The sequence below is a fragment of the Mameliella sp. CS4 genome, assembly GCF_019392335.1.
Classification (GTDB): Bacteria; Pseudomonadota; Alphaproteobacteria; order Rhodobacterales; family Rhodobacteraceae; genus Antarctobacter.
In genome coordinates this window covers 55,304-108,109 of sequence record NZ_JAHXRQ010000018.1, presented here as the reverse complement: position 1 = coordinate 108,109, position 52,806 = coordinate 55,304, and the positions used below count along the sequence as shown (strand labels likewise).

The following is a 52,806-nucleotide window of genomic DNA, read 5'->3' as shown; positions in this document are numbered from 1 at the left end:
CGTGCCATCTGTGCGTCGCTCAACCAGAAAAGATCAGACATGGTCACCACTCGTTTTCGAACGGTGAATCATGCACGCCAAACCAAATCAATGGGTCCTGACCCTAGATGATCACAAAGTAAGAAAACTGAACAAACAACTCACAAAGAATAGTAGCTCCATTGCTGGCCGCTACCCAAAGCTATTGAAGTCGTTGGCAGCAGAAGCTTGGTAGCAAGCAATAGGAGCGGACTGGGCTTACAACCCATCACCGCCAATCCCCAGACCCCAGCCCGGAACAAGGGCCGCAGGCCCGCCGGGCGAGCGCCTGACCGGCCCCACCGGGCAGGCGCTTTGGCAACGCCCGCGCAAACCTCGAAGGTCGTCCGGACGTGACATCCATAAACCGCACCCGCTCCACCGGCGCTGCGCCTCCCCGCCGGTCCGGCGCTCGCCCGGCTTCGCGCCCTGCTCTCACCGAAAACCCGTCCCGGGCCTGCCCCGGGACCTCGCTTCACCTCGCGCCGCCACAAACAAAAAAACGCGGCCCCAAGGGGACCGCGCCGCATCATACCAAAGCCGGTTGGCCTCAGACGAGTTCCAGGTTCACTGCGCTCTCGCGACCGTCACGGCCGGATTCGAGGTCGTAGGTGACTTTCTGGTTGTCGGCGAGGCCGGTCAGGCCCGAACGCTCAACGGCAGAGATGTGCACGAACACGTCTTTGCCGCCCGATTCGGGCTGAATGAAGCCGAAGCCTTTGGTGGAGTTGAACCATTTCACGGTGCCATTGGCCATCCGTCTATTCCTTGTATATATGCCGCTCGCAACATGCAGCGGCCCGGCGAAAGCGCGTCTTGATCGAGTGACTGCGTGCCGGTGAAGGTAGACAGATATCGAAGAGAAGGACTTAGCACCGTCTAAATCGCAGATCTTGGGCGCGCTGGCAAGGGTTTCCTGACATACCAGCGGCACGTCGCCCTTTTCAAAGGCCCGGTGCGCGTGACAAGCTGGCCCAACAGACCGGAAAACCGCCGGAGTTCCCCATGCCCCTGACCGCTTTTGACCACGTCAACCTGCGCACCGCGAATCTCGACGGCATGATCCGCTGGTACGGCGAGATCCTGGGCCTGCATCCCGGTCCGCGCCCGCCGTTCAACGTGGGCGGGGCCTGGCTCTACCTGGGCGACAGGCCCTATGTGCACCTTGTGGACATCCCGGGCCAGCCTGCGGCGATCCCGAACGCGGCGCTGGAACATTTCGCCTTTCGTGCCAACGGCATGGCGGGCTTTCTGGGCCGTCTGGACGACCGGAAGATCCCCTACAGCATCGACGAGGTGCCGGAGTTTCCCATCGTCCAGGTCAATTTCCGCGACCCGGACGGCAATCACATCCACGTCGATTTCGACAAGGCGGAACTGCCGTCCCAGGCCTGACGCGCGATCTAACTTTCGCCGCCGGCAACGGTCAGGCCCAGCATCCGCCAGCCCTGCATCCCCCAACGGTAATAGCTGATCTTTTCGGCGGGATAGCCTGCCTCGATCATGCGACGGATGGCCGTGGGCGACTGCCCACACCAGGGGCCGTTGCAGAACAGGACCACCTCGCGCACCGCGTCTGGCTCACAGACGAATCCCTCGAAGTCGATCTCGCACCCAAGTTCACCCAGACGGTCCGCCATCTCGGTGTAGGGGATCGAGACCGACCCGGGGATGGTACCCGTCTCCCAGTCGGGACGCACGCGGCTGTCGATCACCAAGACCTCCGGATCCTGCAGGGCGGCCAGAAGTTCCAGCTCACCCACTGTGGTGACCCCTTCGGCGGGGGCTATGGGTTGGATGCAGAAACTGGGGCAAGGTCGCGCGATGCGGGCGAAATCGCCCTCGATCACCGCATCCGTGTCCTGCACGCGGGAAATTGTGACCTCCCCGCCCGACGGCGTCGGCACGGTGACAGAGGCCATCCCGCGCGAGATGTTGACCTCTTCGGCGACGGCCGGCAGGGCCAGCGCCAAGGCGAATGTAGACGATACCAGGTGTTTCATGAACTCCTCCCAAGGCAACCATTGGAACCAGTCAAGAGCCTAACGCCCGCCCAGTGGCCCGTCAGTCGAAATCGAACAGGTCGTCCAGAAAGCCGCGGCGCTTCTTCTTGCGATAGCCTCCGGCATCTTCGTGGCGTGACGGCTCGGCCCGGCGCGCCGGCTGCGGGGCAATCTGTTCGGCGCTCCGGTCAATGATCTTGTCCAGCTCTCCACGGTCCAGCCAGACACCCCGGCACTTGGGGCAATAGTCGATCTCGACCCCGGCGCGGTCCGTGATGATCAGCTCGTTTCCGTCGATCGGGCATTTCATGGGCGCTCTCCTCTGCTGGCTGTTCCTATCCAGATAGGAGACGCGCAGCGGGATTTCACCGGGGCGACCTTGCGGATTTCCCGACCTGACGACGCCAAGACGAGACGATATTCAATCAAGATCACCGCCGCTGCGCGGGCGAGGGCCGCCCCAAGATACAATCGGCAGCACAGCAACAACAGGCCGGGAACATTCCGGTCACGGGAAAACCGCGCTATGATGCGGTATATCGTATAAGACAGGGATTTTTCATGACACGCTTCGGAATGATTTTCGCCTTTCTCCTGCCCGTCCTGCCCGCCGCCGTCGCGGCGCAGGATTACGACACGCGCACCCTGATGCAGCATCGGCAATGGCAGGTCGACGTGACGTACAGCCAGAGCAGCGGCAGCTACTGGTGCACCGCCGGGGTCGAGAACGGCAGCACGCAGAAATTCAACCTGGTCGCCTACCAGAACGAGGCTTTCGCCCTGTTCATCTTCGACCCGCGCTGGAACCTCGAGGCGCGCCCCGTCAGCTTTATCGTCGATGTCGACCGGAACCGCTGGAACATGGACGGCAGCGGAGAGGGCACGGGCATCGCGCTCAGCATGACCGACGCCGACAAAGCGGCCAAGTTCCTGGTCCAGCTCAAGCGCGGCAACTCTGTTGTTGTCTACAATGATCAACAAAAGCGCCAGGCGACCTTCTCGCTCAGCGGGTCGTCGCGCGCCATCGACGCGCTGTTTGAATGTTGGGACACGATCGTCGGATCAAAGGATCCATTCTGATCCCTTGGCAAGATGCCCGCATGGAAGGCGCCTCCCCTCTGGAAGGCGCCTGTTTTCATGTCCCTAACCGCGCACCCAGCCGACGATCTGACCGGCTGGCATGGCGCCTGACTGGCGTTTGCGTTCACGCCCCCCGGCAAAGCTCACCATCGTCGGGATGCCGCGGATGCCATGCTGGGACCCGGCCTGCGGGAACTCCTCGGTGTTCAGCTTGACCAATCGCGCCTCTCCGTTCAGCGCCGTGGCCGCCTTGCCAAATTCCGGGGCCATCATCCGGCACGGGCCGCACCAGGGCGCCCAGAAATCCACCACCAACGGCACCTCGTCGGTGCGGGCGGCCTTGGCCAGGGTCGCGGCGTCCACCTCGACCGCCTTGCTCGGCATCAGGGCGGCCCCACAGGTGCCGCATTTCGGCCCGGCGCCCAATTTCTCGGCCGGAACGCGGTTTACCTGGCCACAGTCGAGACAGGTCAGTTTCTTGCCCGCCATCGGGGTTCCTCCATTTCAAATTCGTATTTTTATATGTGTTCAGGCATTGTCCGCATCAAGCGTCCTCGTGCAAGAATCCGCACCCGAAAAAAGAGACAGTAAAGAGGGGCCGCCATGACCGAGACCAACCCGTTCCGCCCGCTGGATGCCGAGGCGCGCGCGCTGGCGCGGCGCCTGATTGACGAGGCCAGCTTTGCCGCGCTGGCCGTCACCCGGCCCGACACCGGCACGCCCTCTGTCACCCGGATTGCGCTGACCACCGATCCCGATGGCGTCCCGCTGTCGCTGGTCTCGACTCTTTCGGCCCATACCGCCGCACTGGCGAAAAACCCCGCCTGCGCCCTACTGGTCGGAGAGCCCGAGGACAGGGGCGATCCCCTGACCCACCCACGCCTGACCCTGCATGTGACCGCCGAACTGGTGGACCGGGACGCGCCCGAACAAGCCGCCCTGCGCGATCATTACCTCTCGCAACGGCCCAAGGCGAAGCTCTACATTGACTTCGGAGATTTCCACATGCTGCGCTTTCACGTGACGGACGCGCTGTTAAACGGTGGGTTCGGCAAGGCCTATCAGCTCTCTGCCAAGGATCTTGCCGCACCCGCGAAGTAGTCAGGTTAATACTCGCGCCTGCTATTCCAGCCCCTGCGCACCATGTTTTAGAAGAATCGGCACGATCAGGTCTTCCTCGTCGTCCAGGTGACGCAGCAAGAGCGCCTCGAACCCCGCGACATGGGACTGAAAGGTCCCGGCCTCGACCTTGCCCTGAAGGACGCCGTTCGCGGCATCGCTGAATTCCTGCAACAAACCGTCCATCGCGTGGTGATCCCGGTCGAGGATCTCGAACCCGCGCGCAAGCGAGGCCTCGCGGTCGATCAGCTTGGGGAAATAGTGCATGTCCTCGATCTGGTGGTGCCCGTGCAGCTGTTGCAGCAGCATGCTGCCATAACGGACCAGCCGCTGCTGCATCTGGCGCGGGTCCATGCTTCCGTCAGTGGCGGCCTCGGCATCCTGCCGCAGCGCCTCGCAGAGGCGCCGGAACATCACGTGCCGATCCAGCCAGAAAGCCACCAGCCCGCCAAAGTTGTCATGAGCTTCCCATGCCTCGCGCGGGTACTCTTCGCGCAAGGCATAGAGGGCGTCCGGCAGATGGGCGCGGAGGGTAAGGTCAATCTCGCTTGTCATGACCCGCAGATGGAAGCGGGCCGAGGCAAAGTCAACGCAGCACGTGCACAGCACATTGCGCGTGGCGCACAACCTTGGCCGCAGTGGATCCCAGCAGCAGGTCCTGCATACCCGGCCGATGCGAGGCGATGACGATCAGATCAGTGTCGTTGTCCGACGCCCAGTCCAGGATCGTGCGCCCGGAATGCCCCGACACCACCAGCCCGACGCCTCCCGGCACGGTTGCGGCCATGTCGTTCAATTCGTCTTCGACCGCCGTGCGCGCCTGCGCGGCATAGTCGGCGGGCAGATAGCTGGCGACATAGCCCGGCACCTGTTCCAGCACATGCAGGAAGGTGATCCGCGCCCCCTCTGCCGCAAGTCGCCGGGCCACCGAGGTTGCCGCGCCGATCCGCGTGTCGCTGTCCTCGTCAAAGGCGATCGGGACTAGGATGTTCTTGTACATGGTGACTGTCCTCCTGTTGGGGACCAGAGTGACGCCCCGGAGCGCCAATTTCCTTGATACAGGTCATGTGCCAAGCGGCGGACACCTCTCGGTCATAATCCCACCACAATCCCCTCATACAACCATAAGCCGGTGTCAGAACGCGCCGCAGACAGGGTCCTTTGCCGCTCCCAGAACGGGCAGGCAGGACCGAAGTGCCAAAGTTGGCGGAGCCCAGTGCGGCCCGCGAATCCAGTATGGCAAGGAGTTTGCGACGTGCGTTACCTGATCGCCGAAACCAGTTGGTCCCTCATTGCGCTTGCCAAGGAATTGACCAACACCGGGGTGTTGCTGACCCGGACGGACCGGCCCGAAGACATTCCACACTACCTGCGGATGACAGAGGCAGACCTGCTGATCCTCGACGCCGAGGAATTGGCCCTCACCGGGCTGTCCCTGCCTCACCTTCGGCGGAGCCACCCGGACCTGCCCATCGCGCTGATGGCGCGAGGCGCCTCTCACGCGCAGATCGTGCGCTGGCTGGAGGCCGGGGCCGATACCGTCCTGGACGCATCCGCCCCGCCCGAGGAGACCGTCATGATCCTCTCTGCCATCGCGCGCCGGGCACATGGACTGGCGCAACCGAGGCTGAGCTATGGCCCGCTGGCCGTCGACCTGTTGCGCCGCAAGGCCTATCTGCAGGAGTGCCCCGTCAAGCTGAGCCCGAAACTCTATGAATTGCTGGAATATATCGCGCTTAGACCGCGCCGGCTGGTCAGCCGCGCGGCACTGCTGGGCCATATCTATGGCCTCGAGGATGAACCGGACCCGCGGGTTTTCGACGTCTACGTCTGCAACCTGCGCGCCTGCCTCGAGGCCTCGGACGGCGCGGTGGACATCGAAACGGTCCGCGGGTCCGGCTATCGCTTTACCGCGGCCTGTCTCGACGAGGCCATCGCCGCCTGATCGCCGATCAATAAGTGGCGGCCACCTCGTAAAGCACCGGCTCGAAACTCCGGCAAAGCGCGTTCAGTTCCTTGTTGCGCGCGCGCATCTCGGATGACCGCAGCATGGCCAGAAAGTCGTCCCGGCTTTCCCACTGCGAGTAGTTGGCAATCCGGGTCTGGGCGTCGTTGACGTGCAGGCCCGCCGCGATGAACCCCTTCTGTTTCGAGATGAACTCGGCATAGGCGGCCTGCAGCGCGTCCAGCAGGTCCTGGCACTGGCCCGGGCTGGTCTCGAAGGTGGTGATGACGGTCTGGGCGTCAGAGGTCACGGAAATCTTGGGCATGGGCGCTCCTCCTTGTCGTCCGAGTGTGGCACGGATCGCAAGCGTGTCCAAACCCGCGCAATCACGCAAAGACAGGTTTTGCGCGGGGCGGATTGCCTTGACAGCAAAGGGCGCGGCGGGCGAAACAGTGGCAATCGCGCAAAAAAACAAGCGCCCAAGCGCAGCACGAGCAGGACAATAGGCCCATGAGCAGCACCCAGCGTATCGAGGAATCCATCCGCGATTCGATCATCTCGCGTCCCGACATCATCCTCGACGACAAGGACCTGATGCAGGCCCTGATCGCCGCGAACGAACGTGCGATGGGCGGCAATATCATCGACCTGCGCGGCATCGCGATGGAACGGCTCGAGGCGCGGCTTGACCGGCTCGAAGATACCCATCGCAGCGTGATCGCCGCGGCCTATGAAAACCTCGCCGGCACCAACCAGATTCACCGCGCCGTCCTGCGGATGCTGGACCCGGTGGAGTTTGAACCCTTCCTGCACGATCTCGGCGGCGAAGTGGCCCAGATCCTGCGTGTTGATCACATCCGCCTTGTCCTGGAAACCGCGCAGGAGGAGGACGACCCGGTGGTCCGCCGCCTGGGCGACGTGCTTTCAGTGGCGGAACCGGGATTCGTGGAGACCTATGTCGGCGAAGGCCGCGAGGCGCCGTTGCGCCAGGTGGTCCTGCGCCAGATCCAGCGCGGCAACGAGGCGATTTTTGGCGAGCGCGCCGAATGGATCCGCTCCGAGGCTTGCCTGCGGCTCGACTTTGGCCCGGGGCGTCTGCCCGGCCTGCTGGTCATGGGCTCCGAGGACCCGCACCAGTTCACGCCGCAACAGGGCACCGACCTGCTCGCCTTCTTCGGCGGCGTATTCGAGCGCGCGATGCGGAGATGGCTGGCCTGAGGCCGGCCATGAGCCTCGAAATCTCACCCGCCGCGCGTGACGCCCTGGCCAACTGGCTGGAGGCGCGCAAGGCACTGGACGGCGCGGCGGAAAACACCCTGAACGCCTACCGCGCGGATGTGCTGGATTTCATCGCCTTCCTGACCGCCCATCACGCGGAACCGCAGGGCTTGGCGCCCTTGTCCGCTGTCACCACCACCGACATGCGGTCCTGGATGGCGCATCTGCGGCGGCGCGAGGTTGGCGCACGGTCGGTCGCGCGCAAATTGTCGGCGGTCAAAAGCTTTTACCGCTGGCTGGCCCGCCGCGAAGGGTTCGAAGCCACCGCCGTGCTGTCGGCACGTGCCCCCAAGTTCCAGAAGAAACTGCCCCGTCCCCTGACCGAGGACGCCGCGCGTGCCATGATCGACACGGTCGAGATGCAAAGCACCGACAGCTGGCAGGGCGCGCGCGATGCCGCCGTGGTGACGCTGCTCTACGGTTGCGGCCTGCGGATTTCCGAGGCGCTGGGGCTGAAGGGGCGCGACCTGCCCCTGGGCAGCACACTGCGAATCCTCGGCAAAGGCGGCAAGGAGCGGCTGGTTCCGGTGCTGCCCGTGGCGGTCAAGGCGGTCGAAACCTACCTGGCGCTGTGCCCCTACCCCGTCGAACCCGATCAAGCGTTATTCCGTGGCGCCCGGGGCGGCCCGCTGAACCCGCGCATCGTCACCAAGGTCACTGAAAAGGCACGGATGCAACTGGGGTTGCCCGCCAGCGCGACACCCCACGCGATGCGCCACAGCTTTGCCACGCACCTGCTCGCCGCTGGCGGCGACCTGCGCGCGATCCAGGAACTGCTCGGCCATGCCTCTTTGTCGACGACCCAGGCCTATACCGCCGTCGACGAGGTGCACCTGATGAAGGTCTACGAGGCAACACACCCCAAGGCGTGACACGTGCACCGGCAAATGCTTTGGTGTGCGCGACACGATCAATCACATCCGGAGTCCCGCATGCAGCTTCTTCAATCTCCGGCCTCGCCCTTTGTCCGCAAGGTGCTGGTCACGCTTCACGAAACCGGGCAGCTGGACGATGTCGACATGGTGGACATCGCCACCACGCCCATTGCGCCCGACCCGGCGCTGATCTCGGCCAACCCGCTGGGAAAGATCCCGGCGCTGATGCGCTCCGACGGTCCCACGCTTTATGACAGCCGGGTGATCTGCCGGTTTCTGGATGCCCGGGCACAGACGGGTCTCTACCCGGACAGCCGGGTCTGGGACACGCTAACCCTGGAGGCGACGGGGGACGCGATCATGGAAGCGGCTGTCCTGATCGTCTACGAAGAACGCTTCCGCCCGGCGGAAAAGGTGTCGATGGACTGGATCGAGGGCCAATGGGCCAAGATCGCCCGAGCGTTGGACGCGCTTGGCACCCGCTGGATGAGCCATCTGCACGGTCGCGTGGACATGGGCCATATCGCGATCGGCTGCGCACTTGGCTACCTCGATTTCCGGCACGAGGCCCGGTCCTGGCGGACGGGCCGCGATACGCTGGCCGCCTGGTATGCGGAGTTTTCCCAGCGGCCGGCGATGATCGCCACCACGCCCAGCGGCTGATCATGAAAAAAGGGCGGACCCCGGTCCGCCCTTGCGTATACCCAAAGGCCGGGCCCGTGTCCCGGCACCTGACTTAGAAGTGCATCGAAAGCCCGACGTTCAGGGCATTGGTCTTGATGTCGGTCTTGAAGGTGCCACCCTTGTCGAAGGTGCCCTCGTTCACAGAGTAGGTGAACTGGTACTCGCCAAAGACAGAGAATCGGTCGTTGATCTGGTAGCTGGTGCCAGCCGTCAGGCGCATCGCCGGGCCCGTCACCTGAAAACCGTAGGTCCGCGATCCGCTGGCGTGATCCGCGTCAACATGCGGAAAGGCGATACCCAGACCGCCCCCGACATAGGGCGTGAACTGGCCCCACTGGTTCTTCCAGCGCCGCATCACGTTTGCGGTCAGCACGTTGTGCCCGTCCGTGAACTCCAGCTGGGAAAAGCCGAGCGCCTTGAGAGTACCGTCGTCGGCATAGGCCTTCGTATGGGTATATTCCAGGCCAAAGCCCAGCGACTCGCTCCGCCACCAGGTTGCCCGGGCGCCATAATAAGGAGGCATCACAAAGGGTTTGCCTTCCCAGCCGACAAGCTGGTCATAGCTGCCGCCCCCGTTGGGCAGGTCCCCTGAGATGCGGCTGTGAGGCAGGGTCTGCCAGCCGGTGTAGATCGACAGTTCCATCTCTGCCGCCGCCGGGGCCGCCAGACCGATCAGAATGCCGAGGGAAAGAATCAGTCGCCGCATCGTGCTGCCCCTAACTTTGCTCGCGGGCGAGATAATCACTGCACAAGGGTGGTTTCAACCGCGACAGATTCGCGCGAGCATGGAGTGTGAGCCTTTTGCATCCTTTACCCCTCACGGCCTCCCGGCTAGATACCGACCCTGAGCGGGGTCCGGAGTCTTTCGAGGCTCCGGAAACCATGGGTTTTACCGCGGGCCGACGGCCCCTACAGCAATGGAGCGAACCTCGTGTCCCACGCAGAAGACCACGAAGGCACCCGAAGGGATTTCCTCTACTACGCCGCCGCCGGCGCCGGGGTCGTTACGACCGGCGCTGCCGTCTGGCCGATGGTCAACCAGATGAACCCCTCGGCGGACGTGCGTGCCCTGTCCACGATCCGGGTTGACGTCTCGGGCGTCGCGCCCGGCACGCAGCTTACGGTCAAGTGGCTGGGCAAGCCGGTCTTCATCCGTCACCGGACCGAGGAGGAGATCGCCGAGGCCAAGGCCCAGGACGCCGCGATCGCCGACGGCTCGGCCCCGGCGCTTGTCGATCCGCTGGCCAACAACGAGAACATCGATGCGGGCGCCCCGGCCACCGACGCCAACCGGACCATGCCTTCGCCCGAAGGCGAAGCGGCAGAATCCTGGGTCGTCCAGATGGGCGTCTGCACCCACCTCGGCTGTGTGCCTCTGGGCAACGCCGGTGAATTCGGCGGTTGGTTCTGCCCCTGCCACGGATCGCACTACGACATGGCGGGCCGAATCCGCAAAGGACCGGCACCGCGTAACCTTCCGATCCCCCCGGCCTCTTGGGTCGAAGACGGCACAATCCTGCTGGGTTAAGGAGCACAAGACATGGCTGGAATCCCGCACGACCATTACGAGCCCAAGACCGGCGGAGAAAAGTGGCTGCATAGCCGCCTTCCGATCCTCGGTCTGCTCTACGACACGATCATGATCCCCACCCCCAAGAACCTGAACTGGATGTGGGTCTGGGGCATCATCCTGACGTTCTGCCTCGTTCTGCAGATCGCCACCGGGGTTGTCCTGGTGATGCACTACACGCCGCATGTCGACCTGGCGTTTGCCTCGATCGAACACATCATGCGCAACGTGAACGGCGGTCACTTCATCCGCTACCTGCACATGAACGGCGCTTCGCTGTTCTTTGTTGCCGTCTACGCGCACATCTTCCGCGGCCTCTACTATGGTTCGTACAAGGCCCCGCGAGAGGTGACATGGATCATCGGCATGCTGATCTACCTCTGCATGATGGGCACCGCCTTCATGGGCTACGTTCTGCCCTGGGGTCAGATGTCCTTCTGGGGTGCGACGGTTATCACCGGCCTCTTCGGCGCCATCCCCTTCATCGGTGAGCCGATCCAGACCTGGCTGCTGGGCGGACCGGCGGTGGACAACGCCACGCTGAACCGCTTCTTCTCGCTGCACTACCTGCTGCCGATGGTCATCGCGGCGCTGGTCGCGCTGCACATCTGGGCCTTCCACACCACCGGCAACAACAACCCGACGGGTGTCGAGGTGCGTCGCGGATCCAAGGCCGAGGCCGAGAAGGACACCGTTCCGTTCTGGCCCTACTACGTGATCAAGGACCTGCTGGCGCTGGCCGTGATCCTGGCCATCTTCTTTGCCATCGTCGGCTTCATGCCGAACTATCTGGGCCACCCGGACAACTACATCGAGGCGAACCCGCTGGCGACGCCCGCGCACATCGTCCCGGAATGGTACTTCCTGCCCTTCTACGCGATCCTGCGGGCCTTCACCTCGGACGTCTGGCTGGTGCAGCTGGCTTCCTTTGTGACCGGCGGCATCATCGACGCAAAGTTCTTTGGCGTGCTGGCGATGTTCGGCGCGATCATCGTGATGGCTCTGGCGCCCTGGCTCGACACTTCCTCGGTGAGGTCCGGTCGGTATCGCCCGATGTTCAAGTGGTGGTTCTGGCTGCTGGTCATCGACTTCTTCGCGCTGATGTGGCTGGGTGCCATGCCCGCGGAAGAGCCCTATGCCAGCTTCTCGCTGATCGCCTCGGCCTACTGGTTCGCCTACTTCCTGGTGATCCTGCCGCTCTTGGGTGTCATCGAAAAGCCGCTGGCCCAGCCCGACACCATCGAGGCCGACTTCGACGCGCACTACCCGCCGAAGGATGAGGCCAAGGGCGCAGGCGCTGCGACCCCGGCGGAATAAGACAAGAAGGACCGTAAGAGATGTTCAAGAAACTCACCCTCGCGGCCCTCGTGGCCTTCGGTCTGGCCGGTGGCGCTCATGCCGCCGGCGGCGAGGCCCACGTCGAGGACTTCAAGTTCTCGTTCGAAGGACCCTTCGGCACCTGGGACCAGAACCAGCTGCAGCGCGGTCTCAAGGTCTACACCGAGATCTGCTCGGCCTGCCACGGCCTGCAGTATGTCCCGCTGCGTGACCTCGAACAGCTGGGCTACAGCGAAGAGCAGGTCATCGCCTATGCCGCCAACTTCGAGGTCTTCGACCCCGAGCTTGACGACTATCGTCCGGCCAAGCCGACCGACCACTTCCCGGCCAACACCTCGGCCGGGGCACCGGACCTGTCGCTGATGGCCAAGGCGCGCGCCGGGTTCCACGGCCCCTACGGTCTGGGCATCAACCAGATGTTCAAGGGCATGGGTGGCGCCGAATACATCGCCTCGCTGCTCACCGGCTACACCGGCGAGGAGAAGAGCGAAGCAGGCGCGATCCTCTATGAAAACCACGCCTTCCCGGGTGGCTGGATCTCGATGGCGCCGCCGCTTTACGGCGAAGACACCGAGTTCGACGATGGTCACGCCAACTCGCTGCACCACATCGCACAGGACGTGTCCGCGTTCCTGATGTGGACCGCGGAACCCAAGATGATGCAGCGCCAGCAGGCGGGCTTTGTCGGCGTGTTCTTCCTGGTGGTGCTCTCGGTGCTGCTCTACCTGGTGAACAAGCGCCTCTGGGCCCCGATCAAGCGCAAGCCGACTGTCTGATCCGGACCAGCCGAACATGACAAAGCCCCGCCGATCCGGCGGGGCTTTTTTCTTGTGGCGAGGGATCGCGTAGGGCGGGGTTTACCCCGCCACCCCGATGTAATCGCGAAAGGCCTGCGGGGGATCGGCAAAGAAGGCATCCGACGCCACGGGCGCCTGTGCCCGCCCCTCCGCCACCAGCACGACCTCATGGGCAAAGCCCTCTGCGTCGCGCGGATCATGCGTGACCATCACCACCAGCGCCGCCAGGCTATCGGCGACCTCACACACAAGGTCCAGCATCTCGCGTTTCAGCGCGGGTCCCAGGGCGGCAAAGGGTTCGTCCAGCAAGATCACCGGACGCGCCATCAGCAGCACCCGGGCCAGCGCCGCGCGGCCCTGCTGACCGCCCGACAGGGTGCCCGGCTTGCGTCCGGCCATCCCGTCCAGCCCCACGCGCCGCAGTGCGCCCTCGATCCGCGCACGCGCCTCGGCATCCGGGCGGCGCCCGTCGGGATGCAGGGCAAGGCCCAGGTTCCTTTCCAGCGTCAGGTGCGGGAACAGGTTGCTGTCCTGGAACAGGATCGACACGGGTCGCGCCTGTGGCGGCACATGGGTCAGGTCGCGCCCCTGCCAGGTCACGCGCCCGCCTGCTGCCTCCCGGAAACCGGCGATGGCGTCCAGCAGCGTGGACTTGCCCGCGCCAGAGGGCCCGACCAGCGCCACGCGGCGTCCCGGAACCAGCGCCATGTTCGCCCGCAGCATGCCGCTGTCCATCGTCACTTTCAGGTCTTCAAGTTTCAGCACCCAGGCGCCCTCCCCGGTCGAACAGCCAGAACAAGCCCAGGCTGGTAAACAACAACAGCAGCGCCGCGCCGGCCGCTGCCTCCATCTGGTAGGATCCCATCAAGCGATAGACCTGCAGCGGTAGGGTCGCCCGGTCCGGATCGGCAAAAAGCGCGATCACGCCCAGGTCTCCCATCGCCAACGCCGCCGTCAGCCCGGCGGCAAAGCCCATCGGACGCCGCAACCGGGGCAGCCAGACCAGCCGCAGCCAGGCCAGGGACGTCATCCGCAGGCTCGCCCGCAGGCGGCCATAGTCGCGCGTGACCGCCTCTGCCTCGGGCCGCAGGATACGCAGGGCAAAGGGCAACGCCATCAGCGCATTGACCAGACCCGTAACAGGCAATGCCATGTCGAACGGATTGACGAAATTGCGCAGGATCAGGAACAACCCCGTCCCCAGAACCAGCGGTGAAATCGCGATGGCGGGCAGGGCCAGCAACTCGCCCCGCCGGGTGGACAATGGCAGGGCCCAGGCCATGCAAAGCGCCGTCGAGCCCAGCGCAACCATCAGCGAATGCCCCGCCGCCCGCAGCGTGTCCGGCGTGATCAGAAAAAGCCCCGGCAGACCGCGCAGGACAACCGCCGCCAAGGGCACCAACAGGAACAGCGCCGCCGCGACGATCCATGCGGCATCCCAGCCGCGCGCCAGGGCGCCCTGCCCGTCCCAGCGCGACAGGATACGGTCACGCCCGGCGCCGAACCCGGCCTGCCCCGCGACACGCAGCGCCACCAGTCCCGCCGCCAGCGCCAGAACCAGCTGCATCACCGCCAGCGCCGCCGCGCGGCCAAGATCGAAATCGAACCGCATCGCCTGGTAGATCGCCAGTTCCACCGTTGTCGCCCGTGGCCCGCCCCCAAGCGTCAGCGCAACCGCAAAGCTGGTCAGGCAGATCACGAAGATCACCGTAAAAGCCCCCGGCAACACGCGCAGGATCAGCGGCGCGTCGATGACCCGCCATTGCGCGCGAGGCGACAAGCCGAGCGACGCCGCCAGCCGGAAATGCTCGGCCGGGACCGCCGCCCAGGCCGAAAACAGCATCCTCACCGCCAGCGGCAGGTTGAAGAAGACATGCGCCAGAACAACCCCGTGCAGCCCGTAGATATCAAGGTTCGGGCCCCCCAGCGCGCCCAGCAGCCTGTTCACCAGCCCAGCCTGACCGAAAACAGCGATCAACCCCATGACAGCCACGATGACCGGCAGGATGAACGGCGCCCCCAGCAGCGTCACCAGCAGCCCGCGCCCAGCAAAGCGCCGCCGTGCCAGGGCCTTGGCCACAGGCACCGCCAGGACAACGCTGACGCTGGCCGACAGAAAGGCTTGCCACAGGGTGAACCGCAGTGCCTGCCAGTCGCCAGGGCCAAGGGCGCCAAAGCCCCCGGCACGGGCCAGGACCACGCCCACCGGCCCCAGCGTCAATGCCGCCAGGGCCAGGGCTGCAGTTATTGCGAGAGCGCGCGGCGCCATGCCTCGATCGCCTCGCCGCGCAGGTCTGCCGCCTCATCCTCGGAGTAGAAAAGCACCTTTTCCGGCAGGTCGAGCTTTTGGAAACCCTCCGGCCACTTGGCGCTGTCCAGCGCGGCGGGGATCGACCAGTTGCCCGTGGCGATCATGCTCTGGAAATCTTCGCTCAGGATGAATTCCATGAACTCGCCGGCCAGTTCAGGTTGGTCGCTGGTGGCCAATCGGGCCGCCAGTTCGACCATGAAATAATGCCCCTCGGGGAAGATCGCGGCCTTCTTGGTCTCATCCTCTTCGGCGATGATGTGATAGGCGGGCGAGGTCGTGTAGCTCAGCACCATATCGGCCTCGCCATCGGTAAAGAGGCCGTAGGATTCGGACCAACCCTTGGTCACGGTGACGATCTTGGGCGCCAGCTTCTCCCAGGCGTCCTGCGCCTTGTCGCCGTAAACGGACTGTACCCAGAGCACCAGCGCCAGCCCCGAGATCGAGGTGCGCGGATCCTGGATCACCAGCCGCAGATCGTCGGGCGCCTCCAGCAGCGCATCGAAACTGGCCGGCGGCGCATCCACGCGGGTGCTGTCGTAGACAAAGGCAGTGTGCCCGTAGTTGAAGGGCAGGAACACCTCGTCCGTCCAGTCGATCGGCAGGGTCAGCGGCGACAGGTCGACACCATGTTCGGCAAAAAGCCCCGAGTCGCGGGCCTTTTTCGTCACATCGGTGTTCAGGCCGATCACGACGTCGGCCTCGGTCCGGTCCCCTTCCAGCAGGATACGGGGCAGAAGGTCGCCGGGTTTGAATTGCAGGTCGCAGTCGCAGCGCGCCTCGAACAGTTCCTCGATCCGCGGACCGGGCCCCCATTCAGAGACGAAATAATCGGGCGCATAGACCGTCAGGACAGGCGTTTCGGCCATTGCGAGGCCGGCGCTGAGACATCCCGCGGCAACAGTGAAGGCAAGTGACTTCATTGAGTCCTCCAATATTGCGGCGCGAGGGCAAGATTGGAGTCCCGTGTCCGGGCCCATACCTTCCCTCCGCCGGTGTTAACCGGTTCAGGTTCAACGGGTTGATCCGACATACGGAAATCTCAGACGGTTCATGCACCGCCACCCCGAGGTAGGGCGGACCCTAGTCGCGACGCAACGGAACATCAAGAAAAACCGTGATATTTTCAACGTATTATGGTAAGTATTAATCATCCCGAAAATTCAGGAGAAAGGAGGCGCCTTTGGGAAAACGCGTTTGATCATTCTATGTCTCGAGCTGGGGCTTATCTGGCTCATCTATCTTTGTTTCGGCTGGATCGCGGCCTTTGAAATACCGCTCTGGCTTTCCACCTTCATCGTTATTGCCGTAGATCGCGCGACGGATGCCGTGGGTGAATTCGCCCAGAGACGGCGCGACGGGCTCGAATAGTCTTGGCTTTGCGCCCCGGCTTGCGTATCCCGCGCGGAAACGAAGGGGACGCAGCCATGAGCCTGAACACATTCGGACATCTCTTCCGTGTGACCACCTGGGGCGAAAGCCACGGGCCGGCTCTGGGAGCCACGGTCGATGGCTGCCCGCCGGGGATCGAGATCGACGAGGCCCAGCTGCAGCACTGGCTGGACAGGCGCAAGCCGGGGCAAAACAAGTTCACGACCCAGCGGCGCGAGCCTGATGCGGTTCGGATCCTCTCCGGCGTGTTCGAAGGGCGGACCACTGGCACCTCGGTGCAGCTGATGATCGAGAACACCGACCAGCGGTCCAAGGACTATTCCGAGATCGCGCAGAAGTTCCGCCCCGGACACGCCGACATCACCTATTTCCAGAAATACGGGTTGCGCGACTATCGTGGCGGCGGGCGATCCTCGGCGCGGGAAACCGCGGCACGGGTGGCCGCCGGCGGGCTGGCCCGTGCTGCGCTGACGACGCTGCTGCCGGGGATCGAGATCCGCGGCTACATGGTGCAGATGGGCAACCATGGCGTGGACCGGGCACGGTTCGAGGATGCCCAGATCGATGCCAACCCCTTCTGGTGCCCGGACCCGCAGGCGGCAGAAGACTGGGCAGATTATCTGAGTGGACTGCGCAAATCGGGCGAAAGCGTGGGCGCGATCATCGAGGTCGTCGCCCGCAACGCGCCAGCCGGCCTGGGCGCCCCTGTCTACGGCAAGCTGGATACCGACCTGGCCGCGGCGATGATGTCGATCAACGCCGTCAAGGGGGTCGAGATCGGCGAAGGCATGGCCTCGGCCGCGCTGACCGGCAGCCAGAATGCCGACGAGATCTTCATGGGCGAGACCGGCCCGGTCTACAGTTCCAACCACGCGGGTGGCATCCTGGGCGGGATTTCGACCGGACAGGAAATCGTCGTGCGTTTCGCGGTCAAGCCGACCTCATCCATCCTGACCCCGCGCAAGACCATCACCCTGAGCGGCGAAGAGACCGAGATCGTCACCAAGGGGCGCCACGATCCCTGCGTGGGCATCCGCGCCGTCCCGGTGGGCGAAGCGATGATGGCCTGTGTCCTGCTCGATCACCTGCTGCTGCATCGCGGTCAGGTCGGCGACGCGGGCGGACGCATCGGGGGCTGAGGAGGCGCCTCAGAAATCCTTCCACTGGGCGTCGTCACCAACCGCCTTCTTATAGGCCGGAGCCGGTTCCGGTGCGGCCCGCTCGAAGGTGTCGACCTCTGCGACCTCCACTTCGACGGGCGATGGCTCCAGGTCTTCGGCGGCCCAGCTGCCATGCACCAGCGTTTGCGCATCCGGGATCATGTCGTCATAGGCGCCCTGCTCATCGTGGGGCAGAACCTCAAGATCATGCTCTGGCCCTTGCGCCTCCGGGTCGGCGTGCTCCGCCGTGAAAGCCTCCGCAGTTGGTTCATCCCAGGAATTCGCGGCATCCGGCAGATCCTGGACCGAAAAATGAGCCAGCACGTCGGACAGGCGCGTGGCCTCGACACGCAGTTGCTGGCTGGCGGCATTGGTCTGGCTGACCATCGCGGCGTTCTGCTGTGTCACCTTGTCCAGCTCGCCCACACCGGCGTTGATTTCCTGCACGCCACTGGCCTGGTCGCGGGCCGAGATTGCGATACCGGAAACCATTTCGGACACTTCGGTCACGCTCTGGACGATATGGGTCAGGGTTTCACTGGTCTCTTGAACCAGCTTTTCGCCGTCTTCCACCTGCTTGCTGCTGTTCGTCACCAGTTCCTTGATCTCGCTTGCGGATTCCGACGCCCGTTGCGCCAGCCCCCGCACCTCGGAGGCGACCACGGAAAACCCCTTTCCACTCTCGCCCGCGCGTGCCGCTTCGACCCCCGCGTTCAGGGCCAGCAGGTTGGTCTGAAAGGCGATGTCGTCGATGACGGTGATGATCTGCGAGATCTGCTCGGAGGATTTCGCAATCGACCCCATCGCCTCGAGCGCCCGCGCCATGACCTCGCCGCCCTGCTCCGCCCGGCGGCGGCCCTCGACCACCTTGGTATCGACGTCCTGCGCCCGGGCCGAGGCCGACTGAACGCTGGCTGACAGTTCGTCGAGCGCGGCGGCCGATTCCTCCAGCGTTGCGGCCTGCACCTCGGAACGGCGCGACATCTCGTCGGACATGCTGGACAGGTCGTTGGCGTTGCTCGTCACCGCGTCGGCGCTTTGCCGGAGAGAGCCGACAAGATCGTCCAGCGTATCGGCCAGACTGTTGAAATCGGCGCAGAGCTGCACGTAGCTCTCCCCGAGATCGCGCCATTCCTCCTCGTCGATACGATTCTGAAGATCGCCGCTCCGCAACTGACTCATCGCGGCGCCGAAGGCCTGGAACAGGTCTACGCGACGGCCATTCTCGGCAATCATGCGTTTTTCGGCAGCATCTGCGGCCTGCAGCTTGTCCCTCAACTCCTCAAGGTTGCGCGAGATCATCCCCACCTCGTCCACGCGCGCGGTGTCTGACAGTTCGACCTCGTAGTCGTGCTGAGCAAGGCGCGCGACAGCGTCGCGGGCGCGCTGAATCGGCAGAGACAGTGACCTGCCAAAGATGAAGGCCAGGATCAGCGCAACCGCCACCACCAGCCCATTCCCAAGCAGCTGCTTGATGTCAGAGGCTGCGGCGACGGCGGCCGCCTCGATTTCCAGCTGGGTCACGTCCGCGGCCAGTTCATCGGTCATTGCCAACAGTTCGCTACGTGTTTCCTCCAGCGTGGGCAGAATGGCCCTGTAGGCAAAGGCCTTGCGGTCGAACAGTGTCAGCCCGGCCAGCGTCTCGACCTCGGTGTCCAGCGCGGCCATTCGTTCTGCCAAACCGGCGAGTTGTGTCGCCATCTCGGGGCGCTGCGCCTCGGTCACGCGGGTATCGGCAAAGCTGTTCGGAACTTCGGCCAAGCGGTCGGCCATGGCGGTCAGCTCGGCCCGCATGTCCTCCATCTTGACATCGTCACCGCCCACGAAGAGCATCATCGCCAGTTCCGCGCTTTGCATCCTGTTGGTAATATCGTCCAGCAGGCCGCTTTGCGCGAACATGTCGGAGTTCTGGTACAGCTTGCCTGTGAGTTCGGATTTCACCGTCCATGAAATGACCGAGAGCACAAGTAGTGTCACGATAAAGGCCGATGCCAGCAACATGACCTGAATTCGGATCGAAAACCTTCCCATGAATCGCCCTTACATCTGTTCCACGGGCAATTTGCCCACGCGTCAGAGCGGGTTTAACGGGGAGCAGGTAAACAAAACTTTCCTCACCGGCGGATTTTCTCGTTCAATTCTTGACAGTTTCGCGCTCGGAGGCCGGGATCTTGGCCAGTTGCACCGCCAGGATGCCGGCCGCGATTACCGCCACACCCAGCAGGTCGAGCGGCCGCAACGCCTCTCCCAGCAAGACCGCTGCGATGGCCACGCCCAGAAACGGGTTGAGAAAATGGAAGGTCGCGGAGCGCACCGCGCCGATCCGGTTGACCAGGAGGACCCAGACAAAGGTCGCCGCCAGGCCAGGCACCAGTGTGGTATAGACAAAGGCCGCGATCAGCGAGACCGACCAGTCGACCTGCACCGTCTCCAGTGTCAGGGCAGGCACCCAGAGCACGGCGCTGCCGATCAGCATCTGCAGCCCCACCACCATCATGAAGTTCCCGCCCGAGGTCGCCCCGCGCAGCGACAGCGTGGCGACGGTCAGCGCGATGACACCCAGAACACAGAGCAGCACGCCCATCATGTCCAGCCCACCGCCAAACCGCGCTCCCATGATGATTGCCACCCCCGCCATGCCCGCAACCAGCCCGAACAGCGCCTGCGGTCGCAGCTTCTCTCCCAGGAACAGCCATCCGGTCAGCGCCACCAGCAGCGGCATGGTCGAGGCGATGATGGCTGCCAGCGACGCCTCGACCGTCTGCATGGCAACAAAGTTCAGCCCCAGGTAAAGCGCGTTCTGGCAGATGCCAAAGACGATTGTCGCGCGCCACTGGCCCCGGGTCAGCCGCCAGCTCTGGCCCATCGCCTTGGCGATCACCACCGCCAGCAGGCCCGAGATCAGAAAGCGCAGCGCCAGCGCCGACAGCGGCGGCGCCGCCGCAACGATGATGCGGGCAGAGGTGAAAGCCGAGGACCACATCACCGCGAAGGCGAGGCCCATCAAGATCGCGCGAATATCCATGCCAAAGCATTAGGCGCTTTCGCAAGCGACCGAAAGGCCGGTTTGCGCGCGCCCGTTACTCTGCGGCCTTGCTCCCGTCGGAAAGGGCCGGCAGATGGCCGGTCTTTATGTAGAGCAGACAGCCGTCCTCTGAAAACGGCGCGTGGCCGGATCCGTCGGGACTGCGGATCCAACTGCCCGCCGGATAGCTGCCGTGTTCGTCCTGCAGGCGCCCCTCGATCACGTAGACCTCTTCGCCCCGGCGGTGCCGATGCGGGTCCAGCCGCGTGCCCGGCGCAAAGCGCACGATCCGCACGGTCTCTCCGGGAACGTCGTGGACCAGCAACTGGCTCAGACCCGGCGCCACTTCCTCAAATTCCGCATCCCGCGTGGGGATCGCTTTCTGCTCGGTATCGGTGGCGTCGAACTGGCACAGCTTGACCAGGATCGTCGCGCCTTCGGGACCGATATGGGGCCTGTGCGAGGTGCCGATCGGATTGCGCACATAGCTGCCAACCGGGTAATCCGCGTGCTCGTCCGAGAACACACCCTGCAGCACAAGGAATTCCTCTCCACCGCCGTGCGTATGCGCGTCGAACTGGCTGTTCGGCGCGAACCGGACGATGGTCGTGGCGCGCGCCACCTCATCGCCGATCCGGTCCAGCATCATCCGTTCGACGCCATTGGCCGGCGAGGGGCGCCACTGATACTCCTCGGGCCGGATCACCACCCGTTTCGAGAAATCGGCATTCAGTTCCATCTCACGCCTCCTGCGGCTGATCTCGTGCACCCTTTGCGTACCGCAGTCTAGCCTGTCCACCGCCGCTGACCAGCTTTGGCGCGCAAATCCCGTTGTGGCCTGTGCCGACCGCGACTAGCGTGGCGCCAGTCCCGTTTTAGTGGAGTGGATCGGATGAGTTTCGCCCTAATTTTCGACTGCGAGTTCCTGACGGCAGAGGGGTCCCCGTCGCGGTTCTGGTGCGGACCCTACGATCCCGATCCTGTCGTTGCCCAGATCGGTGTGGCCAAGCTGGGGCTGAGCGAGGATTTCCCTTTGCTGGATACGCTGCGGCTGTACGTGACCCCGCGCGACCGGCACGGGGCGCCCTGGCAGCTGGACCCGTTCTTTAGCCGCCTGACCGGGATCACCCAAGAGCAGGTCGACACCGAGGGGCTGCCTTTGGCCGAAGCCCTGGCCCGCACGCGGGACTTCGCCGAGGGCAAGCGGCTGTGGTCCTGGGGCAAGGACGAATTCAACATGGTCGCCATCAGCTGCTACGTTGAAGGCATCCCCGCCCCCCTGCCCGCCTCCCGATTCGGCAATGCCTGCGACCTGCTCTTGAAGGCCGGGATGCCCTACGAGGACCTGCGCCAGACCCGCAGCGACCGGCTGGCGGATTACTACAAACTGGATCACCCGCCGCTGCGCGGCCACGATGCGCTGGATGACGCCCTGTCGGTGACCTACGTCCTGCAACACCACCTTCGGGCAAACCGGCTGAGCGCACGGGATTTCGCCTGAGTCCGGCGCAAAAAAATGCCCCGCCTGCCATAGGGCAAGCGGGGCCAGTTCGTGCCGCGGGCTATGCGCGGCATCGGCGGTGTTCGTCTTGATTTCGGGAAACGGTCAGTCGGACCGTTCGGCCATCTCGGACCGGATCTGCTGCCGCAGGACGTCGATCGGCACGGTCTTGCCGTCGCGCTTGAAGCACCAGTAGGTCCAGCCGTTGCACGAAGGCGCGCCTTCGAGCGCAGCGCCGACCTGGTGGATCGAGCCTTTGACGTCATCGCCGATCAATGTGCCATCGGCGCGGACCTTGGCCTTGTGACGGCCGTTCATGCTCCACAGTTCCTCGCCCGGGCGCAGCATGCCGCGTTCGACAACCTGGCCAAAGGGCACGCGCGGCTCGGCGCGTTTCGAAGCGCTGACCTCCAGCGCGACCTTGTCAAAGGCCCGCACGCTGGCGATGCGCTTTTCCGCGACTTCGCGATAGGCGGCCTCGCGTTCGATCCCGATCCAGTCGCGGCCCAGCATCTTGGCCACCGCGCCGGTCGTGCCGGTGCCAAAGAACGGATCCAGCACCACGTCACCCGGCTTGGTCGAGCCGACCAGCACACGGTGCAACAGAGACGTCGGCTTTTGCGTCGGATGCGCCTTGTCGCCGTTGGCGTCCTTGATCCGTTCGCCGCCGTTGCAGATCGGCAGGACCCAGTCGCTGCGCATCTGGATGCCTTCGTTGAGCGCCTTCAGCGCCTCGTAGTTGAAGGTATATTTCGCACCTTCGCCCTTGGACGCCCAGATCATCGTCTCGTGCGCGTTGGTGAAGCGCTTGCCACGAAAGTTCGGCATCGGGTTGGACTTGCGCCAGACAACATCGTTGAGGATCCAGAAACCGGCGTCCTGCAGCGCGGCGCCCACCCGGAAGATGTTGTGATAAGAGCCGATCACCCAGATCGCCCCGTCGGGCTTGAGCAATCGGCGCGCCGCTGCGAGCCAGTCTTGGGTAAACCTGTCGTAGGCGGCAAAGCTCGAAAACTGATCCCAGTGGTCATCGACCGCGTCCACCTGGGAATTGTCGGGGCGATGCAGCGCGCCCTTCAACTGCAGGTTGTAGGGTGGATCGGCAAAGATCAGGTCCACCGAGGACTCCGGCAGGCTCTGCATCACCTCGATGCAGTCCCCGGACAGGATCGTGTTGATAGGGAGCGCATTTGCGCCCGTTACCTTGGTCATCGTTGTCATTCTCTGCCTCTGTCCCGCGGCGCTTGTGCGCTCATTGGTTGGGCAAAAGATGAGTCAAAGGTGATTCGTGGTCAATTCTATTTTTGAATCAGTCACTTGTGTTTTTCGCTTGCCACAAGATATCGCGCACGGGAGCGAAGGAACGTCTATGAAATGGGGTAACCCCCAAATCTCGGAGTGCAGATTTGTGACACTTTGTCGGGTAACCGGCGTTTGTTTCCCAACCGTATCCGGGAAACTGGGTCGCGGCCTCTTTCATGACATCATCGCGCCAGGTTTTTGCCACAATTGAGGCCGCCGCGATGGATGGAGAACGCCCGTCCCCACCCACGACCGGGATCGCCGGGCAGGGCAGATCCACCGGAAGGCGATTGCCGTCGATCAACAGATGGTCGGGCACGACCGGCAGAGCCGCCACCGCGCGCCGCATCGCCAGCAGGCTGGCCTGGAGGATGTTGAGCGCGTCGATTTCCTCGACGCTGGCCACGCCCAGCCCCACCTGCGCGCTCTGACGCAGCAGAGGGGTCAGAAAGGCGCGCCGCTTTGCCGACAGTTTCTTGGAGTCGTTCAGCCCCTCGGGGATCGAGGCGCGGTTCAACACGACCGCGGCAGCCACCACCGGCCCTGCCAGCGGCCCGCGTCCCACTTCGTCTACCCCGGCCACGCAGGTACATCCGCGCGCCCAGAGCGACTCTTCCAGTTCCATCGTCAATGCCATGTCCCGGTTGAACCCGAAGGTCCGCCCCGAGGCAAGCCCGGGATCAGTCCGCCAGCCGCGACAGGATCGGCAGGCGTTTCGACAGCGCCCCGGCCCCAGCCGTCAGAATGGCCATCATGGCGATCCAGCCCAGGAAGGGCACCAGCCCGATCACGGCCGTCAGCAGGGCGCCGACGAACGCCGCCAGGACACGTCCGATCCACGGCTTGGAAAAGGCGGGGGCCAAGCTCATGACCTTGGCCCCCAGACCGTAGGCCCCGACAACGAGTCCGGCGAGGCCCAGCGCCACGGCCGCCAACCAAAAGAACGGCGTCAGCAGCATGCCGATCATGGTCAGCGCCACCAGCACGCCCCCACCCAGCAAGACCGAAAGCCCAAGGAAGCCCGACAGGACACTGCGGAAGGGACGCTCCAACAGGTCATCGGCCAAGCTGCCCATCGCCTTGGGCGCGATCAGGGCCGCAACCGCGCCGATCAGGCCGATGATCACACCCCAGGCCAGGTAGTCGCCGACGGTTTCGCCAAAGCTGCGCTTGTCGCCCCTGCCGGGATGCTGGAACGCGCCACTGACGCGCTTGAACCGCAGCTTTACGCGCGTGACCCGTTCCTCCGGAACCACCGCCTCTGGCACCACCAGCGTGCCCACCTCTTCCTCGTACAGGGTCAGCGTGCCGTCGATCCGGGCGCCAGGCCCAAAGGTCAGCTCGCGCGCCGAAATCACGGCGTCACCCGTCACCGGGGCGTCCAGTTCCACGATTTCGCCGTTCAGGATCAGGCTTTCGCCGATCGCTGCCGTCACAGAGACCTCAGAGCCAAAGGCGCGCAGGTCGCCCCCAACCGGAGCATCGACCGCGACCGTGTAGCCCGCCACGGCGGCATCCCCGGCCACCGCGCCCTCGATCCGGACGCGCTGACCCGCCGCATACAGGCTGCCGCCCAGATCGGCGCCGATATCGACCCAACGGCCCGCCATATGCGCGTTGCCCGTGACGGGCGCGGCCAGCCGCACGCGTTCGCCAGCCAGGAAGGCGTCATCGCGGCCGTCCTCGTCCATGCGAACGGATTGGCCCGCCTTGTAGACGTCATTGCCCAGCACGGCCTCTTCGTCCTGTGCCAGGGCCGGAACGGCCAGCATCAGGCCCAGGATCACCAGCAGATTTTTCAACATGCACAAACTCCCTGCCGCATCGGGCATCTTCCGGGCGACGCATCACCGCAGACGCCCTGCGCTGCCTTAAAGCGCGGGTCAGGGAGTAGGCTCAACCCTTTTTGGTTTCGGGTGCGCCTGCTTCTTCTTCCAGCAGGGCCGAGATCAGGGACAGCACTGCCTCTTCCTCGGTCACCTTGCGCGAAGAGATCCACATTTCCAGCCGCGCGCGCTCCTCGCAGCTGAGCTGGACAAGAAACGGACGGCGGTCGCTCGAAGTGACGGTCTTGTCCCAGCCGATCCCGGCATCCAGGGCCCGGCGCAATGTCTGGCGCACAAGATAGGCCAGAGGAACATGCGCCCCGGACTGGCGGACAAGCGCCTTGCGCAGCGGCTCTGGCAGCCCCAGGACAAGGGCCTTTCTCGCATCGCGCCGACTCATGGCTTCCTCGTTATCGTGTTGAAAGAGTCTAACAGATTGCAGGCTCGCGACGAGCCCCGATCTCTTGAAAGTTGTACGCGTGCGCCATGCAGCGGCAAGCCTGAACGCGCGGAACATGCCCGAATATGGCCAACCAACGGCCGGGAATCGCATTTTCCCGGCTCTCCCAGTCTTCGCGCTCGGTGGTGAAGGTCAGGGGATAGCCCGTCGACTGGCCCGCGTCATTGCCCTGCCGCGCCTTGGTTTCCGCGACTTCGCGGGTAAAGACGGCCACCACGCTGGCGCCACGCCGATGCGCGGTCGGCATGACGCCCGGCGCCTCGGACTCCGTCATGCGAAAGATGCCCTTCAGCACCTCCACCACGAAATCGCGGGGGGGGTGAAACCATCGTTCAGCAGGATGACCTTGTAGAGCTTCGGGCGCTCGGCCCGGGTGGTCTTCTCGGTCCTGGGCGGCGCTGCGATCCCGCTCATGGCGCATCTCCCTGGCTGACATTCGCTGTCAGGCCAGAGTGACAGGTCACCCTGTCTCCCGGTCCAGTCCCCACCCCCGGAAACGAACAGGGGCGCCCGAAGGCGCCCCTGCGTGATCTGATGGCGGTGCGGCAGGCGTCTGCCGCACCGGCAGGCTTCCCCGTAGGGAAAACCGCCGTATTACATCATGCCGCCCATGCCGCCCATGTCGGGCATGCCGCCGCCGGCTGCTGCGCCTTCTTTCTGCGGCTTGTCGGCCACCATCGCTTCGGTGGTGATCAGCAGGCCTGCGATCGAGGACGCGTCTTCCAACGCGGTGCGGACAACCTTGGCCGGGTCGATCACGCCGAACTTGAACATGTCACCATATTCGTCGGTCTGCGCGTTGTAGCCGAACTTCAGGTCGTCGCTTTCGCGGATCTTGCCCGCAACGACCGACCCGTCGACACCGGCGTTCTCGGCGATCTGACGCAGCGGCGCCTCGAGCGCCTTGCGCACGATCACGATACCGGCGTTCTGGTCGCTGTTGGCGCCAGTCAGCCCGTCGAGAGCCTTGGCACCCTGCACCAGGGCCACACCGCCACCGACGACGATGCCTTCCTGCACGGCTGCGCGAGTCGCGTTCAGAGCGTCATCGACACGGTCCTTGCGCTCTTTCACTTCGACTTCGGTCATGCCGCCGACGCGGATGACGGCCACACCGCCTGCCAGCTTGGCAACGCGTTCCTGCAGCTTTTCACGGTCGTAGTCGCTGGTGGTCTCTTCGATCTGGGTCCGGATCTGGGACACGCGTGCCTCGATCTCGGCCTTTTCGCCAGCGCCGTCGACGATGGTGGTCTCGTCCTTGGTGATGGTGACCTTCTTGGCGGTGCCAAGCATGTCCATCGTCACCGACTCGAGCTTCATGCCGAGGTCTTCCGAGATCACCTGGCCGCCGGTCAGGATCGCGATGTCCTGCAGCATGGCCTTGCGGCGATCGCCGAAGCCCGGTGCCTTGACGGCTGCGATTTTCAGGCCGCCGCGCAGCTTGTTGACCACGAGAGTCGCCAGCGCTTCGCCTTCGACGTCTTCCGCGATGATCAGCAGCGGCTTCTGCGACTGGATCACCTGCTCGAGCAACGGAACCATCGGCTGCAGCGACGAGAGTTTCTTCTCGTGCAGCAGGATCATGCAGTCTTCGAGGTCTGCGATCATCTTGTCGGGGTTGGTGACGAAGTAGGGCGACAGGTAGCCACGGTCGAACTGCATGCCTTCGACAACGTCGGTCTCGGTCTCGAGGCCCTTGTTCTCTTCGACGGTGATGACACCCTCGTTGCCGACCTTCTGCATCGCGTCAGCGATCTGACGGCCGATTTCGGCTTCGCCGTTGGCCGAAATGGTGCCGACCTGGGCAACTTCGTCCGAGTTTTCGACGGTACGGGCAGCGTTCTTGATCGCGTCCACGACCTTGCCGGTGGCCAGGTCGATGCCGCGCTTGAGGTCCATCGGGTTCATGCCGGCGGCAACCGCCTTCATGCCTTCCTTGACGATGGCCTGGGCCAGCACGGTCGCGGTGGTGGTGCCGTCACCGGCTTCGTCGTTGGTGCGGGAAGCAACTTCCTTCACCATCTGCGCGCCCATGTTCTCGAACTTGTCTTCCAGTTCGATTTCCTTGGCGACAGAGACACCGTCCTTGGTGATGCGCGGGGCGCCGAACGACTTGTCCAGAACCACGTTGCGGCCCTTGGGGCCCAGGGTCACCTTGACCGCGTCGGCCAGGATGTTGACACCCTTGAGCATCTTCGTGCGGGCGTCGGTATCGAATTTCACGTCTTTTGCGGACATTTATCTTCTCCAGTAGACAGATAGGGTCATTTCAGGGGGCCGTGGGGCCGCCCTCGATCACGACAGGCGTTCAGGCCGCGGCTGCGGCTGCGTCGTCAGTGATGATGCCCAGAATGTCGCTTTCTTTCATGATCAGCAGCTCTTCGCCACCAACGGTGACTTCGGTGCCGGACCATTTGCCGAACAGGACTTTGTCGCCCTCTTTCACGGCCATCTCGATCAGCTCGCCGCTGTCCTTGCGTGCACCTTCGCCACACGCGACAACCACGCCTTCCGCCGGCTTTTCCTTGGCGCTGTCGGGAATGATCAGCCCACCAGCAGTCTTGTCGTCGCTCTCAACGCGACGGACCAGCACGCGGTCATGAAGCGGTTTGAATGCCATCTTCGAGTCTCCTAGCTCAAAGTTACTCCCGTGAGGCCCCCCTGCATGGGCAGACCCCGTTATCACTCACACCAGGCGAGTGCTAACGGCTGTGAGTTAAGGAATGGCGTGGCCCGAGTCAACAAGAGCCTGTGAGAAAATTGTCGGCAACCGGCTCAGCCCCGCGCGCGCGCCCTCTTGCGCCGTCGCAGCTTGATGGCCAGCGCCACGGCAAAGCCCACCGCCACAGCCAGGGCCGCAACCAGCCCGCCCCAGTCGCTGACCGCTTCGGACACGCGGTCGATCTGCGATCCGAAGGCAAAGCCGAGGCCGACATAGGCTGTCACCCAGATCGTCTCTCCCGCCGTGTCCCAGGCCGCGAACCGCCAGCGGGACAGGCCCAACGTCCCGGCGATCACGTTCACCCAGGGTCCCAGAGGCGCCAGCAGCCAGGTCGACAGGAAAACGCCGACCCCGCCGCGCGCCTCGACCACCGCCTCGCCCCGCACCATCAGCCGTTGCCGCCCGGAGCGATCCGCCACCCATCCCAGGAAAGGCCGCCCACCCCAACGCCCAAGCTGAAACCCGGTGTTGTCCCCGGCTAGGGCGGCCAGCCAGCCCGACAGCCAAACCTGCCACAGCACCAGGTCACCCGCCGCGGCAAAGGCCCCCGCCGCCAGCATCACCAGAGAGGTGGGCACCGGCACCGCCAGGCAGGACAGAAAGGCAGACCCCGCCACCACCCAAAGCCCCCAGGCGGACACGAGTTCAAAGGCCCAGTCACTCATTCGGATGCGTCTTGCGCCAGTCGGCTATCGCCGTTTCCAAGTCGTCGATCAGCGCCTGCACCGGGACGCCGCGCTCCTCTGCCATGCGCGCCAGCGGCCTCGGCCCCTGGCCGTCCGGCGTCATCTGAAGCGCCTCGATCACCACTTCGCGCGGGACGTCCCAGCTCATCGCGACGAACCGTGGCGACATCCAGGGCGCGATGGTCATGTCCTGGTGCCGGGGATCGGCCCAGAACATCATCCCAGAGACCAGTCGAAAGGCAAAGAACGCCGCCACCAGCAGCGCAACGACCAGCCCGGCCGTCAGAAAGGGCGCCTCGCGCCACAAGCGTCGCATTTTCCGCCTCCTGCATGACTGCCCGCAGACTAACCGCATCCTGCCGCATGACGCAGCAGTGACACGCAGCCGCGCAGTGTTTCCGTCGCGGCGATTGCCCTTTCGACGCGCGCATCCCTAGGCTGGCCACAGATCAATACGGGGGAATCGTGCCATGAAACTGGGAATCATCGGCAGCGGCATGGTCGGCGCGGCGGCTGCCTTTGCCTGCACCCTGCGCGGGGCGGCATCGCGCGTCGTTCTGGTCGACATCGACACGGCCCGCGCCCGTGCCGAGGCAGAGGACATCGCCCATGCCGCCCCCTTCGCCGGGGCCACGCAGATCGACGCCGGGGACTATGACGACCTTGCCGGTGCGGGCATCGTGATCCTGGCCTGCGGTGTCGGGCAGAAACCGGGCGAAACCCGGCTGGAGCTGCTGGGCCGCAATGCCGCCGTGTTCCGCTCGGTGGTCGGTGAGGTGATGCGCGTCTGCCCGGATGCGATCCTGCTGGTGGCCTCCAACCCGGTCGACATCATGGGTCAGATCACGCAGGCCCTGTCGGGTCTGCCGCCCGGGCGCGTCATCGCCTCCGGCACGATCCTCGATACCGCGCGCTTTCGCTGGCTTCTGGGCCGGCACCTGGGGATCGCGCCTCGGTCGGTCCACGCCTACGTCCTGGGCGAACATGGCGACAGCGAGGTTCTGGCCTGGTCCGCCGCCCGCGCCGGATCGGTCTCGGTGCAGGGATTCGCCGAGCAGGTCGGCGCACCACTGACACCCGAGGTCCGCGACCGGATCGACAGCGGCGTGCGCCGTGCCGCCTACACGATCATCGAGGGCAAGGGCGCGACCTGGTACGGGATCGGTGCCGGTCTGGCCCGGATCGTCTCGGCCATCGCGCAGGACGAAGGCGCGGTCCTGACTGTCTCGACCCTGGGCGAGGTCATGGGCGTGCGGGATGTCGCCTGTTCGGTCCCCCGGGTGGTGGGCGCGCAGGGCGTGACAGAGGATCTGGTGCCCGACCTATCATCCGCCGAGGCCGACGCCCTGCGCGCCTCGGCCGAACTGCTGCGCGAGACCGCCTCCTCTGTCCCGCTCTGAGCCCCCCTTCCATGTCACCGGCAAGCGGTCTAGGTTGGCGCCAACGCGCAAGCCGCGCAGTCCCCAGCCAAGAGTTTCCTCATGCCCGCGCCCACCGTCGCGCCCCTGCGCAGTGCTCCGCCGCCGTCGCGGTCCGACAATCTACGCGGCATCGTCCTCATGCTGTCGGGCTTTTTCTGCTTTGCCGCCTGCGATGTGCAGGCCAAGTTTCTGACCGACAGCTTTCACGCCGTTCAGGTGGTCTGGTTCCGCCAGATCGGACTGGCGCTTGGCGTCGTCGTCCTGATCCTGCTGCGGGGGCCACAGATCCTGCGCTCTCGCCTGCCGGGGCTGCAGATCACGCGCGGGCTGACGGCGGTCTGCTCGGCCATCTGCTTTGTCCTGGCGGTCAGTTTTGTGCCGCTCGCCGACGTGGTCGCGGTCACCTTCATTGCCCCGTTCATCGTCACCGTCCTTGGCGCAGTCTTTCTGCGCGAACCCGTGGGCATCCGGCGCTGGATCGCCGTGGGCATCGGGTTCGTCGGCATGCTGATCGTGATCCGCCCGGGGATGGGCGTTTTCCATCCCGCCATTGGCTTTGCCGTGGCCGCCGCCAGTTTCTTTTCGCTGCGCCAGGTGCTGTCCCGCAGCCTCAGCGGTACGGATTCGGTAATCACCACGGTCGCCTATACCTCGCTCACCGCCATCAGCGTGGTCAGCCTGGCCCTGCCCTTTGTCTGGACCACCCCGGACGAGGCGCGGATCTGGCTCATCGTCATCGGCCTTGCCGTCACCGCAGCCCTGGGCGAGGTGCTGGTGATCCGTGCCCTGGACATCGCGCAGGCGGTCGTCGTGGCACCGATGCATTACTCGCTGATCATCTGGAGCACGTTTTACGGCTACGTCGTCTTTTCGGATCTGCCCGACAGCTGGACGCTGCTGGGCTGCGGCATCATCGTCGCCTCGGGGCTGTATACGCTGCACCGCGAACGCCTGGCGGCCCGCAAGGAAAAGGCACAGGCCTAGGGCCGGGGCGCCTCCCAGCTGTAGGCCCAGTGCTTTAACCCCTCGCGGCCCGCCTCGGTCAGGGCATAGACACCTGTGCCCTGCCGCTCGAACCATCCATAGTGGTTGTCGCGCATGATCCGCGTCGCCGCCGCGACGCCGGTCGCCTTGGCCACGTCGCGCCCGCGACAGGCCCCCCGTTCGGCCAGATGCGCCGCGCAGGCCAGCGAATCCTGACGGTATCCCGTCACAATCCCGTGCCGCGTCGCCCCACCCGCATTGGGATCGCCGCGCAACCGCTCGAAGGCACGCAACAGCTTGGCAGCCTTGGCCTTGTTGCGCCGCGGCACATAGGGCCCGGGATCGCATTGCACCTCGACCGTGCCATCACCGCGCACGGTGATGAACCCAAGGCCGAGCCGTCGGCACATGGCCTGGTTGTCCTTCAGCGCCCGCCGCGCGCTGCGCCCGGTGGGGCGTGGCACGGCGATATAGACATGGTCGGACACCGACAGCCGGGCACAGGCCTGGTGGTAGAGCGACAGGGTGATCCGCAGCTTCAGTTCGACGATGACAGGCGGTTCGTCGCCGCGCAGGGCGACAAGGTCCGCCGCGCCGACCTCTCCCTTGACCGTGTAGCCTTGCGTTTCCAGCAAGGCCTTGACCGGCGCATATAAATCGCTCTCCCGCTCCATCCCTGCAGTCTCTGCGCAGGGCTTCCCCTTGTCCAGAACCTGCCCGCCGGACTATGCACAAAGGGCCCCAACCGGAAAGCGAACCCATGCGCCTGATCCTGATCGCCCTGACACTCTGGAGCCTCTGCACCGCCCCCCTTTACGCCAGTTGCCAGGGGCGCGACCTGATGGGCACGCTGACCGATGCCGAGCAGGCGCGCTTCGACGACCAGCTTGCCGCGACGCCCTACGCCCAGGGCAACCACTGGCGCGCGACGCGCGGCGACAAGACCCTGCACCTGATCGGGACCCTTCACCTGGGCGACCCCCGTATGGACGCCCCGGCAGAACGGCTGACCCCGCTGATCAAAGGCGCGGACCTCTTGCTGCTGGAAATGGCCGCGCCCGAGAAACAGGCGCTGGAAACCGCGCTCAAGACCCGGATGGACATGCTGCTGCTGCAGGACAGCACCCTGCCCGAGCTCTTGCCAGAAGACGAATGGAACCGCCTTTCCGAGGCGATGCGCCTGCGCGGGATGCCGCCCTTCATGGCCGCCCGGATGCGGCCCTGGTATGTCTCGATCCTGCTGGCGATCCCGCCCTGCATGACCGCGCAACTGGCCGAGGCCAACGGGCTGGACGCAAGACTGGAACGCGCCGCCTTGGCCGCTGGCGTGCCGACGCAGTCGCTGGAACCCTATGAAACCGGGTTCGCAGCCTTTTCTGACATGCCACTGGACACGCAGCTTTTGATGGTCCGTTCCGCCCTCAGCGCGCCCGAAGACGGCGAAAACCTCTTCGAGACCATGCTGACCGCCTATTTCGGCGAGGCCCATGCCGCCAGCCAGATCGTGCTTGAGGTGCTTTCTCCTCGGCTGACACCCCTGACGCCTGAGGAAAACGCCCAGGTCTTCGAGGTGCTGGACGGTGCGCTCATCTCGGGCCGCAACCGCGCCTGGATCCCGGTCCTGACAGAGGCGCTGGACGACAGCGACGGCTATGTCGTCGCCGCCTTCGGTGCCGCGCACCTCGCCGGTGAGCAAGGCGTGCTGAAACTGCTCGAGGACGAGGGGTTCACGCTGGAACGGTTGCCGTTTTGACCCGACCGAACCCAGATCAAGGACAGCCGCGCACTGCCCCGCCTAACCTGCCCGCATGTGCAGACGGGAGGGGACAGTGAACCTCAGATCGAAACGCAGGGAATTGCAGGGCGTGAACGGCGCCCTGGGCTTGGTCGCCGGTCTGGGCGGCTATGTCGGGAACCTCTATTCCTACGGGCTTGCCACCTTCCTGATGCTGGCCATCTGGATCCTCGGCGCAACCGTGATCAATCTCCTGACCGACCCGCCCGAGAAATGAACAGGGCGCCGCGATCTGCGGCGCCCCTGTCGTGATCAGGCCGCCAGGCCGCGCCCTTTCAGCAGGGCCTCGACCCCCGGCATCCGGCCCCGGAACTGCATGTACAGGTCTTCGGCCTCGACCGACCCGCCGCGGGACAGGATGAACCGTTCCAGCTTTTGCGCGGTTTCGGGATCGAAGGCGCCACCCGCCTCTTCGAAAGCCTCAAAGGCATCCGCATCCATCACCTCGGACCACATGTAGCTGTAGTAGCCCGAGGAATAGCCGTCGCCCGCAAAGACATGGGCGAAATGCGGCGTCGCGTGGCGCATGACGATGGCGCGCGGCATGCCGATGCTTTCCAGCACCTCCGCCTGTTTCTGCATCGGGTCGGCGGGCGCCGCGCCGGAGTGGAACTCCAGGTCCACCATCGCCGAGGCGACATATTCCACAGTTTGGAATCCCATGTCGAAATTCGCCGCCTTCAACACCTTGTCCAACAACGCCTCGGGCATCGGCTCGCCCGTCTCGGCATGGGTGGCGAATTCGGCAAGCACCTCCGGCACTTCCAGCCAATGTTCATACAGTTGCGAGGGCAGCTCGACAAAGTCCCGCGCAACGGAGGTCCCGGCAACAGATCCGAATTCCACATCCGACAGCATCTGGTGCAGCGCGTGGCCGAACTCATGGAACAGCGTGCGCGCATCGTCATAGGACAAGAGCGCGGGCTTGCCAGCCGATGGTTTGGCAAAGTTGCAGACGTTGACCACGATCGGCGTCTTTTCCTCGGGCCGCTTGGCCTGCATCCGGAAGGCCGAACACCAGGCGCCGGAGCGTTTCGAGGACCGCGCGAAGTAATCCCCGATGAACACCGCGACGTGTTTGCCGTCGCGCGTCACCTCGAAGGCGCGGCAATCGGGATGGTACATCGGCACGTCCAGCGGCGCGAACTCCAGCCCGAACAGGCGGTTGGCGCAGGCAAAGGCCGCCTCGATCATCCGGTCAAGCTGCAGGTAGGGTTTCAGCTCGGCCTCGTCGAGATCGTGCTGCGCCTTGCGCCGCTTCTCCGCGTAATAGCGCCAGTCCCAGGGTTCCAGCGGTCCCGGGATACCATCGGCGTGCAGCATCTGTTCCATCTCGGCGGCGTCCTTCAGCGCCGCCGTCTTGGCCGGCTCCCAGACCGCCATCAGCAATTCGCGCACCTTGTCGGGCGTGCCCGCCATCTCGGTCTCCAGCTTGAAACCCGCGAAATCCGCATATCCCAGCAGCTTGGCCCGCTCCTCGCGCAGTTTCAGCACCTCACCCGCGATACCCCGGTTGTCGGTCTCACCGCCGTTTTCCCCCCGCATCACCCAGGCCCGCCAGGCCTTTTCGCGCAGGGCCCGGCGCGGAGAGAATTGCAGGAAGGGCACGATCAGCGACCGCGACAGCGTCAGGACCGGGCCACCCGATCCCGCCGCCTCACCGGCAGAGCGGGCCGAATCCACCACGAATTCCGGCAGGCCCTCAAGATCCTCTTCGGCCAGGTCCATCGACCAGGCGGATTCGTCCTTCAGCAGGTTCTGGGTGAACTGCGTCCCCAGAACCGCCAGCCGCGACTTGACCTCTTTCATCCGGTCCGCCGCATCGCCTTCCAGCGCCGCGCCCGCGCGGACAAAATCACGATGCGTCAGGTACAACACCCGCGCCTCTTCCTCGGTCAGGTCCAGCGCCTCGCGCTGGTCCCACAACTCCTGGATGCGGGCAAAGAGCTTGTCGTTGGAGTAGATCGCAGAGGAATGCGCCGAGAGTTTCGGGCTGAAATCGCGCTGCAATTCCTGCCGCTTGTCGTTGCTGTCCGCCCCGGCAAGGTTGAAAAAGGTGCCCAGCACCCTGTCCAGCGCCGCGCCCGATCCTTCCATCGCCAGGATGGTGTTGTCGAATGTCGGCGCCTCCGGGGTATCGGCAATCGCCTCGATCTCGGCCAGGTGCGCGGCCAGCGCCTCCTCCAGCGCCGGGGCAAAATCCTCGTCCGAGATCTCCGCGAAGGGCGCGATGCCAAAGGGTGTGTCCCAGTCGGCAAGCAAGGGGTTGGTCATGAGGCTTTCTCCTGTCTCGTTGCGGCAAAGCTAGGCGCCCGCGCCGCCCGCTTCAATCACAACAACGGTTTCTCTGGACGTGACGGCCACGCAATCCGCGTAGGGCGGGGTTCAACCCGCCGCCCCGCCACAGACCGGGCAGTCCTCGCGGCGTTTCAGCGTGATCTTGCGGGTCTCGCTCCAGAGCGCGTCGTAGATCAGCATCTCGCCCCGCAACACGGCCCCCGCGCCAGAGATCAGCTTTATGCATTCCACCGCCATCATGCTGCCCACGACCCCCGGCAAGGGCCCCAGGACCCCGGCCACCGCACAGCTGGGCGCCAGCCCCGGCGCCGGGGCCTCGGGAAAGATGCACTGGTAGCAGGGCCCGGAATGGGTGGGATCAAAGACCGACACCTGCCCTTCCCACTGGCTGAGCGCACCGGAAATCAGCGGCTTGCCCGCTGCCACGCAGGCCCGGTTCACCAGGTAACGCGTGTCGAAATTGTCGGTCCCGTCCAGCACCACGTCATAGTCGTCCAACAGCGCCGCCGCGCTCTCGTCGTCCAGGCGCCGCTTGTAGGGGCGCACCGTGATATAGGGGTTCAGGGCCTCCATCGCGGCCTGCGCGGAAAAGACCTTGGCCATGCCGATCCGCGCATCCGTATGGATCACCTGCCGCTGCAGGTTGCCGCTGTCGACCTCGTCATCGTCGATCACGCCGATGGTGCCCACACCCGCCGCCGCAAGGTACAACAGCGCCGGAGAGCCAAGCCCCCCCGCGCCGACCACCAGCACCTTCGCCTCTTTCAGCCGCTTCTGGCCCGGACCGCCCAGCTCACGCAGAACGATATGCCGGGCATAGCGGTCCAGCTCGCCCTCGCGGAACTTCGACGGATCCGGGGCGGGCGCCTCTGCCGCCTCCTTTTGCACCGCGCGCGCCTTCAACCGGCGTATGCCCAGCGCATAGGCGAATCCCAGCACCACGAAGCCGCCCAGGATCAGCCAGAGCGCCGCGCTGCCGCCCGTCGCCTCGCGCAGCGGATGCCCCGCAGGCAGCACCACCTGCACCATCAGAACAAGGACATAAAGCAGGCCCAGCATGTAGCCCCGCGCCACTTTCGGCACCTTCATCAGGTGCCCGATGCCCCAGATCGCACCCGCCAGAATCAGCACGAACAGCATCAGCCGCGCCCCGTCGACCCGAAACCGCCAGCCCCGCGCGCGGTGTCATCCAGCGGCCCTTCGCGGAACACCGCCCGCACCACCGGCGCCACCACCATCTGCGCGATCCGGTCACCATGCGCGATCACGAACTCCGCATCCCCGGCATTCATCACGATCACCCCCAGCGGCCCGCGATAATCGCTATCGATGGTCCCCGGCGCATTGGGCAGGGTAATCCCGTGTTTCAGCGCCAGCCCGGATCGCGGCCGCACCTGCACCTCATAGCCCTCGGGAATGGCAATCCGAAGCCCCGTCGGCACCAACACCCGCGCCCCCGGCGCCAGCACGATCTCGCCCCGGTCGACCAAGTTGGCCCGCAGGTCCGCCCCTGCCGCGCCGGGCGTGGCATAGCTGGGCAGCCCCAGCGCCCTGTCCGCCCCCTCGACCCAGTCGACGGCAATCGCAACCTGTGTTTCTTCTCTCGTCAAATACTCAAACTCCGCCCGTGCCACGGGTTCCGTCCCAAGGGCCCGGCGCGCGCACCGCAGCCCCCAGCGCCTCGGCGATCCGCGCCGCCAGCCGCGCCCCCACCTCACGCTTGGACGCACGCGGCCATGTCTCGGCGCCGCTGTCAGAGATCAGGACAACCGCGTTCTCCGCCCCGCCCATGATCCCGGTCGCGGGCGAGACGTCATTGGCCACGATCCAGTCGCAGCCCTTGCGGGCGCGTTTCGCCGTAGCGTGGTCCACCACGTCATTGGTCTCGGCGGCAAAGCCCACCACCAGCCGAGGCCGCCCCTCTGCCAGCTTCGAGACCTCGGCGAGGATGTCGGGGTTTTCGGTGAACTCCAGCACCGGCAGCTTGCCGCCCTCTTTCTTGATCTTCGCATCCGAGGCGCTGAGCACGCGCCAGTCCGCCACCGCCGCCGCAAAAACCCCGGCTTCGACCGGCAGGGCACCCATGACCGCCTCGCGCATCTCGCGCGCGCTCTCGACCTCGATGATCTGCACACCCGCCGGGCGCGGCGCCTCGGCCGGGCCGGTGACAAAGACCACTTCGGCGCCCATGTCGCGCAGGGCCTCGGCAATCGCCGTCCCCTGCGCCCCTGACGACCGATTGGCGATATAGCGCACCGGGTCGATGGGTTCATGGGTGGGGCCGGAGGTGACCAGCACGCGCCGTCCGGCCAGCGGGCCATTGGACAGAAATTCCTCGACCGCGGCGACGATTTCCATCGGTTCGGCCATCCGGCCCGGCCCATGTTCGCCACAGGCCATGTCGCCCGCATTGGGGCCGACCACCCGCATACCGTCACCGCGCAACACCTCAAGGTTGCGCTGCGTCGCCGGGTGTTCCCACATCCGCACGTTCATCGCGGGCGCGATCATCACCGGCGTATCGGTCGCCATCAAAAGGGTCGTGGCCAGGTCATCCGCATGCCCGCCCGCCATCTTGGCCATCAGGTCGGCGGTGGCGGGCGCCACCAGCAACAGGTCCGCCACGCGGCTCAGCTGGATATGGCCCATCTCGGCCTCTTTCGTCAGGTCAAAGAGATCGCGGTGCACCTCTTCCCCGGCAAGCGCCGACACCGACAGCGGTGTGACGAACTGTTCTGCCGCGCGGGTCATGACCGGCGTCACCGCCGCGCCCCGTTCGCGCAAGCGCCGGATGAGGTCGAGGCATTTGTAAGCCGCGATCCCGCCACCGATCATCAGAAGAATGCGTTTCCCGTTCAGCATGGTCCCGCCCCAATCGCTTTGATGCGGTTGTAGGCCCAGCCGCGACCCGAGACAATGGCCGGGGACACCTGCACCGGATGCCGGACCTCGTCCCGGACTTGATCCGGGACCTCCCGGCTCTTCACGCGCAGATCGACAAGGTTCACCGCGCGCGAAAAGCCTCGCAGGGATCCGGGCGGTCCACGGGCGGCGCGCTTTCGGTCAGGTCGAACCCTCCGTCCGGCGCCGTCCCCCCGTTCTCGCCTTGCCCCAGGGCGAGGATCGCCACGTCAGGCGCCGCCAGGGTCAGCAAAGCCGGGGCGCCCCAGTCCTTGCGCGCATGGCCATTGCCGGTGATGACCGCAACCGGGCCGCCGGTGGCCTCCAGCGCCTCCAGCGCCGCCATAGCCAGACGCGCGTCCCGAAGGCGCTGGATATTCACCATCATGGGCAACATCTCGGCGGGAAGGGCGTCACAATGGGCCGCCATCTGCAGCGCCTCGCGCCGCTCTTGCTGCTCTTCAGGCAGGGGGCGGTCCAGCCCGAACAGCGCCGCGCCGTCCCCGAATGCCTCGGCAAGATCCTGAGACATGGCGGCCCGTGCAGCACCGCGCGGCAGTTGCGCGCCGAAATGCGCCGCCCCCGGCGCCGCCGCGAAAATCGGATAGTACATGGAGAAATCGGGCCATCCGCTGTCGGCCCAGTTCAGCGCCGCGCCCAGCGCCGCCTCGTCGCCAATCAACTCGGGCGTGACAGGCGGCACCGCATCGGGATCCAGCATCTCCCAGACGATGGCGCGCGGTTGTACCTCTGACACGATCTCGGCTTGGCGCGCGTGGTGGGCAGGGTTGTCGTGCACCTCGCCCAGGAAAAGCACCTGCGCGCCCTGAAGGGGGTCTGCCGCAACAGGCCCGGCGAACAGCAACAGGCCGAGGATCACATGTTTCATGCCAGGAAGTGATGCACTTCTCCGCTCTGCGCCTCAAGGGCTTTGCGCATCTTGCCGAAGGCAGCCGCCTCCAGCTGGCGCACACGCTCCTTGCTCAGCCCCAGCTCGGTGCCCAGCGATTCCAGCGTCCGGGTTTCCTCGCGCAGCTTGCGTTCGCGCACGATGAACCGCTCTCGTTCGTTCAGCGCGCCCATCGCCTGCACCAGCCAGTCGCGCAGCTGCTCGCGGTCATGTTCGTTCTCGACGATCTCAGAGGCCTGCGCGCCACCGTCCTCGATGGTGTCGATCCACTCGCGCCCCTCGTCCTCGACCGACTGGGTGGCGTTCAAAGAGTAGTCCGATCCCGACAGCCGGCCTTCCATCATCTCGACGTCCCGCAGCGGCACGCCGATCTCTGTGGCGATCTTGTGGCGCAGCTGAAACCCGTCCAGTTCCTCGCCCGAGGCCGCGGCCTCACGCTCGATCCGCGCCTGAACGCGGCGCATGTTGAAAAAAAGTGACTTCTGCGACGACGTCGATCCCGTGCGCACCATCGACCAGTTGCGCATGACGTAATCCTGGATCGAGGCTTTGATCCACCAGACCGCGTAGGTCGAAAACCGCACACCACGATCCGGATCGAACTTGTCGGCGGCCTTCATCAGGCCCAGGCCCGCTTCCTGGATCAGGTCGTTCATCGGCGCGCCATAGCGCTTGAACTTCGCCGCCATCGAGATCGCCAGCCGCATATAGGCCTGGATCAACCGGTGCAGCGCCTCTTCGTCACGATCGTCGCGCCATGCATAGGCCAGTTTCAACTCGGTTTCCGCGTCCAGCAGTTCGGCCTTCATGGCCCGGCGCGACAAGCTCTGGTCATTGAAAGAATCAAGTGCCATTTCCGCTCCCCTGGTGATCTCGGGCCCCCGTTTCCGGGCCTTCTGATCTTGATACGCGCGTGGCACACATGCAGATCACTTTTGCCTTCGTGGATTTTCGATCAATGCGCGCGCATCCATCTGCCGGCGTGATCACGTCTGCAACGAATCCTGATTTCCAGCCGCGCCGCACGTGCTGTATTCAAACGCACAAGTGATTGGAGAGGTTCCATGTCCGACAAGCTTTTTCTTGGCGATTACAGTTATTCCAGCTGGTCCTTGCGGGCCTGGCTGCTGTTCCACCGCTTCGGCATCCCGGCGACGATCGAGATCGTCGATTTCATGAAGGCCGGCGTGGCCGAGCAGATGTCGCGCTTTTCCCCGGCCCGCACGGTGCCGACGCTGGTGCTGTCTGACGGTACGGTGATCTGGGACAGTCTTGCCCTGGCCGAGGAACTGGCCAGCCGACACCCCGACGCCGGCCACTGGCCCGCCGACCCCGCGATGCGCGCCACCGCCCGCAGCCTGGCCGCCGAGATGCATTCCAGCTTCGGCACGTTGCGTGACCTTTGCCCGATGAACCTGCGCGCCGCCTATTCAGACACGCCCGTGCCCGAGGCGCTGAAGGCCGATCTGGCCCGGCTCGAGTCGATCTGGGGATATGCGCTCGATCGGTCGCGCGGGCCGTGGCTCTGCGGCGCCTACTCGGTGGCAGACGCCTTCTTCGCCCCCGTGGCGGCGCGGATCGCGGGCTATGCCCTGCCCGTTGGCGACCAGGCGCGCGACTACGTCGCCGCGCATCTGGCCGATCCGGCCTTCCGCCGCTGGCGCGCAATGGGTCTGGCCCGCGGCGCGACCCTGCCCTGGTACGACCGCGACTATGCGCAACTGCCCTGGCCCGGCCCGACACCGCGCCCCGCGCGGGCCGTCGAAAGCGGCGAAGCGGAAAACACCGCCTGCCCATATTCCGGCGATCCGGTCACGCACCTGATGGAATCAGAGGGACGCATCTTTGGCTTCTGCAACGCCTTTTGCCGCGACAAGACCATGAACGACCCGGACGCCTGGCCAAAGTTCGTGGCGATGCGCGACGGCACCAGCTGAGCCTTGCGACAGGATTAATTAACCCCGGCGCCCGGGCGTTAACCGATTGCTAACCACGTCCGGGGCAGGCTCGCCCCGGTCCTGACGTGGGGAGTTTCATGGTTGCGCGCGCCCATACGGTCGCTTTCGAGGGGGTGAATGCGCGCCCTGTCGAGGTGCAATGCGCCGTCACCCCCGGCGTCCCCGCCTTTTCCATCGTGGGCCTGCCCGACAAGGCCGTGTCAGAGGCGCGCGACCGCGTGCGCACGGCGCTGAGCGCGCTGGCCATCGCGCTGCCGTCGAAAAAGATCACCATAAACCTCGCCCCTGCCGACCTGCCCAAGGTCGGCTCTCACTTCGACTTGCCCATTGCCCTGGGGCTGCTGGCGGCGCTCGACATCCTGCCCCGGGACGCGGTGGCACAGACCGTCGCCCTGGGCGAACTGTCGCTAGACGGCGACCTGTTGCCGGTGGTCGGCGCCCTGCCCGCCGCGATGGCCGCCGCCGAGGAGGACCGCATCCTGCTCTGCCCCCGCGCCTCGGGGGCAGAGGCCGCCTGGGTCGAGGCCTGCACCGTGATCGGCGCCGGGAACCTGCTGGAAATCGTGCGCCACTTTTCCGGCGACAACGTGCTTGAACCGGCCCGCCCGGGCGAGGTGACGACAGATCCGGCAACGCGCGACCTGCGCGATGTCAAGGGACAGGAACGGGCCAAGCGGGCGCTGGAAATCGCCGCCGCCGGGCGCCACCACCTGATGATGATCGGCCCGCCCGGCGCGGGAAAATCCATGCTCGCCGCCCGTATGCCCGGCATCCTGCCGCCCCTGACACCCGTCGAGGCGCTGGAAACCTCGATGATCCACTCCATCGCCGGCCTTCTGACCGATGGTGGCATCTCGCGCACGCGGCCCTTTTGCGAACCGCATCACACCGCCTCGATGGCGGCGCTGATTGGCGGCGGACGCACAGCGCAACCCGGACAGATCAGCCTGGCCCACAATGGCGTCCTGTTCATGGATGAATTTCCGGAGTTTCCGCGCAACGTGCTGGAAACCCTGCGCCAGCCCATCGAAACCGGCGAGGTCATGGTGGCCCGCGCCAATGCCCATATTCGCTATCCCGCGCGTTTCCTGCTGGTCGCGGCGGCGAACCCGTGCAAATGCGGCTATCTCACCGACCCCGCACAGGCCTGTTCGCGCGCACCCAACTGCGGCGAGGATTACCTAGGCCGCATCTCGGGGCCCCTGATGGACCGGTTCGACCTGCGGCTGGAGGTGCCGCCGGTCGGTTTCACGGATCTCGACCTTCCCGCCACCGGCGACAGTTCCGAAACCGTGGCCGCCCGCGTCGCCACCGCCCGCGCCGTGCAGGCCGACCGCTTTGCCGATCACGACGCGCTGCGCACCAATGCCGATGCCGAGGGCCAGCGCCTCGAAGAGATCGCCACGCCTGACGACGAGGGGCGCGCGCTGTTGACCCGGGCCGCCGACCGTTTTGGCCTGACCGCGCGCGGCTATCACCGGGTGCTGCGCGTCGCGCGCACCATCGCCGACCTCGACAAAGCCGAGACGGTCCGCCGCCCGCATGTGGCCGAGGCGCTCAGCTATCGCCTGCTGTCGGCGAAAGAGAGTTGATCCATCGCCCGATCCGCCGCAGCGTGATCCGCGCCTCCGGCAGGATGTTGTGAAAGATCGGCCAGACATGCGGCAGGTCGCGCGCGATGTCCTCGTGTACCGTCACGCCCTGGTCACGCAGCCGCACCGCCATACGCCGCGTGTCGTCCAGCAGGACTTCCGTGTCCCCCGCCGACAGCCAGACCGGCCCCGCCCCGGTGAACTCTGCCCAGAGGGGGGAAACCTGCGGATCGCGCCGATCAACATCCTGCGGGACATAGAGAAGCGCAGTTTCATGGGTGCGGCTGACCGGCAGGACCACGTCGCTCTCGGCATTGCGCGTCACGCTGTCGCCCGAAAAGGTCATGTCCGTCAGCGGAGACAGCGCGAAAGTCCCCAAGGGCTGTCGCAGTTCCTGCCGACGGATCTCACCCAAGAGCGTCAGCGCCAGCCCGCCACCCGCACTGTCCCCGCCCAGCACGACCCCGGCAGGATGCGCCATCACCGCCCGGTAGGCCGTCAGCGCATCTTCGAGGGCGGCGGGAAACGGATGGTCCGGCGCCAGCCGGTAATCCACCAGGCAGGCCGGGGACCGGGCCGCCCGCGACAGCCAGGCGACCATGGCCCGGTGCGTGTCCGCAGAGCCCATGACATAGGCGCCACCGTGGAAATAGAGGATCAGCGGCCCGGGCAGATCCTCGTTGACCCAGAGGACCGGAACCGCGTCGAGGGCATCGCGCCTTTGCCGCGTGCCCCGAGGGGCGAAAAAGAAAAGGCGCGCCTTCCGTTCAAAGGAGGCGCGCAGGCGGGGCACCGAGATGCCCCGTTCAAGGTGCGGCCGTTCCGTCATCCGCAACCAGCGGTTCAGGAGCGGCCGCATCAGGCTCATGCCAGCTTGGCCTCGATCGCCTGCCAGATTTTCTCGGCCACGTTGATACCGTCGAACCGCTCCAGTTCCTGGATACCCGTGGGCGAGGTCACGTTGATCTCTGTCAGCCAGTCGCCGATCACGTCGATCCCGACAAAGACCTGGCCCTTGTCGCGCAGCACCGGCCCGATCCGGGCGCAGATCTCGCGGTCGCGGTCGCTCAACTCGATCTTTTCGGGGCGGCCGCCCACGTGCATGTTCGAGCGCACCTCGCCCTTGGCAGGCACGCGGTTGATCGCGCCCACCGCCTCGCCATCGACGAGGATCACCCGCTTGTCGCCCTTGGACACGGCGGGCAGGTATTTCTGCACGATCAGCGGTTCACGCGAAAAGCCTGTGAACATCTCATAAAGCGAACTGAGGTTGCCGTCCGAGGCGCCCAGCTTGAACACCCCGGCGCCGCCGTTGCCGTAAAGCGGCTTGACGATGACATCGCCGTGCTTTTCGCGGAAGGCGCGCAGCACCTCCAGGTCGCGGGCGATGGCCGTGGGCGGTGTCAGGTCGGGAAAGTTCAGGACAAGAAGCTTTTCCGGCGAATTGCGCACCCAGAAGGGATCATTCACCACCAGAACGTCGTCCTTGAGCCGGTCGAGCAGGTGGGTGGTGGTGATGTAATGCATGTCAAAGGGCGGATCCTGGCGCAGCCAGATCACGTCCATATCCCCCAGGTCGACCGCGACGCGATCCCCAAGGATGGCGGGTTTCTCCGCCACCCGTTGCACCGTCATCCAGTGCCCCCGCGCGGTGATACGCCCCTCTTCGTAGGCCAGTTGATCCGGCCCGTAGTAGAACAGTTCATGCCCGCGCGCCTGCGCCTCTTCGGCGAGGCGGAACGTGCTGTCGGCGTTGATATCGACCCCGGTGATCGGGTCCATCTGAAAGGCGATCTTCATCGGCGTCCCCTGCAATGCGTCCGCCATAGATGGCGCAGGACGGGGCCGGGTGCAATGCACCTAGGCCCTGCGGGAACGCAGGGCCGTCCCTCAGCAGAGGGCGTTTTCGATCACGCGGATCTCACCATGACCGTTCACCAACGCCACGTCGAAACGGATATCCGTCAGGGACCCGCGCGGCATCGTGCCAAGGAACTCCTCGCCCGCGCGCAGCAACCGCCCGATCTGGCGCTGTGACAGGCGTTCGACGGCCCGGTCGAAGTTGCGGCTTTTCTTGACCTCGACGACGATCACCCCGTCACCGTCGCGCAGCACGAGGTCGATCTCACCGGATCGGCCGCGCCATCGCCGCGCCAGCAGCGGATAGCCCCGGCGGGCATAATCCGCGGCCACGCCAATCTCGGCCGCAAGGCCCGCGTGATAACCGCACCGCCCGGTATCGACCCGGCCCGCCACACCTGCGAAATCAAGCGCCATCGTCATCCCCTTTTGCCGAGAGGCGCATGGCCAGTTGATAGACCGGACGCCGTTTCACCGCGAACCGCGTCGAAACGAAATCCGCCGCATCGCGGACCGACATCGTTTCCAGCGCCTTGTTCACTTCCTGTTCTAGGTCAATTTCCCTAACAGATCCTGAATCCCCTTTCCCGATCAGCACCACCACCTCGCCCCTGGCGGGGGTCTCGCGGTAGTGATCAGCCAGCTCTGACAGGCTCCCCCGCCGGACTTCCTCGAATTTCTTGGTCAGTTCCCGGCAGACTGCCGCCTCGCGGTCGCCCAGCACATCCTGCGCGGCCAACAGCATCTCGGGCAGGCGTCGGGGCGATTCGTAGAACACAAGCGTCGCGGGCACGCCCGACAGGTCGCGCAGCGCCGATTTACGAGGCCCGCCCGCACTGGGCAGGAAGCCGGCGAACAGGAACCTGTCCGTGGGCAGCCCGGCCAGCGTCAGCGCCGTGACCACGGCGCTGGCCCCCGGCGCGCTGGTGACCGGGAACCCGGCCTCGGCGGCGGCGCGCGCCAGGTCGAACCCGGGGTCCGAGATCATCGGCGTCCCCGCCTCGGACGCGTAAAGCACCGATTTCCCCGCCGCCAGGTCCGCCAGAAGGCGCGGCCGCACCCGCGCGCCGTTGTGATCGTGGTAAGCCACCAAGGGCCGGTCGCCCAGCGCCACCCCGTGCAGTTCCATCAGCCGCCGCAGGCTGCGCGTGTCCTCGGCCGCCAGCACCTCCGCCGTCGCCAGCAGGTCGAGCGCGCGCAGCGTAATGTCGCGCGCATTACCGATGGGTGTGGCCACAAGGTACAAGCCCGGCGTCAATCCGCCACCCTGTCCGGCGCTTTCCGGATTCGTCACTGGTCCCCCCTTTCGCCCTTCTCTATGATCGTCGCCAAATCGCTCAGCGCGCCGCCCGTGCCGCGCATGTCGCGCAAGAAACGAGGGAGTCCACCGTCCATGTTCGCCATTTTTTCCAATTTCCGCAAGGCGCTGCGCCCGCTGGCCGGTCTGGCCGCCGCAGCCGCGCTGGCGGCCTGTGACCCCTCTGCGCTGACCAATATCGGCGGAGGCGGCGACGGTCCACGCATCAATACGGGCAAACCGATCCCTGTGGCCCTGCTTGTGCCGCAATCCGATCAGGGGGCCGCGCCGATCGCCACCTCGCTGGAAAACGCCGCCCGGCTGGCGATGGCCGATCTGGGTGAAGGTGTGACCATCGACCTGCGCGTCTATGACACGGGCGGCCAGGCCCCCGCCGCCGCCGCCGCCGCGCAAAAGGCCGTCGACGAAGGCGCCAAGATCATCCTGGGCCCGCTGCGTGCCGACGCGGTGAACGCCGCCGGCCTCGCCGTGGCGGACGAGGGTGTGAACGTGCTGGGCTTTTCCAACAACCCCACCATCGCCGGCGGCAACGTCTTCATCCTCGGCTCGACCTTCGACAACACCGCGCGCCGGATGATGGCCCACGCCCGCCGCAACGGCAAATCCAACATGGTGGTGATCTACTCCGAGGACGTGGCCGGACAGCTGGGCAAGCTGGCGATCGAAAAGGCGGCCGAGGAATACGGGGTCAACATCGTCGGCAGCCAGGGTTACCAGCTGTCGATCGAGGGTGTTTCGGCAGCGGCCAGCGCCGCGGGCCGCGTGGTGTCCTCCGGCGCCGCCGACAGTATTTTCATCACCACCGCCGCCAGCAACGAGGCCATGCCGATCCTGCTCGACCGCCTGCCCGGGGCCGGGGTGGACCCCGCAAAGGTGCAATACATCGGCCTGACCCGCTGGGACGTGCGCCCGGATCTCTTTGGCCTGGCGGCCTCTGACGGGGCCTGGTTCGCGGTGCCGAACGTGGCCCGGCTGGAAAGCTTCTCGGGTCGCTACAACAGCACCTACGGCACCGCGCCGCATCCGTTGGCCGGGCTGGCCTACGACGGGATTTCCGCCATCGGCACGCTGGCCGCGCAGGGCCGCAACGATGCGCTGTCGGCCACGGCGCTCACCTCGACTGGCTTTACCGGCACGGGCGGTGTATTCCGCCTGATGAGCAATGGCGCAAACCAGCGCGCGCTGGCCATCGCCACGGTAAAAGACAAACAGATGGTGATCCTTGACCCTGCCCCCAGCAGCCTCCCAGGCGGCGGCCTCTGAGTCCGAGACGCTTCCCGACAACCTGATCGCGCCCGCCGCCGAGATCTTTGATCTTCCGGCGGTGCGCGGCACGCTTTTCGCCGGGATGCCCAAGGGCGCGCCGGAAACGGACGTGCGCAAGCACACGGTCAAGACGCTGCGCGCCGCCTTCGACGCGGGCCGGGCCAAGGTGGCAGAGGCCTTTGCCGCCGCCCCCTTCGGCGCCCGCCGCACCACGCGGTCCTATACCTGGATCACCGATTGCATCGTGCACCTGGCCTTCGAGGTCGCCACCGAGGTGCTGCACCGCCTGCCCAACCCGACCGAGGCCGAACGCCTGTCGGTGCTGTCAGTCGGCGGCTACGGGCGCGGGGAAATGGCGCCTTTCTCGGATGTCGACCTGCTGTTCCTCACCCCCTACAAGATCACCCCCTGGGCCGAGAGCGTCATCGAGTCGATGCTCTACATCCTCTGGGACCTGCGGCTGAAGGTCGGGCACAGCTCGCGCACCGTGCGCGACTGCCTGCGCCTCGGGGCCGAGGATTTCACCATCCGCACCGCGATGCTGGAAAGCCGGTTCCTGACCGGCGACGCGGGTCTCGCCGACGACCTGGACCGCACCCTGTGGAACGACCTGTTCAACGCCACAGCGCGTGAATTCGTCGAGGCCAAGCTGAGCGAACGCGACGCCCGCCACGACAAGCAGGGCCAGCGCTACATGGTCGAGCCCAACGTCAAGGAGGGCAAGGGCGGGCTGCGCGACCTGCAGTCGATGTTCTGGATCATCAAGTATGTCCACCACACCGACGATGTCTCGCAACTGGTGACGACCGGCGTGTTCCGGCCCGAGGAATACGAAACCTTCGTCCAGGCGGAACGCTTTCTCTGGGCGGTGCGCTGCCACCTGCACCTGGCCGCCGGGCGCGCCAACGAGTTGCTGAGCTTCGACATGCAGGTCGAGGTGGCGCGGCGGATGGGCTACAACGACCGGGGCGGGCGGCGCGCCGTGGAATGGTTCATGCAGGACTATTTCCGCCACGCCACCTCGGTGGGCGACCTGACGCGCATCCTGCTGACCTCGCTGGAGGCCGACCACACCAAGGGCGCGCCGCTGATCCAGCGCCTGTTCCACCGGCCGCCGCAGGTCAAGGATGGCTACAAGGTCGTGCACAACCGGCTGGCCATCGCTGATGACGCCGCCTTTCTGTCCGACAAGCTGAACCTGCTCAGGGTCTTCGAGGAAGGGCTGCGGACCGGCCTCTTGATCCATCCGGACGCCATGCGGCTGGTCAAGGCCAACCTGCACCTGATCGACAATGCCTTCCGCGAGGATGACGAGGCGCGGACGCTGTTCCTGGACCTGCTGCTGAAACACGGCAATCCCGAACGCGCCCTGCGCCGAATGAACGAACTGGGGGTGCTTTCCGCCTTCATTCCCGAATTCGCGCCCATCGTGGCGATGATGCAGTTCAACATGTACCACCATTACACGGTGGACGAACACACCATCCAGTGCATCTGGAACCTGTCCGAGATCGAGCACGGCAACCTGACCGAGGAACTTCCCGTCGCCTCGACCATCCTCAAGGAAGGCATCAACCGCCGCGTGCTCTATGTCGCACTCTTGCTGCATGACATCGGCAAGGGCCGGAACGAGGATCACTCGATCCTCGGCGCCCGCATCGCGCGCACCGTCGCGCCGCGCCTGGGCCTGTCGAAATCCGAAAGCGCCACCGTTGAATGGCTGGTCCGCTATCACCTGCTGATGTCGGACATGGCCCAGAAACGCGACATCGCCGACCCGCGCACCGTGCGCGGCTTTGCCAAGGCGGTGCAGACGCGCGAACGGCTGGACCTGCTCTGCGTGCTGACGGTCTGCGACATCCGCGGCGTCGGCCCGGACACCTGGAACAACTGGAAGGCGGCGCTGATCCGCGCCCTCTACCGCCAGACACGCCGCGCGCTCGAAGGCGGGATGGAGGCGCTCAACCGCGAGAACCGCGGCACGGAGGCGCGCGAGAACTTGCGCGAGGCGCTGTCGGACTGGGACACGCTGGCGCTGGCCGCCGAGACCAGCCGCCACTACGATCCCTACTGGCAGGGCCTGCATGTCACCGCCCATGTGGTCTTTGCCAAGCTGCTGCGCGACCTCAAGCAAGACGAGATCGCCATCGACATCCACCCCGACGAGGACCGCGACGCCACCCGTGTCTGTTTCGCGCTGCAGGATCACCCGGGCATCTTCTCTCGTCTGACCGGGGCACTGGCCTTGTCCGGCGCCAACGTCGTGGACGCGCGGACCTTCACCACCAAGGACGGCTACGCCACCGCCGCCTTCTGGATCCAGGACGCCGAGGGCTCACCCTACGAGGACAGCCGCATCCCGCGCCTGCGCGAGACCATCCGCAAGACGCTGATGGGCGAGGTTGTCGCCCGCGAAGCGATGAAGCCCAAGGACAAGCTCAAGAAGCGCGAAAAGGCCTTCAGGGTTCCGACCCACATCACCTTCGACAACGACGGCTCCGAGATCTTCACCATCATCGAGGTCGACACCCGCGACCGCCCCGGCCTGCTCTTCGACCTGGCCCGGACACTGGCCGGGCTGAACATCTACGTCGCCTCCGCCGTGATCGCGACGTACGGCGAACAGGTGGTCGACACCTTCTACGTCAAGGACATGTTCGGGCTGAAACTGCACTCGAAGGTCAAGCGCGACCAGATCGAGAAGAAACTGCGCTCGGCCATCGAGGAAGGCGCCGAACGCGCGCGCGGCTAACTGGCTGCATCCCAGATCGCCCGCAGGCAAGCACCCTGCGGGCTTTCGGGCGCAACATGCACAAAGGCCATCGCCTCGTCCCGGGTGCGAAAGACCCCGGTTTCCCAGGGGCTGAGGCCATCGGTGATCGACTGGTACATCCGCGACATCCCGTAAACCACGTCCCCCGGCGCGTGGACCGACGTGCGCGAGGCGTGATCCCGTTCGGCGTAATAGCCCTTGAGCCGGTAGGCCAGCCGCTGCATGTCGGCGAAATAGGCGTCGTGCAGCGTACAGTCCGCCATGTCCACCAAGGCGTGCTGATGCCTGTCGTACAGCGGGTGCCCGGCATATTCGAGAAAGGACTCGATATGCTCTTCGGTCCCGACCTCTCCGCGGAAATGCACGAGAACCAGGTTGAACCGGGGCAAGACCTCGAAAGTGACTGGCACGCGCACACGACCTTTTGGGATGACATCACGGTGCAACCCGAGACGTCACCCGTCAAGAGGTACTCGGCATCACCGAAACATCACAGCGGTTGAGTGATCCGGCAGGAACATACCCCCCAAAATCACCCCGCGTGCACACATCCTTCGGCCCCGGTGTCATGAAAGGGCCCGCGCAAGCGACACCATGCGCACGCGGATCACGTCTTTGGCATGGCGCGGCGTCCTACTTGCCCCCCTCACCGCCGACCGCACCACCGCCCTGATGCGGCCGCTGCTCTGATCCGCGCCCCTTCCGCCACCCTGCCCTTTCGGCTAAGCGGGAGCACAGAGCAGCAAGCGAGCAAGCCCATGAAACCCATCCGCCTTGTCGCCGGTGTCATGACCGTCGGCTTCTGGACCCTGATGAGCCGGGTTCTGGGCGTCGTGCGCGAGGTCATGATCCTCGCCCTGATCGGCCCCGGCCCGGTCATGGACGCCTTTGTCGCGGCCTTTCGCCTGCCCAATCTCTTTCGCCGCTTCTTTGCCGAGGGCGCCTTCAACGCCGCCTTCGTGCCGCTGTTTTCCAAGAAATACGAAGGCGAGGAAGATCCGCTGATCTTTGCCCGCGACGCGCTCAACGGGTTGGCGACGGTGCTCCTGGCGCTGACCGCACTGGCGATGATCTTCATGCCCGCGCTGGTCTGGGCCACCGCGGGCGGCTTTGCCGGGGACGCGCGGTTCGACCTGACCGTGGGCTTTGGGCGGGTGGTCTTTCCCTATATCCTGCTGATCTCGCTGGCGGCGCTGTTTTCCGGCGCGCTGAATGCTACCGGCCATTTCGCCGCCGCCGCCGCCGCGCCGGTGCTGCTGAACATCCTCGTCTGCCTGTCGATGGGCCTTGGCGCCGCGCTGGGGGGCGAGGTGATCCAGTACCTGATCTGGGCGGTGCCCGTGGCGGGTATGGCGCAGCTTGCCCTGGTCTGGGTGGCCGCCGACCGCGCGGGTGTGCGCATCCGCCCCGGACGCCCGCGCCTGACACCGGACATGAAACGGCTCGTCGTGATCGCGGTGCCTGCCGCGCTGGCGGGCGGCGTCATGCAGATCAACCTGCTGGTGGGCCAGCAAGTCGCCAGCCACTTCGAAAAGGCGGTGGGCTGGCTCTATGCCGCCGACCGGCTGTACCAATTGCCGCTGGGCGTGGTGGGCATCGCCGTGGGCATCGTGCTGCTGCCCGACCTGTCGCGCCGGCTCAAGGCGCAGGACGACGGCGGCGCGCGCAACGCGTTTTCCCGCGCGGGCGAACTGAGCCTCGCCCTGACCGTCCCCGCCGCCGTGGCACTGGTGGCGATCCCGCTGCCGATGGTTTCGGTCCTCTTCGAACGTGGCGCGACCACCGCCAGCGACAGCGCCGCCATCGCCACGGCGGTGGCGATCTACGGCCTCGGCCTGCCCGCCTTCGTGCTGCAGAAGGTGCTGCAACCGCTCTACTTCGCGCGTGAGGATACGCGCAGCCCCTTCCGATTTGCAGTCTGGGCGATGGTCATCAACGCGGTGGTGGCCATCGGGCTGGCGCCCACGATCGGCTGGCTTGCCCCCGCCATCGCCACCACGCTGGCAGGCTGGGTCATGGTCTGGCAACTGGCGCGCGGCGCAAAGGCGATGGGCGAAGTGGCGCATTTCGACGACCGTTTCCGCCAGAGGCTCTGGCGCATCGTGGCCGCCTCGCTGGTGATGGGCGGGGTGCTCTGGGGGCTGAACATCGTCCTGACACCCTGGCTGGCCCTGCCCTACCTGCGGCTGGCCGTGCTTGCCGGGCTGATCGGGATGGGCATTATCACCTACGGCATCGCCGGGCAGGCCCTGGGCGCCTTCCGCCTGTCCGAGATCAAGGCCATGCTCAAACGGTCCCGCGCGTGACACTGCGCGCTCTGCTCTCTGCCGGTGAGGCGGCCCCCGCGCTCGAATCCCTTGCCGCCAGCGCCCGGTCAGAGCTGCTGCTCTGCCTGCCGCGCCTTGCGCCCGACAGGCCGCTGGTCCTGCCGGAGCTGCACGAGCGCGGGCTTGAGACATGGGGCGACATGCTGGCGCTGCTGTCCCGGCGCGGGTTGTCGCTGCGCATCCTCGTGGCCGATCCCGATCCCCTGCTGGCCGTGCAGGCCCACCGCGCCGCCTGGCGCCGCGCCTCGGGGTTTGCCGATGTCCTGCAAGGTGGCGCTCAACTCATCTGCGCCCCGCATGGACATGTGGCGCAC

At 65.6% G+C, this 52,806-nt stretch carries 59 protein-coding genes and 1 riboswitch (1 of these 60 running past the window's edge); of the genes, 23 read left to right on the top strand and 36 right to left on the bottom strand.

The window, feature by feature from the left end:
* Window positions 1-568 precede the first annotated feature (568 nt).
* Window positions 569-775 (bottom strand): cold-shock protein, encoded by a 207-nt coding sequence (locus KZZ07_RS19370; protein ID WP_219516535.1) that lies wholly within the window; start codon window positions 773-775, stop codon window positions 569-571.
* 248 nt (window positions 776-1,023) lie between these two features.
* Here KZZ07_RS19370 and KZZ07_RS19365 point away from each other — a divergent pair, with 248 nt between their 5' ends.
* Window positions 1,024-1,413 carry a VOC family protein gene (locus tag KZZ07_RS19365; RefSeq protein WP_219516534.1) on the top strand — a complete coding sequence of 130 codons (390 nt, stop codon included), beginning with the start codon at window positions 1,024-1,026 and terminating at the stop codon, window positions 1,411-1,413.
* 8 nt (window positions 1,414-1,421) lie between these two features.
* On the opposite strand, the gene KZZ07_RS19360 is transcribed toward KZZ07_RS19365, so the two are convergent.
* Complete coding sequence (locus KZZ07_RS19360; protein WP_219516533.1) at window positions 1,422-2,021, bottom strand: rhodanese-like domain-containing protein; 600 nt, start codon at window positions 2,019-2,021, stop codon at window positions 1,422-1,424.
* Between the two features lie 61 nt (window positions 2,022-2,082).
* Window positions 2,083-2,331 (bottom strand): TFIIB-type zinc ribbon-containing protein, encoded by a 249-nt coding sequence (locus tag KZZ07_RS19355; protein ID WP_219516532.1) that lies wholly within the window; start codon window positions 2,329-2,331, stop codon window positions 2,083-2,085.
* A gap of 251 nt (window positions 2,332-2,582) precedes the next feature.
* On the opposite strand from KZZ07_RS19355, the gene KZZ07_RS19350 reads away from it, so the two are divergent.
* On the top strand, window positions 2,583-3,101 hold the full coding sequence (locus tag KZZ07_RS19350) for a hypothetical protein (RefSeq protein WP_219516530.1): 519 nt from the start codon (window positions 2,583-2,585) through the stop codon (window positions 3,099-3,101).
* A 63-nt stretch (window positions 3,102-3,164) separates the two neighbouring features.
* On the opposite strand, the gene KZZ07_RS19345 is transcribed toward KZZ07_RS19350, so the two are convergent.
* Window positions 3,165-3,590: a thioredoxin family protein gene (locus KZZ07_RS19345; protein ID WP_219516529.1), complete on the bottom strand. Its 426-nt coding sequence runs from the start codon at window positions 3,588-3,590 to the stop codon at window positions 3,165-3,167.
* 114 nt (window positions 3,591-3,704) lie between these two features.
* Here KZZ07_RS19345 and KZZ07_RS19340 point away from each other — a divergent pair, with 114 nt between their 5' ends.
* On the top strand, window positions 3,705-4,202 hold the full coding sequence (locus tag KZZ07_RS19340) for a HugZ family pyridoxamine 5'-phosphate oxidase (protein WP_219516528.1): 498 nt from the start codon (window positions 3,705-3,707) through the stop codon (window positions 4,200-4,202).
* A gap of 21 nt (window positions 4,203-4,223) precedes the next feature.
* On the opposite strand, the gene KZZ07_RS19335 is transcribed toward KZZ07_RS19340, so the two are convergent.
* Together KZZ07_RS19335 and KZZ07_RS19330 are read right to left on the bottom strand one after the other, a co-directional pair.
* On the bottom strand, window positions 4,224-4,775 hold the full coding sequence (locus tag KZZ07_RS19335; RefSeq protein ID WP_219516527.1) for a hemerythrin domain-containing protein: 552 nt from the start codon (window positions 4,773-4,775) through the stop codon (window positions 4,224-4,226).
* Window positions 4,776-4,806: 31 nt separating this feature from the next.
* Window positions 4,807-5,220 carry a universal stress protein gene (locus KZZ07_RS19330; protein ID WP_219516526.1) on the bottom strand — a complete coding sequence of 138 codons (414 nt, stop codon included), beginning with the start codon at window positions 5,218-5,220 and terminating at the stop codon, window positions 4,807-4,809.
* Between the two features lie 255 nt (window positions 5,221-5,475).
* Between KZZ07_RS19330 and KZZ07_RS19325 the strand changes: the two genes are divergently transcribed.
* Window positions 5,476-6,165 carry a winged helix-turn-helix transcriptional regulator gene (locus tag KZZ07_RS19325; protein WP_219516525.1) on the top strand — a complete coding sequence of 230 codons (690 nt, stop codon included), beginning with the start codon at window positions 5,476-5,478 and terminating at the stop codon, window positions 6,163-6,165.
* Between the two features lie 7 nt (window positions 6,166-6,172).
* Here the strand turns inward: KZZ07_RS19325 and KZZ07_RS19320 are convergent, their stop codons facing one another.
* Entirely contained in the window at window positions 6,173-6,490 is a 318-nt protein-coding gene (locus KZZ07_RS19320) for an antibiotic biosynthesis monooxygenase family protein (protein WP_219516524.1), read from the bottom strand.
* Between the two features lie 185 nt (window positions 6,491-6,675).
* Here KZZ07_RS19320 and KZZ07_RS19315 point away from each other — a divergent pair, with 185 nt between their 5' ends.
* From KZZ07_RS19315 to KZZ07_RS19305, 3 genes are read left to right on the top strand one after another with little or no spacing between them, the layout of a single operon-like run.
* Window positions 6,676-7,383, top strand: coding sequence for a DUF484 family protein (locus KZZ07_RS19315; protein ID WP_219516523.1), 708 nt, complete (start codon window positions 6,676-6,678; stop codon window positions 7,381-7,383).
* An 8-nt stretch (window positions 7,384-7,391) separates the two neighbouring features.
* Window positions 7,392-8,315, top strand: a complete 924-nt coding sequence (locus KZZ07_RS19310) for a tyrosine recombinase XerC (RefSeq protein WP_219516521.1) — start codon at window positions 7,392-7,394, stop codon at window positions 8,313-8,315.
* A gap of 60 nt (window positions 8,316-8,375) precedes the next feature.
* The gene (locus KZZ07_RS19305; protein ID WP_219516520.1) at window positions 8,376-8,981 is read left to right on the top strand and encodes a glutathione S-transferase; all 606 of its coding nucleotides are present in this window, start codon (window positions 8,376-8,378) and stop codon (window positions 8,979-8,981) included.
* Window positions 8,982-9,054: 73 nt separating this feature from the next.
* Here KZZ07_RS19305 and KZZ07_RS19300 read toward each other — a convergent pair whose 3' ends face one another.
* Complete coding sequence (locus tag KZZ07_RS19300; RefSeq protein ID WP_219516519.1) at window positions 9,055-9,708, bottom strand: outer membrane protein; 654 nt, start codon at window positions 9,706-9,708, stop codon at window positions 9,055-9,057.
* Window positions 9,709-9,933: 225 nt separating this feature from the next.
* Between KZZ07_RS19300 and petA the strand changes: the two genes are divergently transcribed.
* The 3 genes from petA to KZZ07_RS19285 are packed head-to-tail and all read left to right on the top strand — an operon-like array spanning window position 9,934 to window position 12,686.
* A complete protein-coding gene (petA, locus tag KZZ07_RS19295; protein ID WP_219516518.1) occupies window positions 9,934-10,530 on the top strand; it encodes a ubiquinol-cytochrome c reductase iron-sulfur subunit in 597 nt (198 codons plus the stop codon).
* 12 nt (window positions 10,531-10,542) lie between these two features.
* Window positions 10,543-11,889 carry a cytochrome b gene (petB, locus tag KZZ07_RS19290; RefSeq protein ID WP_219516517.1) on the top strand — a complete coding sequence of 449 codons (1,347 nt, stop codon included), beginning with the start codon at window positions 10,543-10,545 and terminating at the stop codon, window positions 11,887-11,889.
* 20 nt (window positions 11,890-11,909) lie between these two features.
* The gene (locus KZZ07_RS19285; RefSeq protein WP_219516516.1) at window positions 11,910-12,686 is read left to right on the top strand and encodes a cytochrome c1; all 777 of its coding nucleotides are present in this window, start codon (window positions 11,910-11,912) and stop codon (window positions 12,684-12,686) included.
* A gap of 81 nt (window positions 12,687-12,767) precedes the next feature.
* On the opposite strand, the gene KZZ07_RS19280 is transcribed toward KZZ07_RS19285, so the two are convergent.
* Genes KZZ07_RS19280 through thiB form a run of 3 tightly spaced genes read right to left on the bottom strand, consistent with a single transcriptional unit; the run spans window position 12,768 to window position 15,938 of the window.
* Window positions 12,768-13,472, bottom strand: a complete 705-nt coding sequence (locus KZZ07_RS19280) for a thiamine ABC transporter ATP-binding protein (RefSeq protein ID WP_370631207.1) — start codon at window positions 13,470-13,472, stop codon at window positions 12,768-12,770.
* A complete protein-coding gene (locus KZZ07_RS19275; protein WP_219516515.1) occupies window positions 13,459-14,976 on the bottom strand; it encodes a thiamine/thiamine pyrophosphate ABC transporter permease ThiP in 1,518 nt (505 codons plus the stop codon). Before KZZ07_RS19275 ends, KZZ07_RS19280 begins: the two co-directional genes overlap by 14 nt.
* The gene (gene thiB / locus KZZ07_RS19270; RefSeq protein ID WP_219516514.1) at window positions 14,952-15,938 is read right to left on the bottom strand and encodes a thiamine ABC transporter substrate binding subunit; all 987 of its coding nucleotides are present in this window, start codon (window positions 15,936-15,938) and stop codon (window positions 14,952-14,954) included. The genes KZZ07_RS19275 and thiB overlap by 25 nt, the downstream gene beginning before the upstream one ends.
* 44 nt (window positions 15,939-15,982) lie before the next feature.
* Window positions 15,983-16,094, bottom strand: a riboswitch (TPP riboswitch).
* Window positions 16,095-16,212: 118 nt separating this feature from the next.
* Between thiB and KZZ07_RS19265 the strand changes: the two genes are divergently transcribed.
* Window positions 16,213-16,386: a hypothetical protein gene (locus KZZ07_RS19265; RefSeq protein WP_219516513.1), complete on the top strand. Its 174-nt coding sequence runs from the start codon at window positions 16,213-16,215 to the stop codon at window positions 16,384-16,386.
* 56 nt (window positions 16,387-16,442) lie between these two features.
* Window positions 16,443-17,546 carry a chorismate synthase gene (gene aroC / locus KZZ07_RS19260; protein WP_219516511.1) on the top strand — a complete coding sequence of 368 codons (1,104 nt, stop codon included), beginning with the start codon at window positions 16,443-16,445 and terminating at the stop codon, window positions 17,544-17,546.
* Window positions 17,547-17,555: 9 nt separating this feature from the next.
* On the opposite strand, the gene KZZ07_RS19255 is transcribed toward aroC, so the two are convergent.
* The 3 genes from KZZ07_RS19255 to KZZ07_RS19245 form a co-directional block, all read right to left on the bottom strand.
* On the bottom strand, window positions 17,556-19,568 hold the full coding sequence (locus KZZ07_RS19255) for a methyl-accepting chemotaxis protein (protein ID WP_219516510.1): 2,013 nt from the start codon (window positions 19,566-19,568) through the stop codon (window positions 17,556-17,558).
* A 133-nt stretch (window positions 19,569-19,701) separates the two neighbouring features.
* A complete protein-coding gene (locus KZZ07_RS19250) occupies window positions 19,702-20,592 on the bottom strand; it encodes a DMT family transporter (RefSeq protein WP_219516509.1) in 891 nt (296 codons plus the stop codon).
* Between the two features lie 55 nt (window positions 20,593-20,647).
* On the bottom strand, window positions 20,648-21,331 hold the full coding sequence (locus KZZ07_RS19245; protein ID WP_219516508.1) for a cupin domain-containing protein: 684 nt from the start codon (window positions 21,329-21,331) through the stop codon (window positions 20,648-20,650).
* 153 nt (window positions 21,332-21,484) lie between these two features.
* On the opposite strand from KZZ07_RS19245, the gene KZZ07_RS19240 reads away from it, so the two are divergent.
* On the top strand, window positions 21,485-22,093 hold the full coding sequence (locus KZZ07_RS19240) for a 3'-5' exonuclease family protein (protein ID WP_219516507.1): 609 nt from the start codon (window positions 21,485-21,487) through the stop codon (window positions 22,091-22,093).
* Window positions 22,094-22,198: 105 nt separating this feature from the next.
* Here the strand turns inward: KZZ07_RS19240 and KZZ07_RS19235 are convergent, their stop codons facing one another.
* The 10 genes from KZZ07_RS19235 to KZZ07_RS19195 all read right to left on the bottom strand — a co-directional run bounded on the left by KZZ07_RS19235 (window position 22,199) and on the right by KZZ07_RS19195 (window position 29,405).
* A complete protein-coding gene (locus KZZ07_RS19235) occupies window positions 22,199-23,314 on the bottom strand; it encodes a site-specific DNA-methyltransferase (RefSeq protein WP_219516506.1) in 1,116 nt (371 codons plus the stop codon).
* 88 nt (window positions 23,315-23,402) lie between these two features.
* Window positions 23,403-24,032 (bottom strand): ribonuclease HII, encoded by a 630-nt coding sequence (gene rnhB, locus KZZ07_RS19230; protein ID WP_219516505.1) that lies wholly within the window; start codon window positions 24,030-24,032, stop codon window positions 23,403-23,405.
* A 43-nt stretch (window positions 24,033-24,075) separates the two neighbouring features.
* Window positions 24,076-25,200, bottom strand: a complete 1,125-nt coding sequence (locus tag KZZ07_RS19225) for a DUF8173 domain-containing protein (RefSeq protein WP_219516504.1) — start codon at window positions 25,198-25,200, stop codon at window positions 24,076-24,078.
* Window positions 25,201-25,291: 91 nt separating this feature from the next.
* Window positions 25,292-25,621 carry a hypothetical protein gene (locus KZZ07_RS19220; RefSeq protein ID WP_219516503.1) on the bottom strand — a complete coding sequence of 110 codons (330 nt, stop codon included), beginning with the start codon at window positions 25,619-25,621 and terminating at the stop codon, window positions 25,292-25,294.
* Between the two features lie 28 nt (window positions 25,622-25,649).
* A complete protein-coding gene (locus KZZ07_RS19215; RefSeq protein WP_255564453.1) occupies window positions 25,650-25,955 on the bottom strand; it encodes an ATP-dependent Clp protease adaptor ClpS in 306 nt (101 codons plus the stop codon).
* Window positions 25,956-25,969: 14 nt separating this feature from the next.
* A complete protein-coding gene (locus KZZ07_RS27790) occupies window positions 25,970-26,095 on the bottom strand; it encodes an ATP-dependent Clp protease adaptor ClpS (RefSeq protein ID WP_255564452.1) in 126 nt (41 codons plus the stop codon).
* Between the two features lie 180 nt (window positions 26,096-26,275).
* Window positions 26,276-27,919, bottom strand: coding sequence for a chaperonin GroEL (gene groL / locus KZZ07_RS19210; RefSeq protein WP_219516501.1), 1,644 nt, complete (start codon window positions 27,917-27,919; stop codon window positions 26,276-26,278).
* A 70-nt stretch (window positions 27,920-27,989) separates the two neighbouring features.
* A complete protein-coding gene (locus tag KZZ07_RS19205; RefSeq protein WP_219516500.1) occupies window positions 27,990-28,301 on the bottom strand; it encodes a co-chaperone GroES in 312 nt (103 codons plus the stop codon).
* A gap of 155 nt (window positions 28,302-28,456) precedes the next feature.
* Window positions 28,457-29,068 (bottom strand): DedA family protein, encoded by a 612-nt coding sequence (locus tag KZZ07_RS19200; RefSeq protein ID WP_219516499.1) that lies wholly within the window; start codon window positions 29,066-29,068, stop codon window positions 28,457-28,459.
* Window positions 29,061-29,405, bottom strand: coding sequence for a hypothetical protein (locus KZZ07_RS19195; protein ID WP_219516498.1), 345 nt, complete (start codon window positions 29,403-29,405; stop codon window positions 29,061-29,063). Before KZZ07_RS19195 ends, KZZ07_RS19200 begins: the two co-directional genes overlap by 8 nt.
* A gap of 154 nt (window positions 29,406-29,559) precedes the next feature.
* On the opposite strand from KZZ07_RS19195, the gene KZZ07_RS19190 reads away from it, so the two are divergent.
* Both KZZ07_RS19190 and KZZ07_RS19185 read left to right on the top strand, forming a co-directional pair.
* Window positions 29,560-30,489, top strand: coding sequence for an L-lactate dehydrogenase (locus KZZ07_RS19190; RefSeq protein WP_219516497.1), 930 nt, complete (start codon window positions 29,560-29,562; stop codon window positions 30,487-30,489).
* Between the two features lie 81 nt (window positions 30,490-30,570).
* Window positions 30,571-31,494, top strand: coding sequence for a DMT family transporter (locus KZZ07_RS19185; protein WP_255564451.1), 924 nt, complete (start codon window positions 30,571-30,573; stop codon window positions 31,492-31,494).
* Here the strand turns inward: KZZ07_RS19185 and KZZ07_RS19180 are convergent.
* Entirely contained in the window at window positions 31,491-32,168 is a 678-nt protein-coding gene (locus KZZ07_RS19180; RefSeq protein ID WP_219516496.1) for a DUF2161 domain-containing phosphodiesterase, read from the bottom strand. The two genes, KZZ07_RS19185 and KZZ07_RS19180, sit on opposite strands and share 4 nt — an antisense overlap.
* Window positions 32,169-32,254: 86 nt before the next feature.
* On the opposite strand from KZZ07_RS19180, the gene KZZ07_RS19175 reads away from it, so the two are divergent.
* Entirely contained in the window at window positions 32,255-33,247 is a 993-nt protein-coding gene (locus KZZ07_RS19175) for a TraB/GumN family protein (protein WP_219516495.1), read from the top strand.
* Window positions 33,248-33,323: 76 nt separating this feature from the next.
* On the top strand, window positions 33,324-33,506 hold the full coding sequence (locus KZZ07_RS19170) for a hypothetical protein (protein ID WP_219516494.1): 183 nt from the start codon (window positions 33,324-33,326) through the stop codon (window positions 33,504-33,506).
* 35 nt (window positions 33,507-33,541) lie between these two features.
* Here the strand turns inward: KZZ07_RS19170 and KZZ07_RS19165 are convergent, their stop codons facing one another.
* The 6 genes from KZZ07_RS19165 to KZZ07_RS19140 form a co-directional block, all read right to left on the bottom strand.
* Window positions 33,542-35,563 carry a M3 family metallopeptidase gene (locus KZZ07_RS19165; protein ID WP_219516493.1) on the bottom strand — a complete coding sequence of 674 codons (2,022 nt, stop codon included), beginning with the start codon at window positions 35,561-35,563 and terminating at the stop codon, window positions 33,542-33,544.
* 111 nt (window positions 35,564-35,674) lie between these two features.
* Complete coding sequence (locus tag KZZ07_RS19160; protein WP_219516491.1) at window positions 35,675-36,727, bottom strand: HesA/MoeB/ThiF family protein; 1,053 nt, start codon at window positions 36,725-36,727, stop codon at window positions 35,675-35,677.
* On the bottom strand, window positions 36,727-37,197 hold the full coding sequence (gene dut, locus KZZ07_RS19155) for a dUTP diphosphatase (RefSeq protein WP_219516490.1): 471 nt from the start codon (window positions 37,195-37,197) through the stop codon (window positions 36,727-36,729). The genes KZZ07_RS19160 and dut overlap by 1 nt, the downstream gene beginning before the upstream one ends.
* A gap of 4 nt (window positions 37,198-37,201) precedes the next feature.
* On the bottom strand, window positions 37,202-38,449 hold the full coding sequence (coaBC, locus tag KZZ07_RS19150; protein WP_219516489.1) for a bifunctional phosphopantothenoylcysteine decarboxylase/phosphopantothenate--cysteine ligase CoaBC: 1,248 nt from the start codon (window positions 38,447-38,449) through the stop codon (window positions 37,202-37,204).
* A 142-nt stretch (window positions 38,450-38,591) separates the two neighbouring features.
* Window positions 38,592-39,377 (bottom strand): ChaN family lipoprotein, encoded by a 786-nt coding sequence (locus KZZ07_RS19145; protein WP_219516488.1) that lies wholly within the window; start codon window positions 39,375-39,377, stop codon window positions 38,592-38,594.
* The gene (locus KZZ07_RS19140; RefSeq protein ID WP_219516487.1) at window positions 39,374-40,252 is read right to left on the bottom strand and encodes an RNA polymerase factor sigma-32; all 879 of its coding nucleotides are present in this window, start codon (window positions 40,250-40,252) and stop codon (window positions 39,374-39,376) included. The genes KZZ07_RS19145 and KZZ07_RS19140 overlap by 4 nt, the downstream gene beginning before the upstream one ends.
* Window positions 40,253-40,462: 210 nt before the next feature.
* Here KZZ07_RS19140 and KZZ07_RS19135 point away from each other — a divergent pair, with 210 nt between their 5' ends.
* Both KZZ07_RS19135 and KZZ07_RS19130 read left to right on the top strand, forming a co-directional pair.
* Complete coding sequence (locus KZZ07_RS19135) at window positions 40,463-41,335, top strand: glutathione S-transferase (RefSeq protein ID WP_219516486.1); 873 nt, start codon at window positions 40,463-40,465, stop codon at window positions 41,333-41,335.
* A gap of 98 nt (window positions 41,336-41,433) precedes the next feature.
* Window positions 41,434-42,948, top strand: a complete 1,515-nt coding sequence (locus KZZ07_RS19130) for a YifB family Mg chelatase-like AAA ATPase (protein ID WP_219516485.1) — start codon at window positions 41,434-41,436, stop codon at window positions 42,946-42,948.
* Here KZZ07_RS19130 and KZZ07_RS19125 read toward each other — a convergent pair.
* From KZZ07_RS19125 to rsmI, 4 genes are all read right to left on the bottom strand, one after another.
* Window positions 42,914-43,816 (bottom strand): alpha/beta hydrolase fold domain-containing protein, encoded by a 903-nt coding sequence (locus tag KZZ07_RS19125; protein ID WP_219516484.1) that lies wholly within the window; start codon window positions 43,814-43,816, stop codon window positions 42,914-42,916. The two genes, KZZ07_RS19130 and KZZ07_RS19125, sit on opposite strands and share 35 nt — an antisense overlap.
* Window positions 43,813-44,748: a glutathione synthase gene (gshB, locus tag KZZ07_RS19120; protein ID WP_219516483.1), complete on the bottom strand. Its 936-nt coding sequence runs from the start codon at window positions 44,746-44,748 to the stop codon at window positions 43,813-43,815. Before gshB ends, KZZ07_RS19125 begins: the two co-directional genes overlap by 4 nt.
* 90 nt (window positions 44,749-44,838) lie before the next feature.
* Window positions 44,839-45,225, bottom strand: a complete 387-nt coding sequence (locus tag KZZ07_RS19115; protein ID WP_219516482.1) for a YraN family protein — start codon at window positions 45,223-45,225, stop codon at window positions 44,839-44,841.
* A complete protein-coding gene (gene rsmI / locus KZZ07_RS19110) occupies window positions 45,215-46,102 on the bottom strand; it encodes a 16S rRNA (cytidine(1402)-2'-O)-methyltransferase (RefSeq protein ID WP_219516481.1) in 888 nt (295 codons plus the stop codon). Before rsmI ends, KZZ07_RS19115 begins: the two co-directional genes overlap by 11 nt.
* 99 nt (window positions 46,103-46,201) lie before the next feature.
* Between rsmI and KZZ07_RS19105 the strand changes: the two genes are divergently transcribed.
* Together KZZ07_RS19105 and KZZ07_RS19100 are read left to right on the top strand one after the other, a co-directional pair.
* Entirely contained in the window at window positions 46,202-47,389 is a 1,188-nt protein-coding gene (locus tag KZZ07_RS19105; protein ID WP_219516480.1) for a penicillin-binding protein activator, read from the top strand.
* On the top strand, window positions 47,349-50,144 hold the full coding sequence (locus tag KZZ07_RS19100; protein WP_370631206.1) for a [protein-PII] uridylyltransferase: 2,796 nt from the start codon (window positions 47,349-47,351) through the stop codon (window positions 50,142-50,144). Before KZZ07_RS19105 ends, KZZ07_RS19100 begins: the two co-directional genes overlap by 41 nt.
* Here the strand turns inward: KZZ07_RS19100 and KZZ07_RS19095 are convergent.
* Window positions 50,141-50,575, bottom strand: a complete 435-nt coding sequence (locus KZZ07_RS19095) for a hypothetical protein (RefSeq protein ID WP_219516478.1) — start codon at window positions 50,573-50,575, stop codon at window positions 50,141-50,143. The two genes, KZZ07_RS19100 and KZZ07_RS19095, sit on opposite strands and share 4 nt — an antisense overlap.
* Window positions 50,576-50,923: 348 nt before the next feature.
* Between KZZ07_RS19095 and murJ the strand changes: the two genes are divergently transcribed.
* Both murJ and KZZ07_RS19085 read left to right on the top strand, forming a co-directional pair.
* On the top strand, window positions 50,924-52,471 hold the full coding sequence (gene murJ / locus KZZ07_RS19090) for a murein biosynthesis integral membrane protein MurJ (RefSeq protein ID WP_219516476.1): 1,548 nt from the start codon (window positions 50,924-50,926) through the stop codon (window positions 52,469-52,471).
* Window positions 52,468-52,806, top strand: the 5' end (the start) of a protein-coding gene (locus tag KZZ07_RS19085; RefSeq protein ID WP_219516474.1) for a phospholipase D-like domain-containing protein. 945 nt of this gene lie beyond the right edge of the window; only the first 339 of its 1,284 coding nucleotides appear in the window; its start codon is at window positions 52,468-52,470; its stop codon lies off the right edge, out of view. The genes murJ and KZZ07_RS19085 overlap by 4 nt, the downstream gene beginning before the upstream one ends.

Excerpts from the sequence above, each read along its gene's own strand:
- KZZ07_RS19240 (WP_219516507.1), top strand. The coding sequence starts at position 21,485 with ATGAGTTTCGCCCTAATTTTCGACTGCGAGTTCCTGACGGCAGAGGGG.
- KZZ07_RS19245 (WP_219516508.1), bottom strand. The coding sequence starts at position 21,331 with ATGGAACTGAATGCCGATTTCTCGAAACGGGTGGTGATCCGGCCCGAG.
- KZZ07_RS19255 (WP_219516510.1), bottom strand. The coding sequence starts at position 19,568 with ATGTTGCTGGCATCGGCCTTTATCGTGACACTACTTGTGCTCTCGGTC.
- KZZ07_RS19160 (WP_219516491.1), bottom strand. The coding sequence starts at position 36,727 with ATGCTGTTCGTGCTGATTCTGGCGGGTGCGATCTGGGGCATCGGGCAC.
- KZZ07_RS19125 (WP_219516484.1), bottom strand. The coding sequence starts at position 43,816 with ATGAGCCTGATGCGGCCGCTCCTGAACCGCTGGTTGCGGATGACGGAA.
- KZZ07_RS19190 (WP_219516497.1), top strand. The coding sequence starts at position 29,560 with ATGAAACTGGGAATCATCGGCAGCGGCATGGTCGGCGCGGCGGCTGCC.
- KZZ07_RS19315 (WP_219516523.1), top strand. The coding sequence starts at position 6,676 with ATGAGCAGCACCCAGCGTATCGAGGAATCCATCCGCGATTCGATCATC.
- KZZ07_RS19220 (WP_219516503.1), bottom strand. The coding sequence starts at position 25,621 with ATGAGTCGGCGCGATGCGAGAAAGGCCCTTGTCCTGGGGCTGCCAGAG.
- thiB (WP_219516514.1), bottom strand. The coding sequence starts at position 15,938 with ATGAAGTCACTTGCCTTCACTGTTGCCGCGGGATGTCTCAGCGCCGGC.
- KZZ07_RS19235 (WP_219516506.1), bottom strand. The coding sequence starts at position 23,314 with ATGACAACGATGACCAAGGTAACGGGCGCAAATGCGCTCCCTATCAAC.
- KZZ07_RS19185 (WP_255564451.1), top strand. The coding sequence starts at position 30,571 with ATGCCCGCGCCCACCGTCGCGCCCCTGCGCAGTGCTCCGCCGCCGTCG.
- KZZ07_RS19310 (WP_219516521.1), top strand. The coding sequence starts at position 7,392 with ATGAGCCTCGAAATCTCACCCGCCGCGCGTGACGCCCTGGCCAACTGG.
- KZZ07_RS19200 (WP_219516499.1), bottom strand. The coding sequence starts at position 29,068 with ATGAGTGACTGGGCCTTTGAACTCGTGTCCGCCTGGGGGCTTTGGGTG.
- KZZ07_RS19285 (WP_219516516.1), top strand. The coding sequence starts at position 11,910 with ATGTTCAAGAAACTCACCCTCGCGGCCCTCGTGGCCTTCGGTCTGGCC.
- KZZ07_RS19105 (WP_219516480.1), top strand. The coding sequence starts at position 46,202 with ATGTTCGCCATTTTTTCCAATTTCCGCAAGGCGCTGCGCCCGCTGGCC.
- KZZ07_RS19370 (WP_219516535.1), bottom strand. The coding sequence starts at position 775 with ATGGCCAATGGCACCGTGAAATGGTTCAACTCCACCAAAGGCTTCGGC.
- KZZ07_RS19355 (WP_219516532.1), bottom strand. The coding sequence starts at position 2,331 with ATGAAATGCCCGATCGACGGAAACGAGCTGATCATCACGGACCGCGCC.
- KZZ07_RS19165 (WP_219516493.1), bottom strand. The coding sequence starts at position 35,563 with ATGACCAACCCCTTGCTTGCCGACTGGGACACACCCTTTGGCATCGCG.
- KZZ07_RS19360 (WP_219516533.1), bottom strand. The coding sequence starts at position 2,021 with ATGAAACACCTGGTATCGTCTACATTCGCCTTGGCGCTGGCCCTGCCG.
- KZZ07_RS19115 (WP_219516482.1), bottom strand. The coding sequence starts at position 45,225 with ATGGCGCTTGATTTCGCAGGTGTGGCGGGCCGGGTCGATACCGGGCGG.
- KZZ07_RS19195 (WP_219516498.1), bottom strand. The coding sequence starts at position 29,405 with ATGCGACGCTTGTGGCGCGAGGCGCCCTTTCTGACGGCCGGGCTGGTC.
- murJ (WP_219516476.1), top strand. The coding sequence starts at position 50,924 with ATGAAACCCATCCGCCTTGTCGCCGGTGTCATGACCGTCGGCTTCTGG.
- KZZ07_RS19345 (WP_219516529.1), bottom strand. The coding sequence starts at position 3,590 with ATGGCGGGCAAGAAACTGACCTGTCTCGACTGTGGCCAGGTAAACCGC.
- KZZ07_RS19180 (WP_219516496.1), bottom strand. The coding sequence starts at position 32,168 with ATGGAGCGGGAGAGCGATTTATATGCGCCGGTCAAGGCCTTGCTGGAA.
- KZZ07_RS19250 (WP_219516509.1), bottom strand. The coding sequence starts at position 20,592 with ATGGATATTCGCGCGATCTTGATGGGCCTCGCCTTCGCGGTGATGTGG.
- KZZ07_RS19300 (WP_219516519.1), bottom strand. The coding sequence starts at position 9,708 with ATGCGGCGACTGATTCTTTCCCTCGGCATTCTGATCGGTCTGGCGGCC.
- KZZ07_RS19135 (WP_219516486.1), top strand. The coding sequence starts at position 40,463 with ATGTCCGACAAGCTTTTTCTTGGCGATTACAGTTATTCCAGCTGGTCC.
- KZZ07_RS19305 (WP_219516520.1), top strand. The coding sequence starts at position 8,376 with ATGCAGCTTCTTCAATCTCCGGCCTCGCCCTTTGTCCGCAAGGTGCTG.
- KZZ07_RS19275 (WP_219516515.1), bottom strand. The coding sequence starts at position 14,976 with ATGGCGCCGCGCGCTCTCGCAATAACTGCAGCCCTGGCCCTGGCGGCA.
- KZZ07_RS19340 (WP_219516528.1), top strand. The coding sequence starts at position 3,705 with ATGACCGAGACCAACCCGTTCCGCCCGCTGGATGCCGAGGCGCGCGCG.
- KZZ07_RS19330 (WP_219516526.1), bottom strand. The coding sequence starts at position 5,220 with ATGTACAAGAACATCCTAGTCCCGATCGCCTTTGACGAGGACAGCGAC.
- KZZ07_RS19205 (WP_219516500.1), bottom strand. The coding sequence starts at position 28,301 with ATGGCATTCAAACCGCTTCATGACCGCGTGCTGGTCCGTCGCGTTGAG.
- coaBC (WP_219516489.1), bottom strand. The coding sequence starts at position 38,449 with ATGCTGAACGGGAAACGCATTCTTCTGATGATCGGTGGCGGGATCGCG.
- KZZ07_RS27790 (WP_255564452.1), bottom strand. The coding sequence starts at position 26,095 with ATGAGCGGGATCGCAGCGCCGCCCAGGACCGAGAAGACCACCCGGGCC.
- KZZ07_RS19335 (WP_219516527.1), bottom strand. The coding sequence starts at position 4,775 with ATGACAAGCGAGATTGACCTTACCCTCCGCGCCCATCTGCCGGACGCC.
- KZZ07_RS19350 (WP_219516530.1), top strand. The coding sequence starts at position 2,583 with ATGACACGCTTCGGAATGATTTTCGCCTTTCTCCTGCCCGTCCTGCCC.
- gshB (WP_219516483.1), bottom strand. The coding sequence starts at position 44,748 with ATGAAGATCGCCTTTCAGATGGACCCGATCACCGGGGTCGATATCAAC.
- KZZ07_RS19365 (WP_219516534.1), top strand. The coding sequence starts at position 1,024 with ATGCCCCTGACCGCTTTTGACCACGTCAACCTGCGCACCGCGAATCTC.
- petB (WP_219516517.1), top strand. The coding sequence starts at position 10,543 with ATGGCTGGAATCCCGCACGACCATTACGAGCCCAAGACCGGCGGAGAA.
- groL (WP_219516501.1), bottom strand. The coding sequence starts at position 27,919 with ATGTCCGCAAAAGACGTGAAATTCGATACCGACGCCCGCACGAAGATG.
- KZZ07_RS19130 (WP_219516485.1), top strand. The coding sequence starts at position 41,434 with ATGGTTGCGCGCGCCCATACGGTCGCTTTCGAGGGGGTGAATGCGCGC.
- KZZ07_RS19320 (WP_219516524.1), bottom strand. The coding sequence starts at position 6,490 with ATGCCCAAGATTTCCGTGACCTCTGACGCCCAGACCGTCATCACCACC.
- KZZ07_RS19215 (WP_255564453.1), bottom strand. The coding sequence starts at position 25,955 with ATGACGGAGTCCGAGGCGCCGGGCGTCATGCCGACCGCGCATCGGCGT.
- aroC (WP_219516511.1), top strand. The coding sequence starts at position 16,443 with ATGAGCCTGAACACATTCGGACATCTCTTCCGTGTGACCACCTGGGGC.
- rnhB (WP_219516505.1), bottom strand. The coding sequence starts at position 24,032 with ATGGCATTGACGATGGAACTGGAAGAGTCGCTCTGGGCGCGCGGATGT.
- KZZ07_RS19145 (WP_219516488.1), bottom strand. The coding sequence starts at position 39,377 with ATGAAACATGTGATCCTCGGCCTGTTGCTGTTCGCCGGGCCTGTTGCG.
- KZZ07_RS19140 (WP_219516487.1), bottom strand. The coding sequence starts at position 40,252 with ATGGCACTTGATTCTTTCAATGACCAGAGCTTGTCGCGCCGGGCCATG.
- KZZ07_RS19225 (WP_219516504.1), bottom strand. The coding sequence starts at position 25,200 with ATGTTGAAAAATCTGCTGGTGATCCTGGGCCTGATGCTGGCCGTTCCG.
- KZZ07_RS19175 (WP_219516495.1), top strand. The coding sequence starts at position 32,255 with ATGCGCCTGATCCTGATCGCCCTGACACTCTGGAGCCTCTGCACCGCC.